At 73.3% G+C, this 55,613-nt stretch carries 55 protein-coding genes and 1 pseudogene (1 of these 56 running past the window's edge); 24 read left to right on the top strand and 32 right to left on the bottom strand.

Annotated features, from left to right (window positions below):
• From FHS22_RS28040 to FHS22_RS28030, 3 genes are all read left to right on the top strand, one after another.
• Positions 1-1,103, top strand: the 3' portion of a protein-coding gene (locus FHS22_RS28040) for a S8 family serine peptidase (RefSeq protein WP_184946476.1). Its footprint begins 250 nt before the window's first position; only the last 1,103 of its 1,353 coding nucleotides appear in the window; the start codon falls outside the window, past its left edge; it ends in the stop codon at positions 1,101-1,103.
• Between the two features lie 10 nt (positions 1,104-1,113).
• Entirely contained in the window at positions 1,114-1,347 is a 234-nt protein-coding gene (locus FHS22_RS28035) for a hypothetical protein (protein WP_184946475.1), read from the top strand.
• 136 nt (positions 1,348-1,483) lie between these two features.
• A complete protein-coding gene (locus tag FHS22_RS28030; protein WP_338047990.1) occupies positions 1,484-1,972 on the top strand; it encodes a nitroreductase family deazaflavin-dependent oxidoreductase in 489 nt (162 codons plus the stop codon).
• A 39-nt stretch (positions 1,973-2,011) separates the two neighbouring features.
• Here the strand turns inward: FHS22_RS28030 and FHS22_RS28025 are convergent, their stop codons facing one another.
• On the bottom strand, positions 2,012-2,998 hold the full coding sequence (locus FHS22_RS28025) for a sigma-70 family RNA polymerase sigma factor (RefSeq protein ID WP_184946473.1): 987 nt from the start codon (positions 2,996-2,998) through the stop codon (positions 2,012-2,014).
• A 139-nt stretch (positions 2,999-3,137) separates the two neighbouring features.
• Here FHS22_RS28025 and FHS22_RS28020 point away from each other — a divergent pair, with 139 nt between their 5' ends.
• A complete protein-coding gene (locus tag FHS22_RS28020) occupies positions 3,138-3,761 on the top strand; it encodes a maleylpyruvate isomerase family mycothiol-dependent enzyme (RefSeq protein ID WP_184946471.1) in 624 nt (207 codons plus the stop codon).
• 68 nt (positions 3,762-3,829) lie between these two features.
• On the opposite strand, the gene rpsD is transcribed toward FHS22_RS28020, so the two are convergent.
• Positions 3,830-4,444 (bottom strand): 30S ribosomal protein S4, encoded by a 615-nt coding sequence (gene rpsD, locus FHS22_RS28015; RefSeq protein ID WP_184946469.1) that lies wholly within the window; start codon positions 4,442-4,444, stop codon positions 3,830-3,832.
• A gap of 86 nt (positions 4,445-4,530) precedes the next feature.
• Here rpsD and FHS22_RS28010 point away from each other — a divergent pair, with 86 nt between their 5' ends.
• Positions 4,531-5,271 carry a DUF2470 domain-containing protein gene (locus tag FHS22_RS28010; protein ID WP_184946467.1) on the top strand — a complete coding sequence of 247 codons (741 nt, stop codon included), beginning with the start codon at positions 4,531-4,533 and terminating at the stop codon, positions 5,269-5,271.
• A gap of 223 nt (positions 5,272-5,494) precedes the next feature.
• Positions 5,495-6,733, top strand: a complete 1,239-nt coding sequence (locus tag FHS22_RS28005; protein ID WP_184946465.1) for a GAF domain-containing sensor histidine kinase — start codon at positions 5,495-5,497, stop codon at positions 6,731-6,733.
• 134 nt (positions 6,734-6,867) lie between these two features.
• Here the strand turns inward: FHS22_RS28005 and FHS22_RS28000 are convergent, their stop codons facing one another.
• The 6 genes from FHS22_RS28000 to FHS22_RS27975 form a co-directional block, all read right to left on the bottom strand.
• Entirely contained in the window at positions 6,868-7,341 is a 474-nt protein-coding gene (locus tag FHS22_RS28000) for a hemerythrin domain-containing protein (protein ID WP_184946463.1), read from the bottom strand.
• Between the two features lie 27 nt (positions 7,342-7,368).
• Positions 7,369-8,550 (bottom strand): zinc-dependent alcohol dehydrogenase, encoded by a 1,182-nt coding sequence (locus FHS22_RS27995; protein ID WP_184946462.1) that lies wholly within the window; start codon positions 8,548-8,550, stop codon positions 7,369-7,371.
• A 64-nt stretch (positions 8,551-8,614) separates the two neighbouring features.
• Positions 8,615-9,568 (bottom strand): LLM class F420-dependent oxidoreductase, encoded by a 954-nt coding sequence (locus tag FHS22_RS27990; RefSeq protein WP_184946460.1) that lies wholly within the window; start codon positions 9,566-9,568, stop codon positions 8,615-8,617.
• A 62-nt stretch (positions 9,569-9,630) separates the two neighbouring features.
• On the bottom strand, positions 9,631-10,437 hold the full coding sequence (locus FHS22_RS27985; RefSeq protein WP_184946458.1) for a hypothetical protein: 807 nt from the start codon (positions 10,435-10,437) through the stop codon (positions 9,631-9,633).
• A gap of 91 nt (positions 10,438-10,528) precedes the next feature.
• Positions 10,529-11,758: an Nramp family divalent metal transporter gene (locus FHS22_RS27980; protein ID WP_184946456.1), complete on the bottom strand. Its 1,230-nt coding sequence runs from the start codon at positions 11,756-11,758 to the stop codon at positions 10,529-10,531.
• A gap of 34 nt (positions 11,759-11,792) precedes the next feature.
• Positions 11,793-12,260 carry a hypothetical protein gene (locus tag FHS22_RS27975; protein WP_184946454.1) on the bottom strand — a complete coding sequence of 156 codons (468 nt, stop codon included), beginning with the start codon at positions 12,258-12,260 and terminating at the stop codon, positions 11,793-11,795.
• Between the two features lie 311 nt (positions 12,261-12,571).
• On the opposite strand from FHS22_RS27975, the gene FHS22_RS27970 reads away from it, so the two are divergent.
• From FHS22_RS27970 to FHS22_RS27960, 3 genes are all read left to right on the top strand, one after another.
• Positions 12,572-12,940, top strand: coding sequence for an STAS domain-containing protein (locus FHS22_RS27970; RefSeq protein WP_184946452.1), 369 nt, complete (start codon positions 12,572-12,574; stop codon positions 12,938-12,940).
• Between the two features lie 55 nt (positions 12,941-12,995).
• The gene (locus FHS22_RS27965) at positions 12,996-14,060 is read left to right on the top strand and encodes an NAD-dependent epimerase/dehydratase family protein (protein ID WP_184946450.1); all 1,065 of its coding nucleotides are present in this window, start codon (positions 12,996-12,998) and stop codon (positions 14,058-14,060) included.
• 148 nt (positions 14,061-14,208) lie between these two features.
• Positions 14,209-16,281: a catalase gene (locus FHS22_RS27960; RefSeq protein ID WP_184946448.1), complete on the top strand. Its 2,073-nt coding sequence runs from the start codon at positions 14,209-14,211 to the stop codon at positions 16,279-16,281.
• 129 nt (positions 16,282-16,410) lie between these two features.
• Here FHS22_RS27960 and FHS22_RS27955 read toward each other — a convergent pair whose 3' ends face one another.
• Positions 16,411-16,860, bottom strand: coding sequence for a DUF4383 domain-containing protein (locus tag FHS22_RS27955; RefSeq protein ID WP_184946446.1), 450 nt, complete (start codon positions 16,858-16,860; stop codon positions 16,411-16,413).
• A 124-nt stretch (positions 16,861-16,984) separates the two neighbouring features.
• Between FHS22_RS27955 and FHS22_RS27950 the strand changes: the two genes are divergently transcribed.
• Positions 16,985-17,896, top strand: coding sequence for a DUF72 domain-containing protein (locus tag FHS22_RS27950; RefSeq protein WP_184946445.1), 912 nt, complete (start codon positions 16,985-16,987; stop codon positions 17,894-17,896).
• Between the two features lie 81 nt (positions 17,897-17,977).
• Entirely contained in the window at positions 17,978-18,817 is an 840-nt protein-coding gene (locus FHS22_RS27945) for an MEDS domain-containing protein (protein WP_184946442.1), read from the top strand.
• A gap of 26 nt (positions 18,818-18,843) precedes the next feature.
• On the opposite strand, the gene FHS22_RS27940 is transcribed toward FHS22_RS27945, so the two are convergent.
• From FHS22_RS27940 to FHS22_RS27880, 13 genes are all read right to left on the bottom strand, one after another.
• Positions 18,844-19,227 carry a response regulator gene (locus FHS22_RS27940; RefSeq protein WP_221474204.1) on the bottom strand — a complete coding sequence of 128 codons (384 nt, stop codon included), beginning with the start codon at positions 19,225-19,227 and terminating at the stop codon, positions 18,844-18,846.
• On the bottom strand, positions 19,224-20,366 hold the full coding sequence (locus tag FHS22_RS27935) for a PAS domain-containing sensor histidine kinase (protein WP_184946440.1): 1,143 nt from the start codon (positions 20,364-20,366) through the stop codon (positions 19,224-19,226). Before FHS22_RS27935 ends, FHS22_RS27940 begins: the two co-directional genes overlap by 4 nt.
• Positions 20,367-20,442: 76 nt before the next feature.
• A complete protein-coding gene (locus FHS22_RS27930; protein ID WP_184946438.1) occupies positions 20,443-20,847 on the bottom strand; it encodes an ATP-binding protein in 405 nt (134 codons plus the stop codon).
• Between the two features lie 94 nt (positions 20,848-20,941).
• Positions 20,942-21,601, bottom strand: a complete 660-nt coding sequence (locus tag FHS22_RS27925; protein WP_221474203.1) for a response regulator transcription factor — start codon at positions 21,599-21,601, stop codon at positions 20,942-20,944.
• Between the two features lie 63 nt (positions 21,602-21,664).
• Complete coding sequence (locus FHS22_RS27920) at positions 21,665-22,633, bottom strand: UDP-glucuronic acid decarboxylase family protein (protein ID WP_184946434.1); 969 nt, start codon at positions 22,631-22,633, stop codon at positions 21,665-21,667.
• The gene (locus FHS22_RS27915) at positions 22,630-23,595 is read right to left on the bottom strand and encodes a glycosyltransferase family 9 protein (RefSeq protein WP_338047989.1); all 966 of its coding nucleotides are present in this window, start codon (positions 23,593-23,595) and stop codon (positions 22,630-22,632) included. Before FHS22_RS27915 ends, FHS22_RS27920 begins: the two co-directional genes overlap by 4 nt.
• A gap of 64 nt (positions 23,596-23,659) precedes the next feature.
• Complete coding sequence (locus FHS22_RS27910) at positions 23,660-24,340, bottom strand: SDR family oxidoreductase (RefSeq protein WP_184946432.1); 681 nt, start codon at positions 24,338-24,340, stop codon at positions 23,660-23,662.
• Positions 24,341-24,385: 45 nt separating this feature from the next.
• On the bottom strand, positions 24,386-25,834 hold the full coding sequence (gene rfaE2 / locus FHS22_RS27905) for a D-glycero-beta-D-manno-heptose 1-phosphate adenylyltransferase (protein ID WP_184946430.1): 1,449 nt from the start codon (positions 25,832-25,834) through the stop codon (positions 24,386-24,388).
• Positions 25,831-26,427, bottom strand: coding sequence for a D-sedoheptulose-7-phosphate isomerase (locus FHS22_RS27900; RefSeq protein ID WP_184946428.1), 597 nt, complete (start codon positions 26,425-26,427; stop codon positions 25,831-25,833). The genes rfaE2 and FHS22_RS27900 overlap by 4 nt, the downstream gene beginning before the upstream one ends.
• Positions 26,428-26,430: 3 nt before the next feature.
• Positions 26,431-27,639 carry a glycosyltransferase gene (locus tag FHS22_RS27895; protein WP_184946426.1) on the bottom strand — a complete coding sequence of 403 codons (1,209 nt, stop codon included), beginning with the start codon at positions 27,637-27,639 and terminating at the stop codon, positions 26,431-26,433.
• 19 nt (positions 27,640-27,658) lie between these two features.
• A complete protein-coding gene (locus FHS22_RS27890) occupies positions 27,659-28,801 on the bottom strand; it encodes a glycosyltransferase family 9 protein (RefSeq protein WP_338047988.1) in 1,143 nt (380 codons plus the stop codon).
• Positions 28,798-29,805 carry a glycosyltransferase family 2 protein gene (locus FHS22_RS27885; protein WP_184946424.1) on the bottom strand — a complete coding sequence of 336 codons (1,008 nt, stop codon included), beginning with the start codon at positions 29,803-29,805 and terminating at the stop codon, positions 28,798-28,800. Before FHS22_RS27885 ends, FHS22_RS27890 begins: the two co-directional genes overlap by 4 nt.
• Complete coding sequence (locus FHS22_RS27880; protein ID WP_184946422.1) at positions 29,802-31,442, bottom strand: carbamoyltransferase family protein; 1,641 nt, start codon at positions 31,440-31,442, stop codon at positions 29,802-29,804. Before FHS22_RS27880 ends, FHS22_RS27885 begins: the two co-directional genes overlap by 4 nt.
• Positions 31,443-31,622: 180 nt before the next feature.
• Here FHS22_RS27880 and FHS22_RS27875 point away from each other — a divergent pair, with 180 nt between their 5' ends.
• The 4 genes from FHS22_RS27875 to FHS22_RS27860 all read left to right on the top strand — a co-directional run bounded on the left by FHS22_RS27875 (position 31,623) and on the right by FHS22_RS27860 (position 34,467).
• On the top strand, positions 31,623-32,255 hold the full coding sequence (locus FHS22_RS27875) for a D-glycero-alpha-D-manno-heptose-1,7-bisphosphate 7-phosphatase (protein ID WP_338047987.1): 633 nt from the start codon (positions 31,623-31,625) through the stop codon (positions 32,253-32,255).
• A complete protein-coding gene (locus FHS22_RS27870) occupies positions 32,252-33,268 on the top strand; it encodes a glycosyltransferase (RefSeq protein WP_184946419.1) in 1,017 nt (338 codons plus the stop codon). The genes FHS22_RS27875 and FHS22_RS27870 overlap by 4 nt, the downstream gene beginning before the upstream one ends.
• Positions 33,269-33,298: 30 nt before the next feature.
• Positions 33,299-33,697, top strand: a complete 399-nt coding sequence (locus FHS22_RS27865) for a hypothetical protein (protein ID WP_221474202.1) — start codon at positions 33,299-33,301, stop codon at positions 33,695-33,697.
• Between the two features lie 95 nt (positions 33,698-33,792).
• The gene (locus tag FHS22_RS27860) at positions 33,793-34,467 is read left to right on the top strand and encodes a DUF6766 family protein (protein ID WP_184946417.1); all 675 of its coding nucleotides are present in this window, start codon (positions 33,793-33,795) and stop codon (positions 34,465-34,467) included.
• A 59-nt stretch (positions 34,468-34,526) separates the two neighbouring features.
• Here FHS22_RS27860 and FHS22_RS27855 read toward each other — a convergent pair whose 3' ends face one another.
• A complete protein-coding gene (locus FHS22_RS27855; protein ID WP_184946416.1) occupies positions 34,527-35,969 on the bottom strand; it encodes a DUF2254 family protein in 1,443 nt (480 codons plus the stop codon).
• 185 nt (positions 35,970-36,154) lie between these two features.
• Between FHS22_RS27855 and FHS22_RS27850 the strand changes: the two genes are divergently transcribed.
• A complete protein-coding gene (locus FHS22_RS27850; RefSeq protein WP_184946414.1) occupies positions 36,155-36,571 on the top strand; it encodes a CBS domain-containing protein in 417 nt (138 codons plus the stop codon).
• A gap of 143 nt (positions 36,572-36,714) precedes the next feature.
• Here the strand turns inward: FHS22_RS27850 and FHS22_RS27845 are convergent, their stop codons facing one another.
• The 5 genes from FHS22_RS27845 to FHS22_RS27825 all read right to left on the bottom strand — a co-directional run bounded on the left by FHS22_RS27845 (position 36,715) and on the right by FHS22_RS27825 (position 42,747).
• Entirely contained in the window at positions 36,715-37,623 is a 909-nt protein-coding gene (locus FHS22_RS27845) for a carbohydrate ABC transporter permease (RefSeq protein ID WP_184946412.1), read from the bottom strand.
• Positions 37,620-38,531, bottom strand: coding sequence for a carbohydrate ABC transporter permease (locus tag FHS22_RS27840; RefSeq protein WP_221474201.1), 912 nt, complete (start codon positions 38,529-38,531; stop codon positions 37,620-37,622). Before FHS22_RS27840 ends, FHS22_RS27845 begins: the two co-directional genes overlap by 4 nt.
• A 127-nt stretch (positions 38,532-38,658) precedes the next feature.
• A complete protein-coding gene (locus tag FHS22_RS27835) occupies positions 38,659-40,080 on the bottom strand; it encodes an extracellular solute-binding protein (protein WP_221474200.1) in 1,422 nt (473 codons plus the stop codon).
• Between the two features lie 310 nt (positions 40,081-40,390).
• The gene (locus FHS22_RS27830; protein WP_184946410.1) at positions 40,391-42,046 is read right to left on the bottom strand and encodes a catalase; all 1,656 of its coding nucleotides are present in this window, start codon (positions 42,044-42,046) and stop codon (positions 40,391-40,393) included.
• A 320-nt stretch (positions 42,047-42,366) separates the two neighbouring features.
• Positions 42,367-42,747 (bottom strand): hypothetical protein, encoded by a 381-nt coding sequence (locus FHS22_RS27825; RefSeq protein ID WP_260408363.1) that lies wholly within the window; start codon positions 42,745-42,747, stop codon positions 42,367-42,369.
• A 339-nt stretch (positions 42,748-43,086) separates the two neighbouring features.
• On the opposite strand from FHS22_RS27825, the gene FHS22_RS39380 reads away from it, so the two are divergent.
• Together FHS22_RS39380 and FHS22_RS27815 are read left to right on the top strand one after the other, a co-directional pair.
• On the top strand, positions 43,087-44,142 hold the full coding sequence (locus FHS22_RS39380) for a sensor histidine kinase (RefSeq protein WP_184946409.1): 1,056 nt from the start codon (positions 43,087-43,089) through the stop codon (positions 44,140-44,142).
• Complete coding sequence (locus tag FHS22_RS27815; protein ID WP_184946407.1) at positions 44,139-44,804, top strand: response regulator; 666 nt, start codon at positions 44,139-44,141, stop codon at positions 44,802-44,804. Before FHS22_RS39380 ends, FHS22_RS27815 begins: the two co-directional genes overlap by 4 nt.
• 163 nt (positions 44,805-44,967) lie before the next feature.
• Here FHS22_RS27815 and FHS22_RS27810 read toward each other — a convergent pair whose 3' ends face one another.
• The gene (locus FHS22_RS27810) at positions 44,968-45,363 is read right to left on the bottom strand and encodes a ChaB family protein (RefSeq protein ID WP_184946405.1); all 396 of its coding nucleotides are present in this window, start codon (positions 45,361-45,363) and stop codon (positions 44,968-44,970) included.
• Between the two features lie 117 nt (positions 45,364-45,480).
• Here FHS22_RS27810 and FHS22_RS27805 point away from each other — a divergent pair, with 117 nt between their 5' ends.
• A complete protein-coding gene (locus tag FHS22_RS27805) occupies positions 45,481-45,753 on the top strand; it encodes a DUF6343 family protein (protein ID WP_184946403.1) in 273 nt (90 codons plus the stop codon).
• Positions 45,754-45,819: 66 nt separating this feature from the next.
• On the opposite strand, the gene FHS22_RS27800 is transcribed toward FHS22_RS27805, so the two are convergent.
• Positions 45,820-46,989, bottom strand: a complete 1,170-nt coding sequence (locus tag FHS22_RS27800) for an ROK family transcriptional regulator (RefSeq protein WP_184946401.1) — start codon at positions 46,987-46,989, stop codon at positions 45,820-45,822.
• 144 nt (positions 46,990-47,133) lie between these two features.
• On the opposite strand from FHS22_RS27800, the gene zwf reads away from it, so the two are divergent.
• Genes zwf through glk form a run of 3 tightly spaced genes read left to right on the top strand, consistent with a single transcriptional unit; the run spans position 47,134 to position 51,520 of the window.
• Positions 47,134-48,609, top strand: coding sequence for a glucose-6-phosphate dehydrogenase (gene zwf, locus FHS22_RS27795; RefSeq protein ID WP_184946399.1), 1,476 nt, complete (start codon positions 47,134-47,136; stop codon positions 48,607-48,609).
• A gap of 59 nt (positions 48,610-48,668) precedes the next feature.
• Positions 48,669-50,558 carry a phosphogluconate dehydratase gene (gene edd / locus FHS22_RS27790; protein ID WP_184946397.1) on the top strand — a complete coding sequence of 630 codons (1,890 nt, stop codon included), beginning with the start codon at positions 48,669-48,671 and terminating at the stop codon, positions 50,556-50,558.
• Positions 50,555-51,520, top strand: a complete 966-nt coding sequence (gene glk / locus FHS22_RS27785) for a glucokinase (protein WP_184946395.1) — start codon at positions 50,555-50,557, stop codon at positions 51,518-51,520. The genes edd and glk overlap by 4 nt, the downstream gene beginning before the upstream one ends.
• 50 nt (positions 51,521-51,570) lie before the next feature.
• On the opposite strand, the pseudogene FHS22_RS27780 reads toward glk, so the two are convergent.
• Positions 51,571-52,750 (bottom strand): annotated as a pseudogene (locus tag FHS22_RS27780) (RNA-guided endonuclease InsQ/TnpB family protein); the annotation flags it as partial.
• 119 nt (positions 52,751-52,869) lie between these two features.
• On the opposite strand from FHS22_RS27780, the gene eda reads away from it, so the two are divergent.
• Together eda and FHS22_RS27770 are read left to right on the top strand one after the other, a co-directional pair.
• Complete coding sequence (eda, locus tag FHS22_RS27775) at positions 52,870-53,490, top strand: bifunctional 4-hydroxy-2-oxoglutarate aldolase/2-dehydro-3-deoxy-phosphogluconate aldolase (protein WP_184946393.1); 621 nt, start codon at positions 52,870-52,872, stop codon at positions 53,488-53,490.
• A gap of 172 nt (positions 53,491-53,662) precedes the next feature.
• On the top strand, positions 53,663-54,847 hold the full coding sequence (locus FHS22_RS27770; protein WP_184946391.1) for a TIGR03118 family protein: 1,185 nt from the start codon (positions 53,663-53,665) through the stop codon (positions 54,845-54,847).
• A 157-nt stretch (positions 54,848-55,004) separates the two neighbouring features.
• On the opposite strand, the gene FHS22_RS27765 is transcribed toward FHS22_RS27770, so the two are convergent.
• Positions 55,005-55,337 (bottom strand): TraR/DksA family transcriptional regulator, encoded by a 333-nt coding sequence (locus FHS22_RS27765; protein ID WP_184946389.1) that lies wholly within the window; start codon positions 55,335-55,337, stop codon positions 55,005-55,007.
• Positions 55,338-55,613: the final 276 nt, after the last annotated feature.

Raw genomic sequence — 55,613 nt, 5'->3', positions numbered from 1 at the left:
ACGACGAGCTGTCCACCCGCGTCAGCCTGCTGCCCGGGACCAGGACCGACGTCGTCGGCGTCTTCGCCGACCCGGTGATCGAGCCGAACATCACCTGCGGCGGCGACCCGCCGGTGGGCGACTGGCGCGACGTGGAGCGGCTGCTGGCCGTCGGGGACCTCGCGGGTGACGGCCTGGACGGCTCCGGGGTGGCGCTGGCGGTGCTCGACACCGGGATCAACCACGAGCACGTCGCCCTCCACCTGGACCGGGAGGTGACGCTGGACGGCGAGCGCAGCTGGGTCCCGGGCGGGGTGGACGGCACGCCGGGCCGGTTCGCGGTGGACCACGGCACGATGTGCGCCTTCGACGCGCTCATCGCCGCGCCGAAGGCGACCCTGCTCGACCTGCCGGTGCTGCTCTCCCAGCGCCAGGGCGGCTCGGCGCTGGACGGCCTGCTGTCCGACGCGGTCGCGGCCTTCGCCCACCTGCGCGAGGTGCTGAACGCCCAGCCCGAGGACCGCCGGGCTCTGGTCGTCAGCAACAGCTGGGGCTCGTTCTCCCCGCGCTGGGACTTCCCGGTGGGCCACCCCGGCAACTACTCCGACAACCCCGCCCACCCGTTCAACGTGATCGTGGCCAGCCTGGAGCAGGCGGGCGCCGACATCCTGTTCGCCGCGGGCAACTGCGGGCGCGACTGCCGCGACGGCCGGTGCGCCTTCCCCGACCGCCCGATCGTGGGCGCCAACTCGCACGCCTCCGTGCTGTCCATCGGCGGCGTCGACGTCAACAACGAGCGGGTCGGCTACTCCTCCCAGGGGCCCGGCCGGCTGGCCAAGCGCAAGCCGGACGTCTGCTCCTACACGCACTTCTCCGGTTCCAAGGCCTTCGGCGACGACCAGCCCGACTCCGGCACCTCCGCGGCCTGCCCGGTCGCCGCCGGTCTCGTCGCCGCCGTCCGCACCCAGTGGCCCGCCTCCCGGCTGTCCCCCGCCCAGCTGCGCACCCTGCTGCGCCGTACCGCCGACGACCGCAGCACCGCCGGTTTCGACTACGACTACGGCTACGGCATCACCGACTCCAAGGGCATCCTCGCCGCGCTGCGCCGGAGAAAAGACGCGTAGCGTAGGGTCCATGTTCCTCGTCACGGTACGGCTCCCGCCCGAGGCGACGCTGGCTCAGGCCGTCGAGCGCCTCGGGCTCTCCGAGGAGGAGGTCGACACCGGCTACGGCCTGGTGCTGATCGATCCCACCCAGGGCCTGTACGGCCTGCGCGTGACCGAGGCCGCCGCCCGCCGGATCGACCCGGCCACGGGCGAGGGCCCCTACTCCGACCCGCCCATCGAGCCCTTCGGCCCGCCCCGGTAGATCCGGCGCGGGCCGTCCTCGTCCTGAAGCCGCCGGATGTGCCGCCGGAGGCCGGCGGGGAACCATCGCCCACCTAGCGCTTGCTACGATCACCGTGAGGCGGCCGCGGCGTGCCGCCCGGGAGCGGGAGACCACCGTGGGCACACGTCTCGTCGAGAGGCTCAAGCCGTTCTTCCAGTGGCTGGCGGCCACCGACGTGTTCATGAAGGCCGGGCCGAAGATCGTCCCCCGGATGGACCGGGCCGTGCACCGCCTCACCGGCGGCCGGGGGGTCATGAGCGACCGGATGATCCCCACCCTCCTGCTCACCACGACCGGCAGCAGGAGCGGCGAGCCCCGCGTCTCCCCGCTCGCCTGCCTGCCCGAGGAGGACGGCTCCTTCCTCGTGGTCGGCTCCAACTTCGGCCGGGAGCACCACCCCGCCTGGAGCGGCAACCTGCTCAAGACCCCGCGGGCCTCCGTCTCCTTCCGCGGCAGGGAGGCCGAGGTCACCGGCCGCCTGCTGGAGGGCGAGGAGCGCGCCGAGGCGTGGCCCCGGCTGCTGCTGATCTGGCCGGTCTACGACCGCTACACCGAGAAGTCGGGCCGCGAGCTGCGCGTCTTCCGCCTCTCCCCCGACCGCTGAGTCCGCGGGCGCCCCGGCGGGGCCGGCCGGCCCGGGCGGTCACGTGCGCGGCGGCCGGGCGGGGCCGTCCGGAGCGCCGAAGAGCGGGATCAGCCGGTCGGCGTCCAGGAACACGGTCATGCCCCCGATCAGGCCGTCGGACACGTCGAGGACGACCAGGCCGAAGGGGGCGTGGACGCCGTCCGGGCCGGGTCTCGTCTGCCAGAACGCCGGCGAGCCGTTCGCCTCCGCCGGCACGAGGCGCGCGCCCGCGCAGGACGCCTCCGGGTCCAGCAGCGCCCGCCTGATCTGGTCACGGCCGCGCAGCCACCAGGCGAAGGGAGGCATCGACATCGTGGCGTCCTCGTGCAGCAGGGCCACGAGGGCGGCGACGTCGTGCCGCTCGAACGCGGCGCAGTAGCGGGCGAGCAGGTCGCGCTGGGAGGGGTCGGACGGCCGGAACGGCTCGCCCGGCGCGACGCCGACCGCTCTGATCGTGGACCTCGCCCGCTGCAACGCGCTCGTCACCGAGGCGACCGTGGTCTCCAGGAGCTCCGCGACCTCCCCGGCCTGCCAGGCCAGCACGTCGCGCAGGATCAGCACGGCCCGCTGCCGGGGCGGCAGGTGCTGCAGCGCGGCGACGAACGCCAGGCGGATCGTCTCGCGCCGCACGGCCGTCTCCTCCGGGCCGCCGTCCGCCGGCAGCACGAGGCCGTCGGGAACCGGGTGGATCCAGGCCCGCTCCGGCAGCGGCCCGCCGATGTCCGCCCCGGCGTCCGCCGCCCGGCCGAGGTCCATGGCCAGGGCGCGGCGCCGCGCGCTGCGCAGCATGTCGAGGCAGACGTTGGTGGCGATGCTGTAGAGCCACGTGCGCAGGGACGCCCGCCGCTCGTCGTAGCGGGCGAACGACCGCCAGGCGCGCAGCAGCGTCTCCTGCACCGCGTCCTCGGCGTCGAAGCCGGAGCCGAGCATCCGGTAGCAGTAACCGGTCAGTTCGGCCCGGAACGGCTCCAGCCGGAGGCCCGCGCCGGTCGGCGTCCTCACCATGCCCCGACGATATGCGCCGCCACCGACACCTCGCGGGCCGGACCGATGACTTCCGGGCTTCCCGCCCGTACCCCGTAGGGGGACCCACCCCGTGAACGTGTGCACGCGACAGTGCGAACATCCCGGACAGGAGATCATGATGGCCGAGGACGACCTTCGGAAGGCGGTTGCGGCGGAGCGCGGCGAGCTGGCGGACCTGCTCGCCGCCCTGCGGCCCGAGCAGTGGGACGCTCCCACGCTGTGCGACGGCTGGAGGGTGCGCGAGGTCGTCGCCCACATGACGATGCCCTTCCGCACCTCGCTCGGCAGGACGCTGGTGGAACTGGCGAAGGCCCGCGGGAACATCGACCGCATGGCCGACCGGTGCGCGCGCCGCGACGCCGCCCGGATGCCGCCGGAGAGGCTGCTCGCCTCGCTGCGGGACAACGTCGCCCACCCGTGGACGCCTCCCGGCGGGGACGTCCGGGGAGCGCTCGCGCACGACGTCATCCACGGGCTCGACATCACGGTGGGGCTGGGACTCGGCCGCGGCGTCCCGCCCGGACGCGTCGCCGCGGTGCTGGCGGGCCTGCGGCCGAAGAACATCGCGTTCTTCGGGACCGACCTCTCCGGGGTCTCGCTGCAGGCGACCGACCTCGACTGGAGCCACGGCACGGGAACCCCGGTCCGGGGCCCGGCGCAGGACCTGCTGCTCGTCGTCTGCGGGCGGCGCCTGCCGCCCGGCCGGCTCACGGGCGAGGCCGCGGCGCGGTTCTCCCGGTAGCCCCGGGGGCGGCGGGCCTCCCGGCCGGGCTCCGGCCGGGAGGTCCCCCTCCCGCGGACCGCGGCCGGTCAGCGGGAGTAGAACTCCACGACCATCTGCTCGTCCACCGGGACCACGATCTGCTCGCGCAGCGGGCGGCTGACCACCGTGAAGCGCAGGTCGGCGTGGTTGACGTCCAGGTAGGAGGCGATCCGCTCGTCGGCGTAGATCCCCTCAGCCGCGGCGACGAACGGCTGCATCGCGCGGGACCGCTCCCGCACCGCGATGACCTGGCCGGGCTTGACCAGGTAGCTGGGGATGTCCACCTTGCGGCCGTCGACGGTGATGTGGCCGTGCGCGACGTACTGGCGGGCGGCGTAGATGGACGGCGCGAGGCCGGAGCGCAGGACCAGGGAGGCCAGGCGGCTCTCCAGCAGGACCACCAGCTCGGCGCCGGACCGGCCGGGGCTGCGCAGGGCCATGTCCCAGTAGCGGCGCATCTGCCGTTCGGAGACGTCGTAGTACCAGCGGAGCTTCTGCTTCTCCATCAGCCGCAGACCGTAGTCGCCGGTCTGGCGACGGTTGGTCTTGCGGCCGTGCTCGCCCGGCGGGTAGGGCCGCTCCTCGAAGTAGCGGACGGCCTTGCGGGTGAGCGGGACGCCGGCGCGGCGGGAGAGCCGCACCTTGGGTCCGGTGTAGCGCACGATCGCTCCTTGTGGTTAGGTGTGCCTTACTGAGGTAAGGCTTACCTTAGACGTAACCGCCACCCGATCTCAAGGAGAGCCGGTTCATGCAGCACCCCGTCACCGCTCCGCCGATCCCCGAGCGGGTCCGCACCCTCGCCGCGACCGCCGCGCCCACCCATGTCTCCCTCGCGGGCACGGCCAGGCCCGCGATGCCCGCCCGGGGCGGCGTGGACGGCTCCGGCCGCCCGGTGCTGCTGGTCGTGCCCGGGGATCCGCTGCACGGCGCACGGGAGGAGCCGGTGGTGACCGTGGACCTGACCGCGAGCCGCTCGCTCGGCGGGGCCGAGCTCTCCCGCGGCCTGCTCAAGGTGCAGGGATGGGTGCAGGCCGTACCCGCCGGAGAGCTGCGCGAGACCGCGGTCGCGATCGCCGAGCGCTGCCCGGACGAGGCGCTGTTCGAGGCCGTGGAGCGTCCGGAGGCCGCCGACGGCCCGCGGCTGCTCCGCGTCGACGTCGGCCAGGTGGTCTACCTCACCGGGCCGGAGTCCGGCGTGCTGGACGCCGAGGAGTATCTCGACGCCGCACCCGACCCGCTGCTGGCCGACGCCGAGCGCATGATCCGCCACATCAACGGCGCCCACCGGGACCGGCTGGAGAACGCGCTGGCCTCGCTGATGGCCGCTCCGGTCACCGACGCCTGGCTCTGGGAGCTGGACCGGTTCGGCGTCACCGTGCGCTCGGGCGCCCTCGACCGGCCGACCCTCGTCCGCCTGCCCTGGCCCGCGCCCGTCGCCGACGCGGGCTCCCTGGAGGCGGCCCTGCACTGCCTGCTCTGCCACCACTGAAGACGCCCACCGGAGACTCCCGCGGGCGCGGCCGGGTGAACCGCCCTCCACGGCCGCGGGTTCCCGTCGGCCTCCCCGGCCGTGCCCCGGGACGGATCCGCGGGACCCCGCCGCCTTGCCCCCTCCTTTACCGTGCCCTCCGCGCGTGGCCCGCATCCGGCGGGCAGAGAACGAGATAGAAGTGGCCGGGAGACACCGGGGAGAGCGGGAGAGGTCGACGACGATGATTCCTGTCCCGCCCGACGAGTCCGAGCGGCTGCAGGAACTGGCGGAGCTGCACGCGCTGGACGCCCCGCTGGAGCCGGACTTCCAGGCCATCGCCGATCTGGCCGCCTACACCTGCCGGACCCCGATCGCGCTGGTCACCCTGGTGTCCGGGGACGGGCAGCACTTCCGGGGGCGTACCGGCTTCGACGTACCCGAGCTGGACCGGCGGATCGGGTTCTGCCCGTACGTCGTCTCCGGCCGCAAGCCGCTGGAGATCCCGGACATGCTGGCGGACCCGCGTTTCCGGGACGACCCCCTGGTCGCCGGGGAGCCCCACGTGCGCTACTACGCGGGGGCGCCGCTGTTCGGCGGCCGGGGCCACGCGCTGGGCACGGTGTGCGTGCTGGACTACCGCCCCCGGCGGCTGGACCCGGAGCAGCGGCGCATCCTGCGCACCCTGGCGGGTCAGGCCGCCGCCCTGCTCCAGCTGCACCACCACGCCCGCCAGGCCGGCGAGGTCGCCCGGCGGCTGCACGACGTGGAGGAGCTCAAGCAGCAGTTCCTGCGCAGCGTCAACCACGAGCTGCGGACCCCGCTGACCTCGATCCGCAGCTACCTGCAGCTCGTCCAGGACGGCGGGCTGGACGAGGGCACCGAGCGGAGGTTCCTGGGGGTGATCGAGCGCAACAGCGACCGCCTGCTGGACCTGATGGACGAACTGCTCCTGATGGCCAGCCTCAACGCCAACACCGCCGTCTTCACGCCGGACCGGGTGAACCTGTCCGCCGTCGTCCGCGAGGCGGTGGACGTCTCCGCGGCGAAGGCCGGGCACAAGAACCAGGCCCTGCGCCTGCACGTGCCTCCCGACGCGCCGGTCTGGGCCGATGCCGGACGGCTCCGGCACGCCCTGGTCCACCTGCTGGACAACGCGGTCAAGTTCACCCCCGCGGAGGGGGCCATCGACGTCACCGTCACCGCCGGCCCCGGCCCCGGTCCCGGTCCCGGCCCCGCTCCAGGTCCCATGGTGGAGATCCACGACACCGGGGTCGGCATCGGCGCCGAGGACCTGGAGCACGTCTTCGAGGACTTCTACCGCGCCCCGGAGGCGGAGAACCAGGCCGTCAGCGGCACCGGCGTGGGCCTGGCCATCGTCAGCAAGATCATCCAGCTGCACGGGGGGAGCATCCACATGGACAGCACGCCGCACGAGGGGACCTGCGTCCGCATCACCCTGCCCGCTCCGCCGGGGCCGTAGCGGAGCCCGGGCCGCGGTCCCGGGGCGCCCGCGGCGGCCCCGGGCGCCCTCTCCCCGCCGGGCGCCCGGACTCCGCCCTCCGGCGCCGGGTACGGCCGGCGGCCTACCGCCTCGCACCGGACACGGCCAGCGGCCTACTGCCTCGCGCTGGGCACGGCCAGCGGCTGCGACGGCGCCTTCTCCTTGGCCTCGGCCATCCGGTCACTGAGCTCCTGGAGCCTGTTGCGGCCCATCGCCTTGCGCACCTCGGGGAACCACTCGTTCTCCTCCTCCTCGACGTGGTGGCGGACGTTCTCCATGAGGACGGAGACCTTGGCGTCGAACCGCTCGTCCCGGGGGTCCATGTCCTTGAGCTCCGAGAGCATCCAGACCACCACGTGGTGCTCCTCGATGCTCTCCAGGACGTGGTCGGAGACCTCCGGCGCCTCCGCGCGGACGGTGGGGTAGAAGATCTTCTCCTCGATGTAGGTGTGGGCGGTGAGCTCCTCGATCATCTGGTCGACGAGCTTGCGCTTCTCGTCGTAGGCGTCCTCGCCCGCCTTCTCGAACTGCTTGAACAGCTTCTCGACGGTCTTGTGGTCGTCCTTCAGGAGCACGATGGCGTCCACGGCGTTCCTCTCCCGGGTCGGATGGGGTCAGGGGTTGAGCAGGACCTTGACGGCCCCGTCGCGTTTCTTCTGGAAGATCTCGTAGCCGTGCGGGGCCTGGTCCAGGGGGAGCCGGTGGGTGGCCAGGTCCATGACCCCCAGCGGGTCGGCGTCGTCGGTCACCAGCGGCATCAGGTCGTCGATCCAGCGCTTGACGTGGGCCTGGCCCATGCGCAGGGTGATGCCCTTGTCGAACATCCGCAGCATCGGCATCGGGTCGGCCATGCCGCCGTAGACGCCGCTGACCGAGATCGTGCCGCCGCGCCGTACGGTGTCGATGGACTGGTACAGGGCGGCCAGCCGGTCCACGCCGGCGTTGGACATCAGCGGGGCGGCGATCGCGTCCGGCAGCAGGCCGGCGAGCGTCTGGGTGAACTTCGCCACCGGGGAGCCGTGGGCCTCCATGCCGACGGCGTCGATGACGGAGTCGGTGCCGCGCCCGCCGGTCAGCTCGCGGACCGCCTCGGCGACGTTGGAGGTCATCGAGGCGTCCAGCACCTCGATGCCGTGCCGGCGCGCCATCGCCAGCCGCTCCTGCACCCCGTCGACGCCGATCACGCGGTGGCCGAGGTGCTTGGCGATGCGGGCGCTCATCTGGCCGATCGGGCCGAGCCCGAAGACCGTGACGCTGCCGCCGTCGGGGATGTCGGCGTAGGCCACCGCCTGCCAGGAGGTGGGCAGCACGTCCGACAGGTAGACGAACCGCTCGTCCGGCGGGCCCTCGGGCACCTTGATCGGGCCGAACTGGGCCTGCGGGACGCGCAGGTACTCCGCCTGGCCGCCGGGGACCTCGCCGTACAGCTTGGTGTAGCCGAACAGCGCGGCGCCCGTGCCGTGGTCGCGGACCTGGGTGGTCTCGCACTGGGCGTACAGCTGCATGCCGCACATGTGGCAGTGGCCGCAGGAGATGGTGAACGGGATGACGACCCGGTCGCCGGGCTTGATCTGCCGGACGTCGGCGCCGACCGCCTCGACGATCCCCATCGGCTCGTGGCCGAGGACGTCCCCCTCTCCGATGAACGGGCCCAGGATCTCGTACAGGTGGAGGTCGGAGCCGCAGATCGCGGTGGTGGTGACCTTGATGATCGCGTCGGTCGGTTCCTTGATCGACGGGTCGGAGACCTCCTCGACCCGTACGTCGCGTTTGCCGTGCCAGGTGACGGCCTTCATGGTCTGTCTCCTCTTCGATCCGGCCGGAAAGGGGTCGTCTACCCGCTCGCCGGCGGGCAAACGGTCAGCGCAGCCGGGGCAGGACCTCCTTGGCGTAGAAGTCGAAGAAGGCGTCCTGCTCCTCGCCGATCTGGCTGATGTAGACCTCGTCGAAACCGGCGTCGAGGTACTGCTTGATCGCCTCGACGTGGACCTCGGAGTCGGGGCCGCACGGGGAGCCCTTGCTCGCCTCCTCCTCGGTGACCATCTGGGCGAGCTGCTCGAAGTGCCGGGGCAGCGGGAGCAGCTGGGCCGCCTCGCCCTGGACGCCCTGGGTCGGCCAGAGCCGGTGCACGGTCTTGCGCGCCGTCCCCTCGTCCTCGGCGTAGCAGACCTTCAGACCGCCCTGCACGGTCTTGCCCGCCCCGCCGGAGGTGCGGAACTTCGCGACCATCTCGGCCGAGGGCCCGGTGGTCATGTACCCGTCGGCGATGCGCCCGGCCAGTTCCACCGACTTCTCCCCGAAGCCGGACATGTAGATCGGCGGCGGCTCGTCGGGCAGCGTGTAGATGCGGGCGGTGTCCACGTCGTAGTGCTCGCCCCGGTGCGTCACCAGCTTGCCGCTCCACAGCTCCCGCATGATCTCGACGGCCTCCTCGAGCATCTCCAGCCGCTCCTCCGCCGGGGGCCAGCGGGAGTCGACGATGTGCTCGTTGAGCGCCTCGCCGGTCCCGACGCCGAGCCGGAACCGGCCGCCGGTCAGCACGGCGCTGGTGGCGGCGGCCTGGGCGATGACCGCCGGGTGGATGCGGACCAGCGGGCAGGTGACGGCGGTGGTGATCGGCAGCGAGGTCGCCTCGGCGATGGCCCCGATCACCGACCAGACGAACGGGCTCTGGCCCTGCTCGTCCAGCCAGGGGTGGTAGTGGTCGGAGATCCACAGGGCCTCGAACCCGGCCTGCTCGGCGAGCTTCGCCTGCCGGACCAGCTCCTTGGGTCCGTGCTCCTCACTCGACAGGAAATATCCGAACTTAGCCACACTTACCTCCTTGTCCTGAGCTGCACGGACTTCCCCATACCCCCGGTGAAAAGGACAAACAATCACTCCAGCGCGGACAGCTCCCGGAGCGGCGTCAGCTCCTCCCGTACGGCGCGCAGCCGTACCGGGTCCCCGCCCAGGTCGGCCACGTGCTCCCAGGGGACGAGCACGCTCCCCCGGTGCAGCGCGCGGACGGCCGTGCGGACCAGCCACGGCCCCGTCCCGGAGATCGCCCGCTCGTAGCCGAACAGCTGCCCGGTGTGCCGGGGGACGACGATGAGACCGCTCACCGCGAAGGCGTGCTGGACACGGCCGAGCAGGGGGCCGTCCTGCGTCAGCCGTACGTCCGCGACCTGCCCGACCACCTCGCCCGAGGCGTCCTGCACGGCGCGGCGGATCAGCCCGCTCAGCCGCATGGCGGGCTCCCGCTCCGGAGCCGGTGCCGGAGGGCGGCCGGTTCCGGGGCCGGGGGCGGGTTCCGCCTCCCGCCCGGGTGCGTGGTTCGCGCCCGGGATCCTGGAGACGACGTGCTCGCGGGTCCAGCGCTCCAGCGCCAGCTCCGGCCTGCTCCTGTCCACCGTCACCGCGCTGCCCACGCCGGTGACGTGCGCCATGTCGATCCGGTGCGGTCCGGGGCGCTCCTCCGGCCGGAGCAGCTCCGTCACCGCGACCATCATCCGGCCCGGCACCCCGCCGACCCGCGGGCCGAGCGCGAGCGGACCGGCGAGGATCGCCGTGACGTACGGCCTGCCGTCCTCGCCGGAGGCCAGTTCCAGGTCGTCGGCCTTGCACAGCAGCCGCCCGTCGCCCTCCCGCACGACCTGCCGGTCGAGCAGGTGCAGGAGCGCGTGGATCACCCGTGCCCGCACCGTCCCGCCTCCGTCCGCCCCACCGTCACCACCGCCACCGTCACCGCCGCCTCCATCTCCGCCGCCTCCATCTCCGTAGCCTCCGCCACCGTCACTGTCCCGCCTTCGTCGCGAGCATCAGCGGGACGGCCGCCGCCGACACCACGACGAGCAGCACCATGTACACGCTTCCCAGGAGGTTGGAGAACCTGCCGTTGACATGCCCGCCCATGTAGTCGGCGTCGTTGGCGACCATCAGGACCGGCAGGTAGGTGAGCGGAAGCGCGGCGGCCGAGAAGACCAGCGAGTACTCGGTCACCTTGATCGGGTCCAGGGTGGTGAGGATCAGCGCGGTCGCCACGACCATCGAGACCAGCAGGGCCGCGTGGAAGCGCGCGGCCTGCACCGGCCGCACGTACTTGCCCCACTGCCAGCCGAAGTACTGGCTGAGGGAGTAGGCCGACGAGAGCGCGGTCTCCAGGGTGGCGCCGAACGTGGCGGCGAAGACTCCGAAGATCACCAGGGCGAGCCCGATCTGGCCCGCGCCGAGCGCGACCGGCAGCACCATCTGGCCGAGGCTGTCGACGTGCGCGGCGTCGGGCAGGAAGACCGTGGCGGCGCAGGCCGCGATGGCCAGCGAGAGGAACCCGCCCAGCGGGAAGCCGACGAACACGTTCGCCCGCGAGACCGCCAGGTCCTTGCGCGTCCAGTGCTCCTCCACCCCGCCCGAGGAGAAGAAGAACACCTCGTAGGGGGTCATCGCCCCGCCGAGCAGGGCGATGGCGTAGTAGAAGTAGGTCGGCGCGCCCTCGTCGGCGGGCACGGAGGGCCGGGCCGCCTGCTCCAGCAGGCCGCCCCAGTCGGGCTCCAGCCGCCACAGCGCGACCGCGAACACCACCAGTGCCAGCCCCATCAGCCCGAAAAGGCGCTCCATGTGCTCGAACTTCACCCGCCACATCACCAGCCAGGCGGTCAGCGCCACCGCCGGCACCCAGAGCAGGTAGTCCACCCCGGTGGCCAGCTCCAGGGCCAGGGCCGCGCCGCCGATCTCGGCGGCCAGGGTGAGCACGTTGACCATCAGCGACGCGCCGAGGTTCACCAGGCCGGTCCGCGGTCCCAGCCGCTCGCGGACGAGGTCGAAGACCGGCCGCCCGGAGACGGCGGCGATGCGCCCTGCCATCTCGGCGAAGACGCAGATGCCGACGACGCCGACCACGACCACCCAGGCCAGCGACATCCCGAACCGGGAGCCGACGAGCGCGTTGGCCACCAGGTCGCCGATGTCCACGAACCCGCCGAACGCGGTGAGGATGCCCAGTGTGACGGCGAGCGCCTTCTTCACCGGCGCCCTCCCCGCCGCTCCGCGCCGCCGGCCCTCACCGGTGCTCCTCGGCGAACCCGCGGAGCTCCTCGTGCAGGGCCGCCAGCTCCCGTACGGCTCCCGCCCGGTCCTCGACCCCCTGCCTGCGGACCTGGAGGAGCAGCCCGGCCAGCTCGTCCTCGGCCCTGCCGGTCAGGACGAGGAGCTCCTCGCCGACCGCGTCGGACCCCTCGTCCGGCGGCTGGACCCCGGCGAACTGCCCGTTGACGCTCCGTACCGAGGTGACGGCCTCGGTGAGCAGCACCTTCAGGTACGGCGTGCTCAGCCGGTCGCCGCCCTCGACGGCGCGCCGGGCGACCGCCACGGCGGAGGCGACGGACTCGGCGCTCGCGGCGGCCTTGAGCCCGTAGTCGCGGCCGTCCCAGGCCGGGCTGACGCAGCCCGCCAGCGAGGCCGCGGCGAGCAGACCGGCGGCCAGGGCGGCGGGCAGGGTTGCGGGCAGGGCCGGCGGGCGCCGTCTCACGTGCGGCCCCGTCTCAGCAGGAAGTAGGCCAGCACGCCCAGGAGCGCGGCGAACTGGGCCCACGCCAGGAGGAGGACCAGACCTTCGTCCGTCATGGACTCCGGCTACCCCATGATCGGCTCGTTAGACGTCGGCGGGCCGCCGGAGCAGTATGGCAACAAACCATCACGGATCACCCACCGGCCGTTACCACACCCGCCGCCGCACCTTGTGCCCTCACCGTCGCAGGGGCGAGACTGGGGGAACCAGGCGCATGAGCGGGGCCGGAGGTTCCGGGACCGCTGCGATCATGTCGCTGTTCTGGAGTACCCATGACGTTGGAGATCAGCAGGGAGCACCGCAACGACTTCACCATCATCACGATCGTCGGGGAGGTCGACAAGACAGAGGAAGCGATGCTCAGCGCGCAGATCGACGAGGCGCTCACGGCCGCCCGGCCGCGGCTGCTCTTCGACCTGTCGTCCATGGACTTCATCGACTCCTCCGGCCTGCGGCTCCTGGTCCAGGCCTCCAGCAGGGCCCACCGCTGCGGCGGCAGTTGCGCCCTGTGCTGCCTGAACCCCGTGCCGCGCCGGATCATGCGGCTGACCGGGCTGGACGCCGCCTTCGACCTCTACCCGACGCTCGGCGCCGCGCTGGCGAAGGGGCGGCCCGAGAGCGCCGCCTCCGTGGAGCTCTGACCCGCCCGCGGCGGCCCCGCTGCTTATCCCGTCCCGTTCGGGGCATCCGGGGGGTATGCGTGTAACAGTCGTCGGAGCGACCGGGAACGTCGGCACGAGCGTGGTGTCCGCCCTGGCCGCAGACAGCAACGTCACCTCCATCCTCGGCCTGGCCCGCAGGACGCCCGCCTGGAGCCCGGCGAAGACCGAATGGCGATCCGTGGACGTCTCCGCCGGCGACCTGGCGCCGCACTTCGCGGGCTCCGACGCCGTCGTGCACCTGGCCTGGCTGTTCCAACCGACCCGCGACCCGCTGACGACCTGGCACGTCAACGCGCTGGGCAGCCTCCGGGTCTTCGCCGCGGCGGCCCGGGCGAAGGTGCCCGCCCTGGTGTACGCCTCCTCGGTGGGCGCCTACTCCCCCGGCCCGAAGGACCGCCCCGTCACCGAGGACTGGCCCACCCACGGGTGGCCCGGCGCCGCCTACGGGCGGGAGAAGGCCTACGTGGAGCGGGCGCTCGACCTCTTCGAGCGGGAGCATCCGGAGATCCGGGTGGTGCGGCTCCGCCCCGGCTTCATCTTCAAGCGGGAGGCCGCGACCGAGCAGCGGCGGCTGTTCGCGGGGCCGTTCCTGCCCCAGCGGCTCGTGCGGCCCGGGCTGGTCCCCTTCGTCCCGGACATCCCCGGCCTCACCTTCCAGGCGGTCCACGGCGACGACATCGGCGAGGCCTACCGCCTGGCGGTGGTCGGCGACGCCTCGGGCGCCTTCAACATCGCCGCAGACCCGGTGATCGACCCCGCCGCGCTGGCCGGCCTCCTCGGCGCCCGCCTGGTGTCCGTCCCCGCTCCGCTGCTGCGCGGCGCCGTCTCCGCCGCCTGGCGGATGCGCCTGGTGCCCGCCGCTCCGGAACTGGTCGACATGGTGCTCGCGATGCCGGTCATGGACGCCTCCCGGGCCCGCACCGAGCTCGGCTGGCGGCCCCGGCACTCGGCGAGCGACGCCTTCCGCGAACTGCTGGAGGGCCTGCGCTCCGTGGCGGGCATGGCCACGCCGCCGCTCTCCCCGCACGCCGGGGGACCCGGGCGGATCGGCGAGCTGGCCACCGGGATCGGGAAGCGGGATCTGACCCGTACCCGGTGACCCGGGCGGACCGCCCGCCCGGCGTCCGGGGCCGCGGCGGGCGGCGCGGAGCGGCGCCAGGCCACGCTCTTTCCGTTTGCGCGACATATGACGGGTATGCCGCTCCCTGGGTGGGACCCTCCTGCCCGATGACGAACCAGGAGGATCGATGATCGGTGACGGCCGCACGGACAAGGACCGGCAGCTGGACGACGTCCGGGTCGACTACCGGGACACCGCCCTGACCACCGACCAGGGCATCAGGGTGGACGACACCGACAACTCCCTCCGTCCGGGCGAACGCGGTCCGACCCTGATGGAGGACTTCCACTTCCGGGAGAAGATCACCCACTTCGACCACGAACGCATCCCCGAGCGGGTGGTCCACGCCCGGGGAGCGGCGGCGCACGGCTACTTCGAGCCCTACGACGACTCGCTGGCCGCCTTCACCCGCGCGGAGTTCCTCACCTCGCCGAGGACGCGGACACCGGTGTTCGTCCGCTTCTCCACCGTGGCGGGCTCGCGCGGCTCGGCCGACACCGTCCGGGACGTGCGCGGGTTCGCGGTGAAGTTCTACACGCAGCAGGGCAACTTCGACCTGGTCGGCAACAACATGCCGGTCTTCTTCATCCAGGACGGGATCAAGTTCCCCGACTTCGTGCACGCCGTCAAGCCCGAGCCGCACAACGAGATCCCGCAGGCCTCCTCCGCCCACGACACCCTCTGGGACTTCGTGCAGCTGCAGCCGGAGACCACCCACATGATGATGTGGCTGATGTCGGACCGCGCGCTCCCCCGCAGCTACCGGATGATGCAGGGCTTCGGCGTGCACACCTTCCGGCTGGTCGACGCCGAGGGCCGGGGCACGTTCGTGAAGTTCCACTGGAAGCCGAAGCTCGGCATCCACTCGCTGGTCTGGGACGAGACCCAGAAGATCGCCGGAAAGGACCCCGACTTCAACCGCAGGGACCTGTGGGAGGCGATCGAGACCGGCAACTTCCCCGAATGGGAGCTCGGCGTGCAGCTCGTGGCCGAGGAGGACGAGCACGCCTTCGACTTCGACCTGCTGGACGCCACCAAGATCATCCCTGAGGAGCTGGTGCCGGTCCGGCCGGTCGGGCGCCTGGTGCTCGACCGCAACCCCGACAACTTCTTCGCCGAGACCGAGCAGGTCGCCTTCCACATCGGCAACGTCGTGCCCGGCATCGACTTCACCAACGACCCGCTGCTGCAGGGCCGGCTCTTCTCCTACCTCGACACCCAGCTCATCCGGCTCGGCGGCCCCAACTTCACGCAGATCCCGATCAACCGGCCCCTGGCCGACGTGCGCAACCACCACCGCGACGGCTACCACCAGATGACCATCCCGCGGGGCCAGGCGAGCTACCACCCCAACACCACCGGCGGGGGCTGCCCCGCGGTCGGCGGGCCGGGCGCCTACACGCACTTCCAGGAACGGGTGGACGGCCACAAGATCCGCAAGCGCAGCGGGAGCTTCGCCGACCACTACAGCCAGGCGACCCTGTTCTGGAACAGCATGTCCGCCTGGGAGAAGGAGCACATCGTCGCCGCCTTCCGCTTCGAGCTCGGCAAGGTCGTGCAGACCCACATCCGCGAGGGCGTGGTCCGCAACCTGAACAACGTCGACCACGACCTGGCCGCACTGGTCGCCGCGGGCATCGGAGTCGCCGCCCCGCCCGCGCCCGCCGTGCCCAACCACGGCCGCACCTCCCCCGCGCTCAGCCAGGCCCACGCCCCCGTGCAGAGCGCCGCCACCCGCAAGGTCGCGGTCCTGGTGGCCGACGGCGCCGACGCCGGCCAGGTGGAGGCCGTCCGGGCGGCGATCACCACCATGGGGGCGATCTGCGACGTCCTGGCTCCGCGGGGCGGCGCCGTACGGGGGGAGGGCGGCGAGGCCGTCCCGGTGACCCACGCCCTGGACACCATGGCCTCGGTGCTCTACGACGCCGTGCTGGTGCCCGGCGGGCAGGAGTCGGCCCGGACGCTGAGCGTGAACGGCCAGGCCGTGCACTACGTCGCCGAGGCGTTCACGCACGGCAAGGCGGTGGGCGCCCTCGGCGCCGGGTCCCTGCTGCTTGAGGCCGCCCGGATCGGGCCCGGCCCGCACCCGGGCGTGGTCGTCGGGACGACCGGGGACATCGACGACTTCGTCGAGGCCTTCGGCACGGCCGTCGCCGCCCACCGGCACCCGGAACGCGCGGTCGACAGCGTTCCCGCATAGACCGCGCAGACCGCAGAGCCCCTCCGCAAGGGGTCCCTTGCGGAGGGCCCCTTGCGGAGGCGGAAACGAGAAGGTCCCATGCGGTGACGCATGGGACCTTCTCCGGTTCTCCGCCTCCGGACGCTCTGGTCAGATCCGCGAGGTGACGGCGCGGCGGCCGAGCAGGAAGCCCAGCGCGGCCATGCCCAGGCCGAGGAACAGGTGCAGCCAGTTGTCCGCGGCGTTGAGCGGGACGAAGTTGGCCGGGCTGTCATGGGCGATCAGCAGGCCGTACAGCCAGAGCAGCAGGTACACCACCCCGCCGCCGATCAGGTAGTTGCGGGCCCCGGCCCAGGTGCGGGCGAGCGCGACGCCCGCCACCCCGAACAGCAGGTGAACGATGTTGTGCAGGATCGACACCTCGAAGACCCCGAGCAGCATCGCGTCCGACTGGTGTCCGGCGAACTCGATCTCGTCGACGTTGGACGTGATGCCGGGGATGAAGCCCAGAACTCCGACGAGGAGGAAGACGACCCCCACCACCAGCGCGGCGAGCTGTACCGGCGATCGGGGGGTCGTGCGTGCGGACGAGGGGTTCATGACGCCTCCCATATGTGAACGTCTCCGGACCGGCTCCGCTACCCTCCCGGACCGCGGATAGTCATCAACGGGGATCTCTCACGTCACCGGTGACACGGCCGCCCGTACGGGCAGGGGAAGGCGCATGGCGGAGAGAATCCTGGTCGGAACGGCCTCGTGGACCGACAGGTCGCTGCTCGACTCGGGCTGGTACCCCGACGGCGTCTCGACCCCCGCGGAGCGGCTGGCCTACTACGCCGGCCGGTTCCCGCTGGTCGAGGTGGACGCCACCTACTACCATCCCCCGGCGCTCAGGACGGTGGAGGCGTGGCGGGACCGCACGCCGCCGGGGTTCACCTTCAACATCAAGGCGTTCTCCCTGCTCACCGGCCACCCCACCCCCGCGAGGTCCCTCTACAAGGACCTGCGGGTACGGCTCGGCGACCCGGACGGCACCCTCTACGCGCGCGACCTCGGGCCTGAGGCCGTCGAGGAGGTGTGGCGGCGCTTCCTGTCCGCGATCACGCCTCTGCACGAGGCCGGCAGGCTGGGTGCCGTCCTGCTGCAGTTCCCGCCGTGGTTCCCGGCCGGGGAGCGCAACCGGCGCCACGTCCTGGAGTCCGTACGGCGCTGCGCTCCCCTGCGCGCCTGCGTGGAGTTCCGCAACCGCACCTGGATGGAGGGCGACGGCGCGGAGGAGACACTCGGTTTCCTCGCCGCCCACGGCATCCCGTACGTCAGCGTCGACATGCCGCAGGGCCATCCGTCGTCGATCCCGCCGATCCTGGCCGCCACCGCGGACCTGGCCGTGGTCCGCTTCCACGGCCATTCGGAGAAGTGGGCCAGCAAGAAGATCGAGGAACGCTTCGCCTACCGCTACTCCGAGCCGGAGCTGGAGCACTGGGCGGCCAGGATCCGGGAGTTCTCCGGCCGGGCGCAGACCGTCCACGTCCTGATGAACAACTGCTGCCGCGACAACGCCCAGCGCGACGCCGCCCGCCTGGCGGAGCTCCTGGGGGTCCCCCGGCCCGGGTACGCCGCGGCCGGGAAACCGTAAAACGCGGAGAAGGTCCACCGGAAACCGGGAACGTCGTACGATCGGACTACCGGTGACACCGCGTGGAAGACGGTGAATGGATTGTCCATCCAGGCAGGTGACCACATCGGAGCCGTCTTCGCCGACGGCGACGAGTTCGTCGCGACCACCCTCAGCCTCGCGGAGCAGGGCCTGCGGGAACACGCACGGGTGCTCGTGCTCCCCGACCCCGGCCTGGTGGAGACGGTGCGGCTCCGGCTGGCCGAGCACGGCGGGGCGATGCGCTCGGCCCTGTCGGAACACCGGCTGCAGGTGCTGGACGTCCGCCGGGCCCAGCTGCGCACCGGCTGTTTCGACCCCGAGCGCCTCCGCGCGATGTACGCCTCGGCCGCCGGGCGGTCGGTGGCCGACGGGTTCTCCGGACTGTGGATCAGCGTCGACATGGGCTGGGCGCGACCGGGAGTCGTCGACTCCGCGGCCTTGGCCGCCTTCGAGGCCGGGACGAACACCCTGTTCACCGGCCGCCGGCTGACGGCGGTCTGCCAGTACGGCACCCGGACCTTCTCCCCTGCCGAGATCACCCGTGTCCGCCGGGCGCATCCGGCCGACCTGAACGGCGCCCGCTTCCGGCACCGGCTCGCCGGCGACGGCCGAGGGCTGGCGCTCTCCGGCGACGCCGACTGGTCCAACCAGACCGCGTGGGAGGCGCTGACCGCCTCGCTTCCCGACGGGGACGCCTTCATCGACATCACCGGCATGACGTTCATGGGCGTGCGCGCGATGGCGCAGCTCGGCCAGGTGGCCGCCGCACGGCCGCACGGGATGGCGATCGTCGCCACCCCCGGCCAGAGCGCGTACCTCCGGCTGATCGGGGTCGACCGGGTCGCCGTCCTGGTGAGCGCCCGCGAGGAGGCGCACGAGACCGGGCTGAGCCGCTCCTGACGCCCCCGGCGACGCGGACGGGCCGCTCAGCCGGGGGCGGCCAGCCGCCGCACCGCCGCCACGATCTCGGTGTTCGGCACTCCTTTGAGGATGTACTCGACCACTCCGGCACGGTTCATCTCGGCCACGACACCGGGGTCGCCGTAGGCGGAGAACGCCATGACCCGGGTGCCGGGCAGACGCCGCAGGATCTCCCTGGCGGCGTGGGCCCCGCCGCCCGACATCCGCACGTCCAGGATGACGACGGCCGGCGCGTGCCGTTCGGCGAGCCGGATCGACTCGCCGGCGTCGCAGGCGACCGCGACCACGTCGAGGTCCGGTTCCGCCTCCAGCACCTCGCGGAGCACGTCCCGGATCATCGGATCGTCGTCGCCGATGAGCACGGTCAGCGGCCAGGGCGTCGCGCTCACAGCGGGATGCCCTCCTCGCCGTACGCCAGTGCGGGCACCCAGAACTCCACCGTCGTGCCGGCGCCCGGCCTCCCGTGTATCCTCCACCAGCCGCCCGCCGTCTCGGCGCGCTCCCGCATGTCGATCAGGCCGAAGTGCTCGGACGGGGACAGCGCGTCGAGCGGCCGGTCGATGCCGACGCCGTCGTCGGCGACCCGTACCAGCACGCCGTGGTCGGCCGATGTCAGCGACACGGTCACCGCCTTCGCGCGGGCGTGCTTGCCGACGTTGACCAGTGCCTCCTGGCAGATCCGGAAGATCATGATCGCGGCCTCGGGCGACGGCTCGCGGACCAGGTCGTGCTGGAGCTCGTAGGTCAGGCCCGCCTCCCCGGACACCTGGTCGAGGTATCCGGACAACCCCTCCACCAGCCCGCCGCGGTCGATGCCCGGCGGGTGCAGGCGGAAGGTCAGCCCGCGCAGGCGGGTGATGGAGGCGTCCACGGCGTCGTTGAGCCGGCGCATCGCCGCCGCGTGCTCTCCGGGCAGCCGGTCGGCCATGAGCTGCAGGCGCATTCCGACCGCGACCATGGACTGGATCGTGTCGTCGTGCACGTTCCAGGCGATACGGCGGCGCTCCAGCTCCTGCGCGTGGACCAGGTGGGACAGCAGCCTGCCCCGCTCGTCCAGGGCGCGTTCGGCGGTGCGCCGCTCGGTCATGTCCCGGGTGACCTTGCCGAACCCGCGCAGGCGCCCGCTCTCGTCGAACAGCGCGGTGATGACCACGTTCGCCCAGAACCGGGTGCCGTCCTTGCGCACCCGCCAGCCCTCGTCCTCCAGCCGCCCTTCGACGACGGCGGTCTCCAGTTCGCGCCCCGGCTTGCCCGAGGCCACGTCCTCCGGCGGGTAGAACACCGAGAAGTGCCTGCCGATGGCCTCCTCGGCCGCGTAGCCCTTGATCCGCTGCGCACCGGCGTTCCAGCTGGCGATCCGGCCGGCGGGATCGAGCATGAAGATCGCGTAGTCGACGACGCTCTGGACCAGCAGCCGGAAGCGCTCCTCGCTCTCGCGCAGCGCCTGCTCCGCGGTGTTCCATCCGGTCCTGACCCCGCCGAACCCGCGCGGGCGACCGCTCTCGTCGAAGAACTCGGCGTCGGGCATATCTCAGCTTCGCATGACCGGGTGGCGTCCGCACGGCGCATGCGCACAGCGGTTCGGCCCCGGCACAGGGCACGCCTCAGAGCACGGCGGGGTCCGGGCGGGCCGCCAGCTCGCACCACACCGCTTTCCCCGCCCGCCTGCGGCGGACTCCCCAGCAGGCGCTGAGCCGCTGGACGACGTTCAGGCCGAAGCCGTCGAACGGTCCGGGATCGCGCGGCCGCGGCAGCCGCGCGCCCGCGTCGGCGACCTCGACCCGCACCCGCGACGGGGTGCCGATCACCCGGAGCACCGGGGCTCCGGCCCCGTGGAGCAGCGCGTTCGTCACCAGCTCGGAGACGACCAGGATCACGTCCTCGTGCCGCCCGGCGTAGGCGCACGCGGCCAGGGCGCGACCGGCGGCCTTCCGCGCCTCCAGGAGGCTTCCCATCTCCTCCGTCAGGCGGTGCTCGATTTCGTACGCTCCGTGGTCGGCGCCGTCCATCCCTCAACTGTCATGCATGGACGGCGCCGACCACGAGACGCATCCGCACCGATCCGCCCGGTGCGGATGCATGAGCCGGCATGGTGCGGACGCATCAGTCGACCAGGCCTTCACGGCGCGCGATCGCCACGGCCTCCAGCTTCGAACGGGCTCCCAGCTTCTCCAGCACCCGCTGGATGTGGTTGCGGGCGGTGTTGCGGGCCACCCCCAGCCGCTCGGCGACCTGATCGGTGCTCAACCCCTCGGCCAGCATGGACAGCGCCTCCTTCTCCCGCCCGGTCAGCCCCCCTCCCGGGCGCCGCGCCCGCCCGGTCAGCCGCTCCAGAACGCCCGCCATCAGCTCGGGCGCGAACGCCACCCGGCCCGCGGCGACCTCGCGGACCGCCGCCTCCAGCTCCCGCAGCCCCGACGACTTCAGCACCAGGCCCGCACCGCCCGCCTCCGCCACCCGCGCGGCCACCGACGCGGTGGCCTCGCCGGTCAGCACCAGGATCCGCGCCCCCGGCGCCGCCTCCGCCAACCGGCCGATGACCGAGATCCCGTCACCGTCCGGCAGCCGGCGGTCGAGCACCACGACGTCCGGCCGGAAGCGGTCCGCGTCCGCCACCGCCGCCGCGATCGACCTCGACCTCGCCACCACCTCCATGCCGTCCGCCCGGTCCAGGGCCATGCCGATCGCCTCCGCCACCATGTCGTGGTCCTCCACGAGGACCACCCTGATCGGCGGCGGCACCGGCGGCTCTGATGACGGCATGTACGGCATCCTTCGGCTGCGGCGGCGCTGGCCCGTTCATTCTCCCGCTGCGCGGAACACGTCCTAACGGCCGGCCAGCGCCTCCGGCTCCTCGCTGAGCTTGTCGGTGAACCAGGAGATGGTGCGGCGCAGCCCGTCGGAGGCCTCCACCTCCGGCCGCCAGCCGAGCCGGGAGGCGGCCAGCGCGGTGTCCGGGCGCCGGACCGCCGGGTCGTCGGCGGGGCGCTCGACGAACTCGATCGGCGAGGACGAACCGGTCAGCTCCCGGACGGTCTCGGCGAGGGCGAGCATGGTCAGCTCCGCCGGGTTGCCGATGTTGACCGGGCCCGCGAAGTCGCTGTCGGCCAGGGCGAGGACGCCCGCGACCGTGTCGGTCACGTAGCAGATGGAGCGGGTCTGGGTGCCGTCGCCGGTCACGGTGATCGGCTCTCCGGACAGCGCCTGGCGGATGAAGGTGGGGATGGCCCGGCCGTCGTGCGGGCGCATCCGCGGCCCGTAGGTGTTGAAGATCCGCACGATCGCCGTGTCGGTCCCGTGGGAGTTGCGGTAGGCCGTGGTCAGCGACTCGGCGAAGCGCTTGGCCTCGTCGTAGACACTGCGCGGGCCGACCGGGTTGACGTTCCCCCAGTAGCTCTCCCGCTGCGGGTGCTCCAGCGGGTCGCCGTAGACCTCGCTGGTGGAGGCGAGCACGAACCGGGCCCCCTTCTCCCGGGCGAGGCCGAGGGCGTGCAGCGTGCCGAGGCTGCCGACCTTGAGCGTCTCGATCGGATGGCGCAGGTAGTCGGCAGGGGATGCCGCGGAGGCGAAGTGGAGCACCAGATCGACCTCGCCGGGCACGTGGACGAACCCGGTCAGGTCGCACTCGACGAGCCGGAACAGCGGCCCGCCCATCAGGTGGGCGACGTTGTCCGGCGAGCCGGTGAGGAAGTTGTCCATGCAGATCACCTCCGTCCCCCGCGCCACCAGCCGTTCGCACAGGTAGGAGCCAAGGAATCCGGCCCCGCCGGTCACCACCGCACGCCGTGCGCTCATCGCGTGCTCACCTCCAGCAGGTTCAGGGCCGCGTCGAGGACCTCCGGTACGTCGATCCTGAGCAGCCCGGGATCGGGTTCGCTTCCATGGGGGTCCCCTGACCGCCCCGCCCACAGGGCGGTGTGCGGCCCGGCGTGCGGCGGGCCCCAGAGGGCGGGCGCGACCGGCCCGAACAGCACCACGGACGGCGTGCCGTACGCGCTGGCCAGGTGGGCCACGCCGGTGTCCCCGCAGACGACCAGCCGGGCGCGGGCCACCAGCGCGGCCAGCTCCCGCAGGCCGGTGCGCCCGGCCAGCACGTGCTCGCCGGGCAGGCGGGCCAGGGCGGCCACGTGCCGGGCCAGCTCCCGCTCCGCCGTGCCGCCCGTGATCACCACGTCGTGCCCGGCCCGCCGCAGGCCCGCCGCCACCAGGGCGAACCGCGCCGCGGGCCAGCGCCTGGCCGGGTAGGCCGCTCCCGGATGGACCACGACCGGCCCCGTCCCGGCCCGGCCCGGCCCGGCGGGCTCGCCGGGGCCGGACAGGCGCAGGTCGGCGGGGTCGGCCGGGATGCCGTACCAGCCGAGCAGGTCGCACCAGCGCCGCACCTCGTGCGCCCCGTCCCGCCACGCGGGACCGGGCACGCCGGGGAAGGCGGGATGGGCATGGGTCAGCAGCCGTCCCGGTCCGGTACGGCTCAGCGCCTCGACGCTCTGCGGGCCGCGGCCGTGCAGGTTGACCGCGACGTCCGGGGAGGCGAGGGGCACCGGGCCCGGGCCCGAGACGTCCAGCAGCTCGTCGACGGCGCCGATCATCGGCAGCAGCTCCGCCAGCCCCGCCGGGGCGGCCAGCACGACCCGGTGCCCGGAGAACGCCCGGCGCAGCGCCCGCAGCGCGGGCACCGCGGTGAGCAGGTCCCCGAGCGCCAGCCCGCGCAGCGCCAGCAGCACCGGGCGCCCGTCGCCGCGCCCTCCGGCGCTCACGGTGACCCCGCCCGGACCACCGCACCGACCGCGGTGCCGGTCACAGTGCCGACCACGGTGCCGGTCACGGCCACGACGTCTCCGTGGAGTGGCAGACGAGCAGTTCCCTGATCTCGCAGCCGGCGGGCTGGCCGAGGGCGAACACGACGGTCGCGGCCACGTCCTCCGGCCGGTTGAGCAGGGCGTCGGGGCCCGGTCTGTACTGCTCGTCGCGGTCGTCGAAGAAGTGGGTCCGCATACCGCCCGGGACCAGCAGGGTCACCCCCACCTGACCGGCCAGCTCGGCCGCGAGCGCCCTGGTGAAGCCGACGACGCCGAACTTGGAGGCGCAGTAGGCGGTGGCGTCGCTCACCGCCCGCAGCCCGAGGGTGGATGCGCAGGTCACGATCCTCCCCCGGGAGGCGGTCAGGTACGGCAGGGCCGCGCGGACCACCGAGGCGGTGCCGAACAGGTTGACCTGGACCACCCGCTCCCACCGGTCGGCGGGCACGTCGGCCAGGCGCCCGCAGGCGTCGATGCCCGCGGCCGTGACGACGCCGTCCAGCCCTCCGGCCCGCTCCGCCAGCCCGGTGACGGCCCGCTCGGCCTGGGCGCGGTCGGACACGTCGGCGATCACGTGGTCCACCTCGTAATCGGGTGCGGCGACGTCGACGACCAGCGGCCGCCCGCCCGCCTTCGCCACGGCCTCGGCGGTGGCCCGGCCGAGGCCGGACGCGCCACCGGTGATCAGAATGTTCCCGACCATGGTCGTTCCTCCGGTCTCACAGCGCCGCCCGGGCGGCGGCGGTCTTCACAGCGCCGCCCGGGCGGCGGCGATCAGGCTGGTGGTGGACTGGCCGGGGACCAGCGGCAGGATCACGGTCTCGCCGCCGGCGCGGCGCACCGCCTCGGCCTCCGGCAGGTCGGACTCGGCGTAGTCGCCGCCCTTGACCCACACGTCGGGCCGCATGCGCTCGATCAGCGAGGTGGGGGTGCTCTCGCCGAAGACCACGACGGCGTCGACGCACTCCAGCGCGCGCAGCACCTCGACCCGGTCCTCCTCCGCCACCACGGGGCGGCCCGGGCCCTTGAGGCGGCGGACGGACTCGTCGGAGTTGACGCAGACGATCAGCGCGTCGCCCAGGGCCCGCGCCCGGCGGAGCAGGCTGACGTGGCCGGCGTGCAGCAGGTCGAAGCAGCCGCCGGTGGCCACCAGTCTGCCGCCGCGGGCCCGGACGAGCTCGGCGGTCTCCCGGGGCGTGCGCGGGCGGTCGCCCAGCTCCGGGCCGAAGAGCCGCCCGCCCCGGTCCCGGGCGGCGGACCGGCCGTCCGCGCCGGATCCGGCGAACCGGCCGGCGGGGGCGGGCGAGCCCACGCGGGCCGCTCCCCCGCTCTCCACGAAGCGGGTGGCATGGCCGACCGCCGCCTCCACGGCCTCCTCCGCCGAGGAGCCGTCGCGCAGCGCCAGCGCGGCCGTCCCGGCGAACCGGTCGCCGGCCCCGCAGGCGTCGCCCCCCGCCACGGGGAAGGGCGGGGGCACCAGGGTGAACCGGCCGCCCCGCCGCGCCACTCCGGCGCCGCGGGCGCCCAGCGTGACGGCGACCGCCTCGGCGTCCAGGTCGCGGGCCAGGCCCCGGGCCGCCTGCTCGGGCGAGCCGTACGGCCCCGCGCACAGCAGCCGGGCCTCGGCCTCGCTCGGCGTGACGAGCGCGCAGCCGGGGAGCGGGGTGAGCCCGCGCGGGTGCGGGTCCCAGACCAGCGGCCCGGTGGCCTCGGCCAGCGCCTCCCGCAGGACCTCCGCGGTCCCGAGCCCGTAGTCGGAGACCAGGACCGCCCCCGCGTCCCTGATCGCCTCGGCGGCCCTGCGCAGTTCCGGCGCGCGCCCGCGGCCCCCGGGCCCGCCGCGCTCGGCCCTGCCCTCTCCGGTGTCGACCCGGAGCAGCGTCTGGCCGCGCGCCCGGATCCGGGTCTTGGTCACGGTGCCGCCGCTCAGCGGGAGCCGTACGGTCTCCACCGAACCGGCGAGCATCTCCTGCAGGATCCGGCCGGACTCGTCGTCGCCGGCCGCGGTGACCAGGACGACCTCGGTCCCCTCGCCGGCCGCGAGCAGGGCGGCGAGTCCCGCGCCGCCGGGACGCCGGCGCTCGCGGGTCCCCGCCACGACGGGCACGGGCGCGTCCGGGCAGAGCCGCTCCGCCTCGCCCTCGACGTCCACGTCGAGCAGGCTGTCGCCGACGACGACGAGCGGTCCTGGGCTCATCCGCACGCCTCCTCCAGCAGGTCCTCGCACGTCTCCTCCGCCTCCCCGCACGCCTCCTCCATCGCGGCGCAGAGCATGTGGATCACGGCGAGGTGCACCTCCTGCACGGTCGCGGTGTCCGCGGCGGCGACCGCGAAGGCGTCGTCGCAGAGCTCGGCGAGGGGGTTGGGCACCGGGCCGGTCAGCGCCCAGGTCGTGAGGCCGCTCTCGCGGGCGGCGAGGGCGGCGGCCAGGACGTTCGGGCTGGTCCCGCTGGTGGACAGGCAGAGCAGGACGTCACCGGGGCGGCCGTGCGCCCGCACCTGGCGGGCGTACACCTCCTCCGCGCCGAAGTCGTTGCCGATCGCGGAGACGGCGGAGGTGTCGGCGTGCAGCGGGATCGCCGCGTACGGCCGGCGGTCGTCGCGGAAGCGGCCGACCAGCTCGGCGGTCAGGTGCTGGGCTTCGGCGGCCGAACCGCCGTTCCCGCAGGCCAGGAGCCTTCCGCCGCCGGTGAGCACCGCGGCGAGCTTGCGGCCCCATACGGAGATCGTCGGAGTTTCGGCGTCCACCGCGGCGAGCGCGGTGCTCAGGCGTGACAGGTGTGGGTGCATGGTTCAGCCTCCTGCCGTTGCGGCGATCCGGTTCTGGTCGGGATTCCGTTGACCGGCGATCACATCGAGGTAGACGGCTTCGGTCCGTTCGGCGATCCGGGGCCAGCCGTACCGGGACCGGGCGCGGCGCTCACCGGCCCGCCCGATGGCCGCCCGCTGCTCCGGATGGTCCAGCAGGTCGCGCAGCGCCCGGGCGAGGGCGCGGGGGCGGCGGGGCGGGACCAGGGTCCCGCAGCCCGCCACGGTGTCGAGGTGGCCGCCGACGGCGGAGGCGACCACGGGCACCCCGCAGGCCATGGCCTCCAGCGGCACGATTCCGAAGGGCTCGTACCAGGGCACGCTGACCACCGCGGCGGCCGAGCGCAGCAGGGCGGGGACATCGGCGCGGCCGACGCTGCCGACCAGGTGCACCCGGTCGGCGATGCCGTGCGCCGCGGCCAGGCGGGCCAGCCGCCGGGCCTCCTCGTCGTCCGGCGCGCCCCCGGCGATCACCAGTTCGGCGTCGGGCAGGTGGCGCAGGGCCTCGACGACGGTGCCGACCCCCTTGCGGGGGACCATGCGGCCGATGCTGAGGATGCGGGGCCGCCGCCCGCGCGGGGCGACGGGGCCGCCGGGTCGGAACCGGGTCAGGTCGACGCCGCACGGCACGACCGCGACGCGCTCGCCGGGCACGCCCATCGCCAGCAGCTCGTTCACCTCGTCGCCGCACGTGGCCACGACGCCCCGCGCCCGCTGCCCGATCTCCGCCTCCAGGGCGATCCGCTCGGGCGGGCTGGTGTCCGCCGTCCCCTGCCAGCGGCGCTTGACCGTGCCGAGGGCGTGGAAGGTCTGCAGGACCGGGGTCCCGAGGCCCCGGGCGGCCTCCAGTGCGGCCAGGCCGCTCATCCAGAAGTGGGCGTGCGCCACGTCGGGCCGCCACCGGGCCCAGCACCGCCGCAGGTGGCCGGCGAAGGCGGGCATGTACGGCAGCAGCATGTCCTTGGGCACGGGCACGGGCGGCCCGGCCGGGACGTGCTCGACGGTCACCCCGGGATGGAGCGGGACCGTCCCCGGCACGTCCTGGCGGTCCCGCCGGGTGTACACGACGACCTCGTGCCCCCGGTCGGCCAGGGCGGCCGCCAGGGCGGCGACGTGGACGTTCTGCCCGCCGGCGTCGACTCCGCCGATGGCGGCCAGCGGATTGGCGTGCTCGGATATGAGAGCGATCCTCATACGACTGCCTCCTTCGGCCTCATACGACTGCCTCCTGCCGTACGGCCAGGCGGCGGACGGCCTCGGCGACCTGCTCCTCCGGCACGGACGACAGGCAGGGATGGCCGGGGACCGGGCAGGTCCTGGCCCTGGTGCCCCGGCAGGGGGCGTCCTGGTCCCCCAGGACCGCGGAGGAGACGCCGTACGGCGCCCAGCGGGCGGCCGGGACGACGGGTGCGAACAGGCTGACGACCGGGGTGCCGACCGCCGCCGCCAGGTGCGCGGGACCGGTGTTGGCCGCCACGGCGACGCTCGCCCCGGCGAGCACCGCCGCGAGTTCGGCGAAGGTGGTCAGCCCTCCCAGGTCGACGACGGTCCCGGGCTCCCCGCCCGCCGCCCCCGCCTGGATCCGCGGCCCGCCGGCGGGCGGACCGGTGCGGGCGGACCCGGCGATCCGCGCGGTGAGCCCGCTCTCGCCGGGGCTGCCGGTCACCACGACCCGCCACCCCGCGGCGGAGAGGCGCCGGACCAGGCCGGACCAGCTCTCGGCCGGCCAGGCCCGCGCGGGCGCCGAGACACCGGGGTGCACGGCCACGTAGCCGGGCGGCCCGGCCAGGTGCCGGACCTCCGGGAGCGGGCGGCGCACGGCGAGCCCGCCGTCGTCGCCGGGCGGCAGCTCGAACCCCGCCGCCCGGGCCAGGCCGAGCATGCGCTCGGCCTCGGGCACGTCCGCGTCCTCGTCGACGACCCGCCTCAGGTCGAGCAGGGAGCCGGGGTAGTCGGTGCTGATCGCGGAGATCCTGGGCACTCCGGCGAGCCGGAGCAGCAGCGCCAGCGGGAGCGGGGACTGGTGGAAGGAGGTCAGGATCAGGGCGTGCTCGGGGGCCGCCCGGCGGACGGTCCTGATCAGCCGCGCGGTGTGCGGGCCGGTCACCGGCTGCGGCTCTGGGTCGATCCACGGGGTGCGCCACTCGATCACCCGGGAGACGCCGGGCAGCAGCTCTCCCGCGGCCCGGCCGTGCGGGCCTGCCAGCAGGACGACCTCGCGCGCCCCGGCGGCGACCGCCCGGATCGCCGGACCGGCCAGCAGGACGTCGCCGGCGTTGTCGACGCGCGCCACGAGCACCGTTCCCGCGGGTCCCGCCGTACCGCCCGCCGCGGGGCCCTTCGCAGGAGCCGTCACCGGCGGACCCGGATCTCGCCCCGGAGGCGGTGCGCGCAGGCCGCCGGAGGGATGGCCACGCTCGTGACCGCCATCCGCCGGATCTCCTCCGCCGTGCGCGGCCCCGGGGCGATGCGCGCCCAGGCGAACTCCGCGGTGAGCAGCGCCCACACCGCTCCCGCCGCCGCGGCCGCGCCCCTGCGGCCCGCCAGTCCCGCGCCGACCGCGAGCAGGCCCGCGCCGGTGACGAGGGCGTGCCTGCGCAGCCGTCCCGGCGCGCCGCCGAGCGCGGCCCGCCAGGCGGGACCGTGCACGCGCCGCATCAGCGCGTCGTCGGCGTTGCCGCGCTGGAAGCGCACGCTGGCCCAGAACCCGTCGTCGCGGACCGGGTGCCTGGTGGTGCGCTCGCCGCGCACCAGCCGGTAGCCCGCCGCCCGCACCCGCAGCGCCAGGTCGGCGTCCTCCCGGTAGGCGCGGGGGAAGCGCTCGTCGAACCCGCCGGTCCGCTCCAGCGCGGCCCGCCGGTAGGCCATGTCCGCGGTGATCCACTCGGCGGTCGCCAGGCCCGCGGTGTTGCGCTCGGCGTCGGTGGGCCTGCGGTCCGCCGGCAGGGGGACCTCGATGCGCCCCTGGCTCCCGCCCACGTCGGCGGGGAGGTCCTCCAGGTCGGCGCGGACCGCCTTGTCCCAGCCGGGCTCGGGGACCACGTCGTCGTCGAGGAACACCACCCACGGCGTGCCGGCCGCGCGCCAGCCGGTGTTCCTGGCGGCGGCGGGCCCCCGTCCGCCGGAGCGCAGCACCCGGACCCGGCCGCCCCCGGCGCGCAGCGCGCCCAGGACGTCGTGGTCGGAGGGCACGGACGCGGCCCCGGCCGGCGGCGGTCCGCCCGCCGGAGGCTCGGGCAGGGGATCGATGATCTCGTCGGGGCGGTCGTCGACCACGATGACCTCGGTCCGCGGGTCCAGCGCGGCGAGGGTCGCGGCGAGGGTGGGCCTGCCGATCGTCGGGATGACCACGGTGATCATGATGCGAACACCTGCCCCCGCCGGACCAGGTACGGGCCGAGCACGAGCAGGTCCACCGGCGCGGAGCCGAAGCACTCCAGCGCGTCGCGGGGGTCGTCGACCATGGGCCGCCCGGCCGTGTTGAGGCTGGTGTTGACCACCACCGGGATCCCGGTCCTGGCCTCGAACTCCTCCAGCGTCCTGGCCATCAGCGGGTCGTCGGCCCGCTCCACCGTCTGGATGCGGGCGGTGCCGTCGACGTGCACGACGGCCGGGATGCGCTCGCGCCACTCGGGCCGCACGTCGTGGACGAAGAGCATGTAGGGGCTGGGCACCGGCCCGCGCTCGAAGATCTCCCCTGCGCGCTCGGCGAGCACCATCGGGGCGATCGGGCGGAACTGCTCGCGGCCCTTGACGTCGTTGAGCCGCTCGGTGTTGGCGGCCCGTCCGGGGTGGGCCAGCAGGGAGCGGCGGCCGAGCGCGCGCGGGCCGTACTCGCTGCGCCCCTGGAACCACGCGACGATCCGGTCGGCGGCCAGCTCGGCGGCGACCGCGGCGGCCAGGTCGGCGGGGCGCTCGTAGGGCACCCGCGCCGTCTGCAGCCAGCTCGCCAGCTCCTCGTCGGTCCAGCCCCGGCCGAGGTCGGCGCCGGGCATCGGCGCGGCCGGCTCCCCGGCCGCCTGGGCCAGGTGCAGCGCCCCGCCGAGCGCGGTGCCGGCGTCTCCGGCGGCGGGCTGCACCCAGAGCTCCTCGAAGGGGCCCTCGGCCAGCAGCCGGGTGTTGGCCACGCAGTTGAGGGCCACGCCCCCGGCCATGGTCAGGCACCGCTCGCCGGTGCGCTCGTGCAGCCAGCGGGCCAGGTCGAGCAGGACCTCCTCCAGCCGTTTCTGCACGCTGGCGGCGAGGTCGGCGTGGTCGGCCGACCACTCCTCGCCCCTGTCGAGGGCCTTGGCGTAGCCGCCCCAGTCGATCGGGCCGACGCGGAAGCCGCCGTCGCCGGTGGCGTGGATCAGCTCGCGCAGCTCCCCCAGGAAGCGGGGCTCGCCGTAGGAGGCCAGCGCCATGACCTTGTACTCGTCGCTGGAGCGCAGGAAGCCCAGGTGCTCGGTGACCTCCTCGTACATCAGCCCGAGGGAGTGCGGCAGCTCCTGGGTGGCCAGGACGGTCAGCTCGCCGCCGGTGTAGCGACCGGCCAGGTGGGAGACCGCCTCGCCGCGGCCGTCGCAGACCAGCACCGCCGAGTCCCGGTACGGCGCGGCCAGCCCGGCCGAGGCGGCGTGCGCGACGTGGTGGGGCACGTAGCGGACCTGGGCGGGGTCGAGGCCGGGCAGGGCGGTGGCCAGGAAGGCCGGGGCCCGGTGGGCGTAGGTGGTGCGCAGGTCCTCCCAGCGCTCGTCCAGGCCCTGCTGCCCGGGGCGCACGAGCGCCGGGTCGTAGGAGTAGGCGACCGCGTCGAGGTCCTCGGGCCGCAGGCCCGCCTGCCGCAGGCACCACGCGGCGGCCTGCTCGGGGAGCTCCCAGGACGAGAAGGGGACGGGACGTTTTCCGTGCTTGCGGCGGCTGAACCTTTCCTCTTCGGCGGCCGCCACCACTTCACCGTCGACCACAAGGGCCGCTGCCGGGTCATGAAAGATCGCGTTTAACCCCAGAAAATTCATGGACTCGCCTCCCGCTGATGCCTAACCACTACCGAGAGAAGCGCTTCTCAAACACTTCCCTCTGGTAGAAGTGCAGCTAGGAGGCCTGCAAGCTGCAATTTGTCACTGTAAGTAGTTTTTTTGGGGTTAACCTCCGGACGTCCGGGTAGCGGATTAGGTTGACGAACAATCCCTCCGGAGGTGCCGGTGCCGCACAGGAGACGACCCGCCGCCGTGCTATTCGACCGCGACGGAACCCTTATTTACGACGTCCCTTACAACAATGATCCGGAAATGGTCGAAGCCATTCCGGGCGGTCGCGCCGCGGTGGACCGGATCCGCCGCGCGGGCGTGCCGGTCGGGGTGGTGAGCAACCAGTCCGGCGTCGCCAGGGGCCTGATCGGGGCCGGCGAGCTGGCGGCGGTGAACGCCCGCGTCGAGGAGCTGCTCGGCCCGTTCGACGTGTGGGCGGTCTGCCCGCACGACGACGCCGACGGGTGCGCGTGCCGCAAGCCCGCCCCCGGGCTGGTCCTGCAGGCGGCGGCGGCGCTCGGCGTGGACGCCCGCGACTGCGTGGTGATCGGCGACATCGGCAGGGACGTCGAGGCCGCCCGCGCCGCCGGGGCGCGGGGCATCCTGGTGCCGACGGAGGTGACACTGCCCGGGGAGGTCGCCGCCGCCGGGGAGGTCGCCGCCGACCTCGCCGCCGCGGTCTCCCTGGCCCTCGGCGGGACGGCGGAGCCCCGCGAGGCGTCGGAGCCCCGCGGCACGGCGGGCGCGACCGGCGCAGCGGAGACGGCGGAGACCGTAGAGACGGCGGAGGTGGCGCGGTGAGGATCCTGCTCTGGCACGTGCACGGCTCGTGGACCACGTCGTTCGTGCACGGCGCCCACGACTACCTGGTCCCCGCCACCCCTGACCGGGGTCCCGACGGACGCGGCCGGGCGCGGACCTACCCCTGGCCGGAGGCCGCCCGCGAGGTGCCCGCCGACCGGCTCCGCGACGAGGACGTGGACCTGGTCGTCCTGCAGCGCCCGCACGAGCTCGACCTGGCCGCCGAGTGGCTGGGCCGCCGCCCAGGCCGGGACGTGCCGGCCGTCTACGTCGAGCACAACACCCCCAAGGGGGACGTCCCGGCCACCCTGCACCCGCTGGCCGAGCGCGCCGACGTCCCCGTGGTCCACGTGACCCACTTCAACCGCCTGTTCTGGGACTGCGGCCGGGCCCCCACCCGCGTGATCGAGCACGGCGTCGTCGACCCCGGCCACCTCTACACCGGCGAGCTGCCCCGGGCGGGCGTCGTGGTCAACGAGCCGGTCCGGCGCGAGCGGGTCGCCGGCGCCGACCTGCTGCCGCAGTTCGCCGAGGAGGCGCCGCTGGACGTCTTCGGCATGAAGGTCACCGGCCTGCCGGACCACCTCGGCATCCCGCTGGGCGTCTTCGAGGACCTGCCGCAGGCGGCGATGCACGCCGAACTGGCCAGGCGCCGCGTCTACCTGCACCCCTACCGGTGGACCTCGCTCGGCCTGTCCCTGATCGAGGCCATGATGCTCGGCATGCCGGTGGTGGCGCTGGCCGCCACCGAGGCGGTGGAGGCGGTGCCGCCGGAGGCGGGCGTGGTCTCGACCCGCGTCTCCGTGCTCACCGCCGCCCTGGACGCCTTCGTCGGCGAGCCCGAGCTGGCCCGCCAGGTCGGCAGGACCGCCCGCGCCGCCGCCCTGGCCCGCTACGGCCTGGGCCGGTTCCTGGCCGACTGGGACCGCCTGATCGCCGAGGCCACCGGGTCCGGCGGGGTCTCCGCGGTCACCCGGGAGCATCCGGCCGTCCTGGACGACCTGCCGGCGTGACTTTCGCGGCCGGTGGGGCAGGAGGGGCTGATGACCACGCGAACCACGCTCGCCGCCGCAGCGGCCCTGACCGCTCTGGCCACGGGGTCGGCCGGGTGCTCGTCCACCGGTGAGACGGCCGCGCGGCAGGCCGCGGAGCGGTTCTACGCCGCGGTGGCGGGCGGGCAGGGCGAGCGGGCCTGCGCGCTGCTGACCCCCGAGGCCGCCGAGAGCCTCCGGACCGGAGACGGTACGTGCGGGCAGGCCGTCCTGGCGCTCGGCCTGCCCGGCGGCGAGGTGACGGGTGCCCAGGTCTGGGGGGACGAGGCCCAGGTGCGGCTGGCGCGCGACACCGTCTTCCTGCACCGCTTCGCGCAGGGCTGGCTGGTGCGCGGGGCGGGTTGCCGGCCCCGCGGCGACCTGCCGTACGACTGCGAGGTGGAGGGCTGAAGATGCGCCTGATGTTCGTCACGACCCTCGTCATCATCTCGGCCGGCCTGGTCTACCTGCTCGCCGTCGGCCTGATCGACCGTTAGGGGACGCCCGTGCGACGCTTCCTCAAGGACAACGCGCTCAGCCTGTTCTTCCTGCTCCTGTTCGTGCTCGCGCTGACCGGCCAGTCGGTGGCGGGCAACTCCGCCTACAACGATCGGCAGCGCGCCGAGGGCGGGGCCGCGGTCTCCTGGCCGGAGTACGTCACGTCCTCGGAGTTCGCCGTCGACGTCGCGGAGAACTGGCAGTCGGAGTACCTGCAGTTCCTGCTCTTCATCATGGCCACGGTCTGGTGGGTGCAGCGCGGCTCCCCGGAGTCGAAGAAACCCGGCGACGAGGGGCCGGAGAGCGACGAGAAGCAGCAGGTCGGGCGGTACGCCGGCCCGGACAGCCCGGCGTGGGCCAGGACGGCCGGCCTCCGGCAGAAGCTGTACGGCAACTCCCTCGGCGCGGTGATGGGGCTCGTCTTCCTGCTCTCGTGGCTGGCCCAGTCGGTCGCCGGCCGGGCCGCCCACAACTCCCAGCAGCTCGCCCGGCTCCAGGATCCGCTGGGCTGGGGGGAGTACGTCGTCTCGGCCGACTTCTGGAACCGCACCCTGCAGAACTGGCAGTCGGAGTTCCTCGCGGTGCTGTCGATGGTGGTGCTCTCCGTCTACCTGCGCCAGCGGGGCTCCCCCGAGTCCAAGCCGGTCGGCGCGCCGCACGGCGCCACCGACGTCGAGGGATAGGCCGTACGGCGCCGCACGGAGGAGGCGCCGGATCCCCTCGGACCCGCCGCGCCCCGCGGTCAGCGGTACCGGAACGGCCGCGGGCCGGTGATGTCGTAGTCGTCGAGGTGGTCGATGAGGTCGCCGTCGTCGAGGCCGTTCTCCCTGACCAGCCGGGGGCCCATGTCGCGGACCTGGTCGGCCATGTCCTCGCGGCCGATCGTGTCGAACGCGGCCCGCAGCTTGGCCAGCCCGCGGCCCATCTCCACGCTGGCCACGTGCGACAGGGTCGCCGGGAGCGCCCGCTGCAGGCTCCTGACCGCGACGTCCCGGTCCCGCTCCCCCAGCTGGGGCAGGATCTCGGCGAGGGTGGACAGCGCCACGGCGCAGGTCTGGTGCTGCCGGGAGGAGGTGCTGACCACCACCAGGTCGACCAGGGCCGCCACGATCCGCCGCTGCATGGCGTCGTCGTAGACCACCGGCAGCGGCCCGCCGTACGCCTGCGCGTCCGGGATCCCGGCGGCGGCGCAGCGGGCCGACAGGTCGCGCAGCGCGCCGACGGAGGCGAGTGCGACGTCCGGGTTCTGCCGGGTGGAGGTGGCCGCCCAGGCGACGTTGCCCAGCTGCTCGACGGCGTGGTCGGGGTCGACGTCTGCGTTGCGGACCCGGTCGATCGTGACGCAGTCGAGCACGTTGTCGGCGACCGTACGGCGCTGCGCCTCGCTGCCGCCGCGGATCCGGGCGACGGTGTCGCCGTAGGCGAGCAGGTCGCCGATCCGCACCTGGAAGGCGACCTCGACGGCGTCCCCGGTGGGGGCGAGCAGCTTGGCCAGCCGGGCCGTGCTGATGTCGACCACGTAGCCGGTCGCCCGGGTGGTCACCGGGACGGGCTCGCCGTCGAGGAGCGGCCGGGCCCGGGAGCGGGCGAGCAGGGGGAGCTGGCGGAGCCTGGCCTTGAAGGCGAGGTCCTGGATCGAGCGCACCACGGAGGTCGGGCGCATCTGGTCGATCATGACGTAGCCCATGAACACCAGCAGGACCAGCGCCGCGGCGGCCAGGGCGAGCGCCAGCAGCGCTCCGACCCCGGCCCACTCGGGCCGCATGACGGCCATGACGAGGTAGGTGTAGGTGGCGCAGCCGGCGACGTAGCCCAGGTACGCCTGGTTGGCCCTGCGCCGCAGGAACTGGTCGAACACGACGGGCGCGACGGTCGTGGCGGTGTGCGAGATCGCCACCAGCAGCGCCGAGAGCGTGAGCGTGGTCACCGTCACCAGTCCGGTCGCGACCACCCGCAGCATGCTGACGAGGTTGTCGTGCGGGAACAGGCGCAGGAAGAGGCCCCGGACCTCACCGGGCCAGTCCGGTGAGGACATGTCCACGAGAACGGCTCCGGCGGCGAGCGCGACGGAGCCGAGGACCATGAGCAGGGGCGTGAAGAGGAACTCCGTCACCGAGAGCCGCCAGCGGACCCGGAGGTCCTGACGCTCCGGAACATAACGTCGTAATCGCGATATCTCAGACACCGCAGGACGTTACCCCTGGCGCCGTCCGGCAAACGATCTCCCGTCGGGCGCGGAATTCCGCGGGCCGTACGCGCAGTTCAGCCGTGGAACCCCGGCCCCGCGGCCCGGGTCCTCCCGCTCCGGCGGGTTTCGTCGGGCCCGCGGCGGGCAGCCGCAGAAGTCCGCAACCACCGAGAGGAGCGAGAATGCCGACCGCACGCGACATCATGACGCCGAACGCGGAGTGCGTGAACGCCGACGAGACGGTTCTCGACGCCGCCAGGAAGATGGCGCGCCTAGGGGTGGGTTCCCTGCCCATCTGCGGAACCGACGACCGGCTCAAGGGTGTGCTGACCGACCGCGACATCGTGGTGAAGGTGCTCGCCGAGGGCAAGGACCCCGGATCCTGCCTGGCCGGCGAGCTGGCCCAGGGCAAGGCCGTGACCATCGGCGCCGACGACGACGCCGCGGAGATCCTCCGGACGATGGCCTCGCACCGGGTGCGCAGGCTCCCGGTGATCGACGGCCACAAGTTGGTCGGGATCGTGGCCCTGGCCGACGTGGCCCGGGCGCTGCCGGACCGGCCGGTCGGGGACCTGCTCGACGCGATCAGCAGCGACTGACCCGCCGCGCGCCCCGCGCGGGGCGTGCGACCAACGGTGGGGGCCGTCCTCCTCTCCCGAGGAGGACGGCCCCCACCGTTTCGCCGTGTCCCCCGCGCCCCGCACCCTCCCCGCCGCCGCGGCGGCCGACCGGCGCGGGCCGGTCAGCGGCGGCCGGTGGTGGCGATGCCTTGGACGAAGTAGCGCTGCCCGAGGAAGAAGACGACGACCAGCGGGAGCGTGGTGACCACGCTCGCCGCCAGGACGATCTCCCACTTGGGGTCGCCGCCCTGGTAGAACTGGTCGACGACCGCCTTCAGCCCTCGGGGCAGCGTGTAGAGCGCCGGGTCCTGGAGATAGATCAGCGGCTTCATCAGGTCGAACCAGCTCGCCTTGAGCTCGAAGACGAAGGCGATGATCAGTGCGGGCCGGGAGAGCGGGAGCGCGATCCGCCGGAACAGGTCGAGATACGACGCGCCGTCGACGCGGGCCGCCTCGAAGACGTAGCGGGGCACGCCGAGCAGGAACTGCCGGAGCAGGAAGATGTAGAACGCCGAGCCGAACAGGTTGCCCGCCCAGAGCGGCACCTGGGTGCCGGTCAGCCCCGCCGCGTTCCAGATGAGGAAGGTCGGCACCAGGGTGACCGCGGCGGGCAGCATCATCGTGGCCAGCACGCTGCCGAAGATCAGGTTCCGGCCGGGGAAGCGGAAGTAGGCGAAGCCGAAGGCGACGAAGGCGCTGGACAGGGTGACCGCCAGCGCGGCCGCGACGCCGACGACCACCGTGTTGACCAGCCAGGCGAGCATGGGCGCCGCGTCCCAGACCGCCGCGTAGTTCTCCGGCCGGAACGGCACCGGCCAGGGCAGGAACGGGTCGGAGAAGGTCCGGTCGCGGGGTTTGAGCGAGGCGACGACGAGCCAGACGAACGGGTACAGGAAGATCACCGACGCGGCGGCCAGGACGGTCAGGAAGAAGACCTTCCGGGTGCCCCGGCCCGCGGGGTCGGGCGCGGGCGCCGCCGCCCGGGCGGGCCCGGCCCGGCCCGGCGCCCGGACCGGCTCCGCCGCCGTCATCCGGCGTGCTCCTCTGCCTCGTAGTAGACCAGCCGGTTGCCGACCTTCACCTGCACCAGCGTGATGGCCGCGATCACCAGGAACAGCACCCACGCCAGCGCCGAGGCGTATCCCATGTGCAGGAACTGGAAGGCCTGCTGGAAGAGGTACACGACGTAGAACAGGGCCGCGTCGCCGTACGACTGCTGGGCGACCTGGTTGCCGAAGAACATCGTGTACACCTGGTCGAACATCTGCAGCGAGGCGATCGTGTTGATGATCACCACGAAGAAGAGCGCCGAACTGATCATCGGCAGGGTCACCGCGCGGAAGCGCTGCCACGTCCCCGCTCCGTCGATCATGGCGGCCTCGCTCAGCTCGCGCGGCACGTTGCGCAGCGCCGCGAAGAGGATGATCGTCGTCGAGCCCAGGTTCCACAGCGACATCAGCACGATGCCCATCAGGATCCAGTCGGGGTCGGTGGTCCACTGCGGACCCTCGATCCCGAACAGCGCCAGGAACTGGTTGACCATCCCCGCCTGCCCGTTGAGCAGGAACAGGAAGAGCACGCCGACGGCGACGTACGGGGTCATGGACGGCAGGTAGAAGATCGTCCGGAACGCCCCGGCGGCGCGGCCGGTGACCCGGTTCAGCACCAGCGCCAGGGCGAGCGCGAAGGCGATGGCCAGCGGCACGTGCAGGAGCGTGTAGACGACGGTGTTGCCGATCGCCCGGGAGACCCTGGGGTCCTCCAGCATCCGCGCGTAGTTGGCCGTCCCGGCGAACTCCGGCGCGCCGATGAGGTCGTAGCGGGTGAACGACAGGACCAGGCTGGCGAGCATCGGCCCTGCTTGGAAGACCACCAGGCCGATCAGCCAGGGCAGCAGGAAGACGTACGCCCACCGGGTCTCCGGGCGCAGCCGCCTCACCGGAGCCCTCCGGTTCCCGCCGGCGCTCCTCCCCCGGCGCCGCCGTACGGCCGGCCGCGCACGCGCCCTCCTCCGGCGGCCGCGTTCACGACGCCGCCGTGCCCGTCGGCCCGCCCGCTCCGCTCGCTCACGAGGTCGCCTCGTCGATGGCCTTCTGCGCCTCCGTGTGCGCCCGTTCCAGGGCGTCGGCGGGCTGCTGCTCCCCCTGCAGCACCCGGGTCGCCGCGTCCTCCCACGCCTTCTTGAACTCGGCCGCCGCCGCCGCCGACTGCGGCACCACGAACCCGGCCTCCTGAACCGAGCGGATCACCTTGACCGCGTCGTCGAACGGCTTCTTCCCGCTCGGCTTCACGATCTCGGAGAAGATCACCTCGTCGGCCTTGGCGTTGCCGGTGTAGGTGCCGGTGTAGGCCTTGCCCTCCTGGGCGCGTTTGGCGGCGCGGGCCCGCGCCGCCGCGATCCAGGTGTCGGCCGCGGTCATGGTCTTGATCCAGGCGCACGCGGCGTCGGGGTTCTTCGCCCCCTTGGGGACGACCCAGGCGTTGCCGCCCACGTTGTTGACCGGGTTGCCCTGCCGGTCCTTGAACGGCAGCACGGTGATCTTCACGTCCGGAGTGGTCCCGGCCATCGCGGTGACCACGAACTGCTCGGTCAGCATCGCGCCGATCTGGTCCTTGACGAACGGGTTGCCCTCGCCGAAGTAGTCGAAGGTGTCGGTGAAGGCCTTGAGCTTCGTCCAGCCGCCCTGGGCCTCGACCAGCCGGTGCGCGTAGGCGAGCGCCTCGGCGGCCTTCGGGTCGTCCAGCCGCGAGGTGCGGCCGTCCGCGCTGAGGATGTCGGCGCCGTTGGCCTTGGCCCACAGCGGGAGGAACTCCGGCAGCTTCGGGTAGAAGCCGAACCGCTCGATCTTCCCGCCCTCGGTCCGCGTCATCTTCTCCGCCAGTTCGGCCAGCCGCTCCCAGTCGGAGGTGTCGATCTCCGCCGGGTCGACCCCGGCGTCCTTCGCGGCCTTGTCGCCGACCACCAGGACGATCGAGTTGTAGAACTCCGGCATGCCGTACCACTTGCCGTCGTACTTCACCTGCTGCTGCGCGGCCGGGTAGAAGTCCCCGACCGGGACGTCCTGCTCGGCGACGCAGCCGTCCAGCGGCTGGATCGCGCCGCGCGCCGCGTAGCTGCCGATGCGGTCGCGGCCGAGGTAGACGACGTCGGGCGGGCTGCCGGCGGCGACGGCGGACAGGAACGCCTGCTCGTCGAACTGGCCCTCGTTGATCTGCAGGGCGATGCCGGGGTTGGCCTTCTTGAAGGCGTCGACGCGGACGGTGGCGATCTCGTCGGGCAGCCCGAAGCCCATCGTGGTCAGCGACGCCCCGCCGCCGCTCCTCTCCCCGCCGCCTCCCGAACCGACCCCGCCGCACGCGGCCAGGGCGGCGATCATGGTGGTGATCACCGCGGTGGACAGGGTCACCGCCGCCGGGCCACGGCCTCCGCGTGCCGTTGCGGCGCGCACCGCCGCCCTGCGATCCGGTCCCACCGAGCTGCGGAGCATCGGGCCTCCTCAGGAGTCGTCCGTCCCAGCCCGGTGCGCGCCCGATCCCGGCGGCGACCCGTCACGGGGCAGGGCCACGGGGCAGGGCGCAGCCGCCGGGGAGCCGTTCCCCGCCGGGCAGTGGCGCTGGGAGGACCGACTGCCCCGCAAGGCCCGGTTGAATCAACGTTTTCCGGGGAACCGCTTCCCGTCAAGGCCGGTGGTCGTTCTCCTGGTTCTTCCGCGCCTCCGCCGCCAGGACTCCGGGGTCGAGGGCCCGGCCCCGCGTCGGGCGATGCGGGGCCGGGCCACGGGACCTTCCGGAGGTCCTCTAGACCGTCGCGGCGCGCTCGTCGGGCACGCAGTGGGTCATGCTCAGGCCGGTGACGTCGCGCGGCCCGTTCTTGCCGAGCCGGGACAACCGCTCGCGGTCCTCGTCGGTGAGGTCCTGGCCCGCCAGCGGCTCCAGGTAGGCGACGTCCTCGGGCCCGATGCCGAGCCCCTCGCCGACCCGCAGCCCGAGCTCGTCCTCCACCAGCAGGAAGTGCCAGACCATGCGCTCCTGGACGGGGCGGTCGCACTGCGACAGGAGCGTGACGAAGTTGAGCACGAGGTCGTCGCGCTCCCACTGCTCCATCAGCCGGAAGCGCTGGCCCGCCTGCAGGTAGTCGTTGGTCCGGGGGATGCGCTTGCGGGTGAGCCGCCCGGTGATCGCCGGCCCCTGCTCGTCGTGCGTGGGGTACTGCGCCTCGCGCAGCCCGCCGGTGATCGAGGGCTCGTAGTTGACGTGCGGGTTCTCTCCCCGGCCGTCCACGTGGTAGGTCATCAGGCCGTCGCGCTGGTTGGTGCGCACGTCGGCGTTCTTGGCCTGGTTGACCGGGAGCTGCAGGTAGTTGGGGCCGACCCGGTAGCGCTGGGTGTCGCTGTAGGAGAAGGTCCGGCCGACCAGCATCTTGTCGTCGGAGAAGTCCAGCCCGTCGACCAGGACGCCGGTGCCGAAGGAGATCTGCTCGTTCTCGGCGAAGTTGTTCTCGACGTTGCGGTTGAGCACCATCTTGCCGACGGGCCGGGCCGGGAACCGGTCCTCGGGCCAGACCTTGGTGTCGTCCAGCGGGTCGAACTCCAGCTCGGGGTGTTCCTCGTCGGTCATGATCTGGACCAGCAGCTCCCACTCGGGGAACTCGCCGCGGTCGATGGCCTCGCGCAGGTCCTTGGTGGCGTGCCCGAGTTCGCCGGCCTGTACGGCCGCCGCGTCGGCGGCGGTCATGCTGCGCACGCCCTGCTTGGGCATCCAGTGGTACTTGACCAGGTGCGTCTCACCCCGGTCGTTGACCCACTTGTAGGTGTTGACGCCGAACCCCTGCATGTGCCGGTAGTCGGCGGGGATGCCGCGCGGGCTGAACAGGTTGACCAGCATGTGCATGGCCTCGGGCGTCTGCGACATGAAGTCGAAGATCCGGTTGGGCTCCTGGCGGAACGTCACCGGGTCGGGCTTGAGCGCGTGGATCACGTCGGGGAACTTGATGGCGTCCCGGATGAAGAAGACGGCCAGGTTGTTGCCCACCAGGTCCCAGTTGCCGTCCTCGGTGTAGAACTTCACCGCGAAGCCGCGCGGGTCCCGGGCGGCCTCGGAGGAGTCCCGGCCGCCGATCACGGTGGAGAAGCGGATCGCCAGGTCGGTGCGCTTGCCCGCCTCCTGGAACAGTTTGGCCCGGGTGTAGCGGCTGATCGGCTCGTCGCCCAGGAGACCGGTGGCCTCGAAGTAGCCGTAGGCGGTCGTGCCCCGGGCGTGCACCACCCGCTCGGGGATGCGTTCCCGGTCGAAGTGGCTGATCTTCTCCAGGAACTGGTAGTTCTCCAGCGTCGCGGGCCCTCGGGCGCCCACCGTGCGCTGGTTCTGGTTGTCGTAGACCGGGTGTCCCTGCCGGTTGGTCAGCACCGGGCGTTCGTCCCCCGGCTGCGGACCCCTGCTCGACACGTCCGTCATGACGACGTCTCCCTCCGTGCGGCGTCAGCTTCCGGCCTTCCTTTCCGGGGGGACACCGCTTATAGCTCACGGAGTGAGATTTTCACCAAAATGGACAGCTTTCAGGACTTTCCCGCCGGGGACGGCGCCGCCCGGCGGCCGGTGGGGCGCGCCGGATGTTGCGCGCGGACTTGCTGTCAGTGAATGCGCGGACGTGTCGTCAGCAAGATCGAGTGTCACCGATGGCATGGTGGCGTCGTAGACCCTCCGCTCCCGAACATGTCCCCAGCCGCGGGCCTCGGCTCGGTAGCGTGCGGAACACAGCGCTTGTGCCAGCGAGATCAGCGGTTCCGGCGGCGTCGGTGGTAGGCGTAGGCGACGGCGGCGAGCAGTGGTCCCCACAGCAGAAGCGGGAGGTAGCAGAGGTAGAAGATCGCCGTCTCCCAGCCGCCTGCCTGTGCGGGGAAGTTCGCGGGAATCGGCTCGCCTCGCAGGGTGACTCCGGCGAACTGAGTGACGAAGCAGGCGGTCCACAAGACCGTCAGGATCCCGGCACCGAGGGCGGCGGGGATGACAGCGGCGGGCGCCGGCACTCTGCGGCCGCGCAGCCCGGGAACCCAGCGTGGAAATCGCTCGCCCCAGGTGGCGACCAGCCCGACCGCGGTGAACGCCACCAGCTCCGACAGAATCGACAGGAAGACGATGTATGCTCGCTCGCCCACCGCCATCCCGTCGCTGAACGCGGCCGGGAGTCGCCAGAGGCTGGACGGCAGTACAGTGAGCGGGACGGCATAGGCGGCGATTCGCGCCCAGCGGGGAACCCCGGTCGCCGGGGCATGAGCGGCCCTCCACGCGTGACGCAGCCGCCCGATGGTCGCCGGCGAACCAAGCGGAGCAGCCCCGGTGGATCCTTGTGGTCCGGCGGTCACCGTGGGCGATGGCGCCGTACAGGCCGTCCGATCAGTTGTCGTCATGCCGCTCACGCTAGAAACGACCAGGCCGCGCCGCCTCCCCCTGGGGAGGGAGTGCGCCCGGCGCGGCGTCGGCTAACGTCGGTCGGCGTGAGGCGCCATGTCGCCCGGGCCGTGCGGGCCGGGATCTACCAACTGCTGGGTGCCGCGCTGCTGACTCCGGTCGCGGTGGCGCTCGGTCTGCCGATCCTGGCCGAGGTGACGCCGGGGCGCGTGCTGGTGTTGTGGGCGGCGTGCCTGCCCGCCTCCGTGCTGCTCGCCATGACGCCCGTGATGCGGCGTCTGGAGATGGCCGCGCTGTCGGAACTGCTTGACGTCGACGTGCCCAAGCGGGCCGACCGCATCTACCTGGTGGCCCTGGCCAGCCTGCACCTGTACGGCGGCGCCACGCTCAGCGCGGGCCTGCTGGCGCTGTCTCCCGGACTGATCCCGCTCGGCGGACCGCCGCGTGAGGGGCCCGGTGAGTCGGCCGAGGTGCTCCTGCTCGCCGCCACCGTACTGGCCGCGATGGTCTCCGCCGGATTCGGCCAACGTTGGGCGGCGCGCCGGCTGCTGCACAGCGAGCCGTCACGCGTGATCGACGAACTCGGCCGCCGCCAGACCCTTGCCCTGGAACTGCACGACTCCGTCGGCCACGCCCTCAGCGTCGTCCTCGTGCAGGCCATGGCCGCCCAGGCGGCGCTGCAGCGAACCGAGCCCACACTCGCCGCACAGTCGCTTGGCCATCTGACGGCCACCGCCCGCCACGCTCAGCAGGACCTCGACGTGCTGTTGAGCGTGCTCGACGACGGCATCACGGCCGAGGCGCCCACGCTGGAGGCGCTCGACGCGCTCACCCGCGGCCTCGACGTGCACGCGAGCGTCACCGACCTCGGCAAGGTCCCGGTCGCGACCTCGCGTGCGGCCTTCGCCATCGCGCGGGAGGCGCTCACCAACGCCCTGCGTCACGGGCACGGCCCGGTCACGCTCGACGTCGCCGTCGGTGCCGACCTGGTTCTGACCGTGGCCAACACGACCATCGGCACCTCCGACGAGGAAGGGCGTGGCCTGACCGGCATGCGCATGCGGGCCCGCCTGGCCGGAGGGACGTGCACCTGGGAGGAGGCGGACGGGACGTGGCGCGTTCAGGCGAGGCTGCCGCTGTGATCCGGGTCGTCCTGGCCGACGACGAGAAACTGATCCGTTCGGGCTGGACGACCATGCTCTCCCTCCACGGCGACATCGAAGTGGTGGGCCAGGCGGCCGACGGCCGCGAAGCCGTCGAGGCCGGCACCGGCGCCGACGTCGTGCTGATGGACATCCGCATGCCCCTCATGGACGGCCTGGCCGCGACCCGGGAACTCGCCCGCCACTCCCCGGCGACGCGCGTCATCGTGGTCACCACGTTCGAGAACGACCAGCTGGTCTGGGGCGCCCTGCGCGCCGGCGCCTCCGGCTACGTGCTCAAACGCGCGCCCGCCGACGAGCTGGTGGAGGCCGTCCGGCTGGTGCACACACGCGACACGGTGCTCTTCCCCGACGCGCTGCGTCGCATCGCCTCCCCTCATCTCGGCACGGTTGAGCCGCGCATGCCGGTCGGGTTGACCCCACGCGAGCTGGACGTCCTGCGGCACATCGCGCTCGGGCAGAACAACGCGGAGATCTCAACAGCCCTGCATGTGACGACGGAGACGGTCAAGACGCACGTCGGCAACATCCTGGACAAGCTCGGCGCCCGTGACCGCACCCAGGCGGCGGTTCTCGCCTACGAACTCGGTCTCGTCTTCGCCGGCACCGGTGTTGGGGAACCCGGGAGTCGTCGGCGCTGACGATGATCGTGCGGATGCCGGTCTTCCCAGGGTCGGGAATCCGCCCGATGCGTGGGCCGGCTCGATGGTCAGCTGTTCGGCGTCTGGCGACAGCGGCGCCAACGGCACCCCGTTCGGGGTCACGGCGTCCCGGGACACGGAAGGAGGGCCCGGCCTGCGCCGGTCAGCGGGCCTCGGCCGTGGCCCGCCGGTTGGCCTTCTTGATGGCCTCGATGAGCTGCTCCTTGCTCATGGTGGAGCGCCCCGGGATGTCCAGGCGGCGGGCCAGGCCGTACAGGTGCGCCTTGGAGGCACGGGCGTCCACGCCCTCGGCGGTCCCGCCCGCCTTCGGTGTGCTCTTGGCGGCCTGGGTGTCCGAGGGGCCCTTGCCGCCCTTCTTCGCCTCCCAGTGGTCGCCCACCTTCTCGAAGGAGTGCTTCAGCGCGGCGAAGGCCGTACGGTGCGCCCGCTCGCCCTCCCCGTAGCTCTCCACCGCGGAGTCGTGCGCCTTGATCCAGGTCTCCTGCGCCTTCTTGGGGGAACGGCGCAGGGTCGACGGCAGCTCTTCACGTGCCGGCATGCATTCTCACCTCGTTTCCGCTCGTCAGCGCCCTCTGCCCGTCCCGTGCCGGATCATGCGTCGTGCATGGGCGGGGGCGGGACGGGTACGGGAGGTCTGATACCGAGGAGGGAAATGATGACTTCCGAACCACAGCAGCCGGAGCAGACCTCCAGGACCGGCAAGCCCATGGTCCCGGCGACCCCCCGCGACGTGGTGCACATCCGCATCGGCTCCTTCGGCCTGATCGCGGCCCTGGCGATCGCCGTCCTTGCCTTCGTCGTCGGGATCCCCTGGCTGGCCGTCGTGATGGCCGTGCTCGCCGTCGTCGTGGCCGTGGACATGGTCCTGGCGATCCGCCGGCAGAACCAGAACCGCAGGATGCACGGCGGCATGACGGAGGCGGGCTGAGGGCCCGTGAGGGCGCACGGCGTGCACGCCGAACCGGGGAGGTGACGGCGGCCCGGACGCGCGCCCTCAGGCGGGGGAGTCGATCGCCTCGGGGGCGAGGATGTGGTCGAGGACCATGTGGGCGCAGCCGGTGATGCCCGCTCCGGGGCCCAGGCGGCTGCGCTCGATCCGGAGGTTCCGGGTGGACAGGGCGGTCGAGCGGCGGTAGACGACCTCGCGGACGCCGGAGACCAGGGGCTGGAAGGCCTCGGCGACGTCGCCGCCGAGGACGACCACGGCGGGGTTGAGGAGGTTGACCGCGGTGGCGACGACCTCGCCGAGCATCCGGGCGGCGTCGCGGATGACCGTCATCGTCCCGGCGTCGCCCGCGCGGACCAGGGCGACCGCGTCGGCGAGGCTCTTGACCTCGTGGCCCCGTTCGCGCAGCGTCCGCAGGATGGACGTCGCGCTGGCGACCGAGTCGAGGCAGTCGGTGTTGCCGCAGCGGCAGAGCACGCCCCCGCCGTGCCGGACCGGGATGTGGCCGATCTCCCCGGCCGCGCCCAGGGCGCCGCGCAGGATCTCGCCTCCCGCGATGACGCCCGCGCCGATCCGGGTGGAGACCTTGATGAACAGCAGGTCGTCGGCCTCGCCCGCGTAGACCGCGCGGTGCTCGCCGATGGCGATCACGTTCACGTCGTTGTCGAGGAAGACCGGGACCGGGAAGCGCCCCTCGATGATCGGCGGGATGGCCACCCCGGTCCAGCTGGCCATGATGCGGGCGCTCTCGGTGCGGCGGGCCGCGAACTCCACGGTCGCGGGCACGCCGAGGCCGACGCCGCGGACCAGGGACGCCGGACGCTCGCCGAGCAGTTCGCTCCAGGTCCGCATGACCAGGGGGAGCACGACGTCGGGGCCGTCCTCGACGTCGATGCCGAGATCGGTGCGGGCCAGCACGGCGCCGGCGAGGTCGCAGACGGCGATCTGCGTACGGCTGGCGCCCAGCGCGCCGACCAGCACGACTCCGCCGGAGGCGTTGAAGGCCAGCCGCGTCGGAGGCCGGCCGCCGGTGGAGGGACCCTCGCTGCCCTCCACGACCAGGCCGCGGTCGAGCAGTTCGGTGACACGCAGGGAGACGGCGGGCCGGGACAGGCCGGCGACCCGTCCGATGTCCGCGCGCGTGACGGCCTCGCCCGTGCGGATGAGGCGCAGCACCTCACCGCTCGTGGCGAGCGCGGCAGCGGGACGTCGAGGCATCGGCCAAGTGAACCACACCGGCTTACGAAATGAAAAGTTCCAACTTTCTCATCTCAAATTACAAAACTCTGCTTGTGTAGAGCGCAAGACATGGCTAGTGTCCGATCTATCCTCAAACCGGTAGATCACTAACGGAGCTCCCCCATGTCCGAGACCCCGCAGCCCGCCGACCTGATCGTCTTCGGCGGCACAGGCGACCTCTCCATGCGGAAGCTCCTGCCCGCGCTCTACCACTGCGACCGCGACGGCCTGCTCGCCCCCGAGACCCGGATCATCGCGATGTCCCGCGGCGGACTCGACGACGCCGACTTCCGCGGCAAGGTGGACGCCGAGGTCCGCGGCTCGGTCCCGGTGGACGACCTCGCCACCTGGCAGCGCTTCCTCGGGCGCCTGCACCACATCTCCATCGACATCTCCGGCGAGGACAGCACGGGCTGGGCGAAGGTCACCGCCCTGCTCGCCGGCCACGAGCAGCGCGACCGGGTGTTCTACCTGGCCAGCCCGCCCATGACGTTCGGCCCGTTCTGCCGCGAGGCGCACCGCGCCGGACTGGTCACCCCCGCCTCCCGGGTGGTGCTGGAGAAGCCGCTCGGCCGCGACCTGGCCAGCGCCCGGCACATCAACGACGAGGTCGGCGCGATCTTCCACGAGCGGCAGATCTTCCGCATCGACCACTACCTGGGCAAGGAGACGGTCCAGAACCTCCTGGTGCTCCGCTTCGCCAACGCGTTCCTGGAGCCGATCTGGAACTCCCTGTGGATCGACCACGTCCAGATCACCGCCGCCGAGACCGTCGGCACGCCCGGCCGCCGCGGCTACTACGACCACGCGGGCGCGCTGCGCGACATGGTGCAGAACCACCTGCTCCAGCTGCTCTGCCTGGTCGCCATGGAGCCCCCGGCCCGCAACGACCGCGAGTCCATCCGCGACGAGAAGGTCAAGGTGCTGGAGTCGCTGCGGCCGATCACCGGCGGCGAGGTGGACCGCTTCACCGTGCGCGGCCAGTACACCGCGGGCGTCTCCGGCGGCGTACCGGTCCCCGGCTACCTGGACGAGCCCGACAACACCCCGCCCACCGAGGCCTCCCACCGGGTCGAGACCTTCGCCGCCATCCGCGCCGAGGTGAAGAACTGGCGCTGGGCGGGCGTGCCGTTCTACCTGCGCACCGGCAAGCGCATGCCGTACCGGTCCTCGGAGATCGTGGTGCAGTTCAAGGAGGTGCCCCACTCGATCTTCCCGGGCAGCACCCCCAACCGGCTGGTGCTGCGGCTGCAGCCGAGCGAGGGCATCCGGCTGGAGCTGATGGCCAAGGAGCCGGGCGCGGGCGAGGTGGCGCTCAAGCCGGTCCCGCTGAGCCTGAGCTTCGCCGAGACCTTCACCGCCCGCGTGCCCGACGCCTACGAGCGGCTGCTCATGGACGTCCTGGCCGGGAACCCGACCCTGTTCATGCGGCGCGACGAGGTGGAGGCCGCCTGGCGGTGGATCGACCCGATCCTCACCGAGTGGGAGTCGCAGAACATGCTGCCCGAGCCGTACCCGGCGGGCACCGCGGGACCCGCAGGAGCCCACGAGCTCGTCGGCCGCAGCGGCCGCACCTGGCACGAGGAGGGCCTCGCATGAGCGGGCCCGCCGGAAACGACGCACGAGACCATCGCACCGACGACCACGGAGGAGGCCGGATGAACCCCGTCATCCAGGAGATCACCGACCGCCTGATCGAGCGCAGCAGGGGCAGCCGCGGCGCCTACCTGGCCCGGCTGGACGCCGAGGCCGAGGCGGCCCGCGAGCGCGGCCCGGCCCGCGCCGCCCTGGGCTGCGCCAACCTGGCGCACGGCTTCGCCGCCGCCGGGATCGACAAGCCCGACCTGCGCGCGAACGTCAAGCCGGGTGTGGCGATCGTGTCCAGCTACAACGACATGCTCTCGGCGCACCAGCCGTACGAGAGCTACCCGCCGATCCTGAAGGCGGCGGTCCGCGCGGCGGGCGGCGTCGCCCAGTTCGCCGGCGGCGTGCCCGCGATGTGCGACGGCATCACGCAGGGCCGGGCGGGCATGGAGCTCTCCCTCTACAGCCGCGAGGTCATCGCGATGGCCACCGCGATCGCGCTCTCCCACGACATGTTCGACGCCTCGCTCATGCTGGGCGTCTGCGACAAGATCGTGCCGGGCCTGCTGATCGGCGCGCTGCACTTCGGCCACCTGCCCGCGGTCTTCGTCCCCGCCGGGCCGATGGGCTCGGGCCTGCCCAACAAGGTCAAGGCCCGCACCCGGCAGCTGTTCGCCGAGGGCAAGGTCGGCAAGGAGGAGCTGCTGGACGCCGAGTCGCAGTCCTACCACTCCCCCGGCACCTGCACCTTCTACGGCACCGCCAACTCCAACCAGGTCATGATCGAGGTCATGGGCCTGCACCTGCCGGGCGCGACGTTCGTCAACCCGCGCACCGAGCTGCGCGAGGCCCTGACCAGGGCGGCGGGCCGCCGGGCGGTGGAGATCACCGCGCACGGCGCCGAGTACGCCCCGGTCGGCCGGGTGGTCGACGAGAAGTCGATCGTCAACGCCTGCGTGGCGCTGCTGGCCACCGGCGGCTCGACCAACCACACCATGCACCTGGTCGCCATCGCCGCCGCGGCCGGCATCGAGCTGCTCTGGGACGACCTGGCCGCGCTGTCGAAGGCCGTGCCGCTGCTGACCCGGATGTACCCCAACGGGCAGGCCGACGTGAACCACTTCCACGCCGCGGGCGGCATGCAGGTGCTGATCGGCGACCTGCTCGACGCCGGGCTGCTCCACGGCGACGTGCTGACGATCGCCGGCCGGGGCCTGGACCACTACCGCTCGGCCGCCGAGCTGAAGGACGGCGAGCTGGTCTGGTCCGAGCGGACCGAGGGCAGCGCCGACCTCGACGTGCTCCGCCCGGTGAGCGACCCGTTCTCCTCCGACGGCGGCACCCAGATGCTCGACGGCAACCTGGGCCGCGCGGTCATCAAGGTCTCGGCCGTCAAGGACGAGCACCTGGTGGTCGAGGCCCCGGCCAAGGTCTTCGACGACCAGCTGGAGCTGCTGCGCGCCTTCGAGGCGGGCGAGCTGGACGGGCAGGACTTCGTGGCGGTCATCCGCTACCAGGGCCCGAGCGCCAACGGCATGCCCGAGCTGCACAAGCTCATCCCGCCGCTGGCGGTCCTGCTGGACCGGGGGCAGCAGGTGGCGATCGTCACCGACGGCCGCCTGTCGGGCGCCTCCGGCAAGGTCCCGGCCGCCATCCACCTGTCGCCGGAGGCCGCGCACGGCGGCCCGATCGCGCTGGTCCAGGACGGCGACCCGATCCGCGTCGACTCCACCGCCGGCACCCTGGAGCTGCTCGTCCCCGCCGGGGAGCTGGCCGCCCGCACCCCGCAGGGGGCGCCGCTCACCGACGCGCAGTGGGTGGGCACCGGCCGCGAGCTGTTCGAGGCGTTCCGCCGTACGGCGGGGCCCGCCGAGCGCGGCGCCGGCATCTTCGCCCTGAACGGCCGCGCCGAGAGCCTGGCGGGCCGGAGCGGCGGGGACGGGGCGGACGGGGACGGGGCATGACGACTCCCTGGCTCGTCGCCGACATCGGCGGCACCAACGCCCGCTTCGGCCTGGTCACCGAGGCCGGCGGGCAGCCCGAGGCGATCGCCGTGCTCGCCGGGAAGGAGCACGCGGGTCTCCCCGAAGCCGTAGCCGCCTATCTCGCAGACCATGCGGGCGGAGTCCGGCCGGGAGCGGCCTGCATCGCGATCGCCGGCCCGATCGACGGCGACCGCTACCGGCTGACCAACGCCGGGTGGTCGGGCTCGGTGCGCGATCTGGGGATCGCCCACGTCGAGCTGCTCAACGACTTCGAGGCCCTGGCGGCGTCCCTGCCGCACCTGGCCGCCGGCGACCTGGTCTCCCTGGGCGGTCCCGAGCCCGCGCACGGGGTCAAGGCCGTGCTCGGCCCCGGGACCGGTCTCGGCGTCGCGGGCCTGGTGCCCGTGGCCGAGGGCTGGATGCCGGTCCCGTGCGAGGGCGGGCACGTGACCGTGCCGGTCCTCGACGAGCGGGACCACGAGGTCGTGCGGGCGCTGCGCGCCGAGGGAATGGACCACGTGGTGGCCGAGCACCTGCTCTCCGGGCCGGGGCTGACCCGGCTGCACCACGCGCTCGCCCTGGTCCACGGCGTGTCCGCGCCGGACCTGCCCGCCGCCGAGATCGTGGCCCGGCTGGACGACTCGCTGTGCGCCGAGGCCGTCGACGTCTTCTGCGGCCTGCTCGGCACCTTCGCCGGGAACGTCGCGCTGACCATGGGCGCCCGCGGCGGCGTCTACCTGGGCGGCGGCGTGCTGCCCCGTATCGTGGAGCGGGTGCGCGCCAGCGACTTCCGCCGCCGCTTCGAGGCCACCCCGACCCTCGGCGACTACCTGTCCGCCATCGCCACCGTGCTGATCGTGGCCCCCCAGCCCGCGCTCACCGGCGCGGCGGCCTGGCTGAACCAGCGCCTGACGACCACGTCCAACCTGGAGTACGCTTGACTTCCTCCCCACGGCTGAAGCCGGGGGATTCCAATCCTCACGGGTCGGGTTTCCTGCTTCACCGCCGGTCGCCCGCCGGGCGTGCGCCCTTGAGGTCTTACACCGGCTCCACAGGCGTTTCACCTCTCCGCCAGCCCGGCGGCGAGGATGTTGCGTGCGGCGTTGACGTCGCGGTCGTGGACCGCGCCGCAGGCGCACTCCCAGATCCGCACACCCAGCGGCATCGCCGCGCGCAGCGCCCCGCAAGTCGAGCACAACTTGCTGGAGGGGAACCAGCGGTCGACGACCAGCAGTTCCCGCCCGTACCAGGCGGTCTTGTACTCCAGCATGGAGCGCAGTTCCCGCCAGGAGGCGTCGGAGACGGCGCGCGCCAGCGCGTGGTTTTTCACCAGGTTGCGGACGGTGAGGTCCTCGATCACGACCGTTTGGTTCTCACGGACGAGACGAGTGGTGAGCTTGTGCAGGAAGTCCCGGCGCCGGTCGGTGATCCGCGCGTACATGCGGGCCACCTTCAGTCGGGCCTTGGCCCGGTTGTTCGAGCCCTTCGCTGTTCGCGACAGGTTGCGCTGGGCCTTGGCCAGGCGGCGCCGGTCGGCCCGTTCATGCCGGGGGTTGGTGATCTTCTCGCCGGTCGACAGGGTGAGCAGGGAGGTGATCCCGGCATCCACACCGACGCAGGCGTCCACCGGATCGAACGGCCGGATCGTCTCCTCCACCAGCAGGGACACGAACCAGCGCCCGGCCGCGTCCTTCGAGACGGTCACCGTGGACGGCTGCGCGCCCTCGGGCAGCGGCCGCGACCAGACGATGTCCAGGGGCGCGTCCATCTTCGCCAGCGTCAGCGTGCCGTCGCGCCAGCGGAACGCGCTGCGCGTGTACTCCGCCGACGCGCGGGACTTCTTGCGGGACTTGAACGTGGGGTATTTGGCTCGTTTGGCGAAGAAGTTGGCGAACGCCGCCTGCAGGTGGCGCAGCGCCTGCTGCAGCGGCACGGAGGAGACCTCCGACAGGAACTCCAGCCCTGGATCGCGTTTCCATGCCGTGAGCAGCGCCGAGGACTCCACGTAGGAGACTTTGTTTGCGGCCCTCGGCCGTGTAGGCGCGGGAGCGCATCGCCAGGGCCTTGTTGTAGACGTAGCGGACGCAGCCGAACGTCCGGGCCAGCTCGTTCGCCTGCTCGGGGGTCGGGTGGAAGCGGTACTTGTAGGCCCGCTTCACGATCTGCGCCATGTCTCACACGGTACTGCGCGATCAAGTAAGGGAGATGTGTTTTTCCCGTCCCTGCGGCGCCGTGCCGTGTTTCCTCCCCACGCCTGAAGGCGGGGGTTTCCACACTTCAAGGAGTTTCGATGAGCCTTCTCGACATCGCCCCGGTGGTCCCCGTCGTCGTCATCGACGACCTGGAGACCGCGGTGCCCATGGCCCGCGCCCTGGTGGCGGGCGGCCTGCCGGTCATCGAGGTCACCCTGCGCACGGCCCCCGCGCTGAAGGCCGTCAAGCGGATCGCCGCCGAGGTCCCCGAGGCCGTGATCGGCACCGGCACCGTCCGGACCGTGGGCGACGTGCTCGCCTCCGTGGACGCGGGCGCGAAGTTCCTGGTCAGCCCGGGCAGCACCCCGGCCCTGGTGAATGCCATGCAGGCGAGCGGCCTGCCGTTCCTGCCGGGCGTGGCGACCGCGTCGGAGGTCATGGCGCTGGCCGAGCGCGGGCTGACCGAGATGAAGTTCTTCCCCGCCGAGGCGGCGGGCGGGCTGCCGTACCTGAAGTCCCTGGCCGGGCCCCTGCCCGGCGTGCGCTTCTGCCCGACGGGCGGGATCAAGCTCGCCACGGCCCCCGACTACCTGGCGCTGCCGAACGTCGGCTGCGTGGGCGGGACCTGGCTCACCCCGGCCGACGCGCTGGCCACCGGCGACTACGCCCGCATCGAGAAGCTGGCCGCCGAGGCCGCGGCGCTCCGGCAGGCCTCCTGATCCGCCGAGCCTCCTCCTCCTGATCCGCCGTACTCCTGGGCCTCCGTGCTCCTGGACCTCCGGCCGGGAGCCCCGCACGACCAGGGGCTCCCGGCCGGAGGGGTGCTGAACCGGGCACACGCCCCACGCGTATCTCGCGGCGACAGCACTCCCGAGTTCTCAGGAGGCACCGATGCGTTCACGCATCGTCACGGTATGCACGGCACTGCTGGCTCTGGGAGCCGGTACGGCGCACGCCGCGACCCAGCAGACCCCGGACCGGCCGCAGTCCTCCGGCCGCTTCCAGACCCCCGACCGCTACACCGTCGTCAACCTGGTCTCGGACGTGCGGGGCCGGGCCGCGGTGACCGACCCCGCGCTGGTCAACCCGTGGGGCCTGGCCATGGGCCGGACCCTGTGGGTCTCGGCCGCCGGCAGCGACCTGGCCACCGTCTACTCCGGCGGCCAGGGCACCGTGCGGCGGGAGAGGACCCGCGTCCGCATCCCCGGCGGCCGGCCCACCGGGCAGGTGGTCAACCCGGGCCGGGAGTTCGTGGTGAAGGGCGCGGGCGGCTCCGGCCCCGCGACGTTCATCTTCACCGGCCCCAGCGGGGCGATCACCGGCTGGAACGCCCAGGCCGACGCCGACGACGCGGTCATCGGCGCGTTCGTGCGCGGCGCCGACTTCAAGGGGCTGGCCCTGGCCCGGACCGACCGGGGTCCGCTGCTGCTGGCCGCCGACTTCGCCCGCAACCGCGTGCACGTCTTCGACGGCGACTTCGACCGCCTGCGCACCCACCGTCGCGCGTTCCGCGACCCGGGCCTGCCGCGCGACTATTCGGCCTTCAACGTCGAGGTCGTGGGCGGGGCCGTCCTCGTGGCGTACGCCAAGCGCGACCCGCGCACCGGCAGGTCCGTGGCCGGGGCGGGCAGGGGCTTCGTCAGCCGGTTCGACGGCGACGGCCGGTTCCTGGGCCGCTTCGCCGCCCGCGGCGCGCTGAACGCCCCCTGGGCGATGACGCTCGCCCCGCGCGGCTTCGGCCGCATGTCGGGGGCGCTGCTGGTGGGCAACTTCGGCGATGGGCGGATCCTCGCCTACGACCCGCGCACCGGCCGCCCGCTCGGCGCGCTGCGCGCCGCCGACGGCAGGCCGATCACCCTGGGCGGCCTGTGGGACCTGGAGCCCGGAACCGCGGCCACGGGCGGCGAGAACGCCCTGTGGTTCAGCGCGGGCAGCGACGGCGGCGCACACGGCCTGCTCGGCCTGATCCGCCCGGCCGGAGCGCGGGACCGCGCCCCGGCGACGCCCAGCGCCGCACCGTCCACGGCGGCGCCGCCCACGGCCGCCCCGGCGACGACCCCGCCGAGCTCCTACTGACGCGGTACGGCTCCGCCGGTCTCCCCCCGCCCGAACCGGCGGAGCCGTCCCGCCGGGGCGCCGCCCGGTCCCCGCCGGCGGCCCCTTCCGCCCTGTGCCATCCCGGAGCCGGGAGGCCGGGCCGGTGACCCACACACCGGCCCGGCCTCCCGCGCGCTCAGCGGGTCTCGTGGCGGCGCTGGCACTCCATGCAGAAGGCGGCCAGAGGGCGCGCCTTGAGCCGCTCGAACGGGATCCCCGAGCCGCAGCCGTCGCAACGGCCGTAGGCCAGTCCGGCGATGTTGCGCAGGGCGCCGCGCACGACGGCGATGTTGCGCTCGGCGGAGACGATGTCGGCGAGGACGTCCGCCTTGGCGGAGACCTCGACCGCGTCGTCGTTCACCGCGGCCTCCAGCTCGGCCAGCTGCTTGGTCCAGCGGAACAGCTGCCCCTGCAGTTCCTCGCGGATGGAGTCGAGCTGGACGCTGCTGAGGTGGATGTCAGCGGTCATGGTGCCTTGGGTCCTTTCGGGAAGCGGGCGGCGCGAGCCGCCGGACGCCGGGCCGGTTCGCATCGGCCCCGGGACCGGGTGCGGCACGCCGCCGCAGAAGCCGGGACTCGCGGGCGCGGGGCGCACGCGACGGGGACCCCGGTCGAGCACTCCGCTCGACGGGGCCGGGAAGGGAAGGGAACCTAGGGCGCGTATCGGGTTGTGGTCAATCGTGGGGATTCGCCCCTGCGGCGAGGCCCGATCCGGTAGACCGTCGGAGGTGACGCGCGCGCAACT

The sequence above is a fragment of the Thiemannella venezuelensis genome (assembly GCF_014203605.1).
GTDB lineage: Bacteria > Actinomycetota > Actinomycetes > Streptosporangiales > Streptosporangiaceae > Planomonospora_A > Planomonospora_A venezuelensis.
Note: the sequence above shows the minus strand (reverse complement) of the source record. Positions and strands in the feature narration are given on the sequence as shown.

Excerpts from the sequence above, each read along its gene's own strand:
- FHS22_RS27770 (WP_184946391.1), top strand. The coding sequence starts at position 53,663 with ATGCGTTCACGCATCGTCACGGTATGCACGGCACTGCTGGCTCTGGGA.
- FHS22_RS27950 (WP_184946445.1), top strand. The coding sequence starts at position 16,985 with ATGGCGGAGAGAATCCTGGTCGGAACGGCCTCGTGGACCGACAGGTCG.
- FHS22_RS27830 (WP_184946410.1), bottom strand. The coding sequence starts at position 42,046 with ATGACGGACGTGTCGAGCAGGGGTCCGCAGCCGGGGGACGAACGCCCG.
- FHS22_RS27895 (WP_184946426.1), bottom strand. The coding sequence starts at position 27,639 with ATGAGGATCGCTCTCATATCCGAGCACGCCAATCCGCTGGCCGCCATC.
- eda (WP_184946393.1), top strand. The coding sequence starts at position 52,870 with ATGAGCCTTCTCGACATCGCCCCGGTGGTCCCCGTCGTCGTCATCGAC.
- FHS22_RS28025 (WP_184946473.1), bottom strand. The coding sequence starts at position 2,998 with ATGGTGAGGACGCCGACCGGCGCGGGCCTCCGGCTGGAGCCGTTCCGG.
- FHS22_RS28020 (WP_184946471.1), top strand. The coding sequence starts at position 3,138 with ATGGCCGAGGACGACCTTCGGAAGGCGGTTGCGGCGGAGCGCGGCGAG.
- FHS22_RS28005 (WP_184946465.1), top strand. The coding sequence starts at position 5,495 with ATGATTCCTGTCCCGCCCGACGAGTCCGAGCGGCTGCAGGAACTGGCG.
- FHS22_RS27930 (WP_184946438.1), bottom strand. The coding sequence starts at position 20,847 with ATGGACGGCGCCGACCACGGAGCGTACGAAATCGAGCACCGCCTGACG.
- FHS22_RS27850 (WP_184946414.1), top strand. The coding sequence starts at position 36,155 with ATGCCGACCGCACGCGACATCATGACGCCGAACGCGGAGTGCGTGAAC.
- FHS22_RS28010 (WP_184946467.1), top strand. The coding sequence starts at position 4,531 with ATGCAGCACCCCGTCACCGCTCCGCCGATCCCCGAGCGGGTCCGCACC.
- FHS22_RS27955 (WP_184946446.1), bottom strand. The coding sequence starts at position 16,860 with ATGAACCCCTCGTCCGCACGCACGACCCCCCGATCGCCGGTACAGCTC.
- rfaE2 (WP_184946430.1), bottom strand. The coding sequence starts at position 25,834 with ATGAGCCCAGGACCGCTCGTCGTCGTCGGCGACAGCCTGCTCGACGTG.
- FHS22_RS27920 (WP_184946434.1), bottom strand. The coding sequence starts at position 22,633 with ATGAGCGCACGGCGTGCGGTGGTGACCGGCGGGGCCGGATTCCTTGGC.
- FHS22_RS27935 (WP_184946440.1), bottom strand. The coding sequence starts at position 20,366 with ATGCCCGACGCCGAGTTCTTCGACGAGAGCGGTCGCCCGCGCGGGTTC.
- zwf (WP_184946399.1), top strand. The coding sequence starts at position 47,134 with ATGTCCGAGACCCCGCAGCCCGCCGACCTGATCGTCTTCGGCGGCACA.
- FHS22_RS27880 (WP_184946422.1), bottom strand. The coding sequence starts at position 31,442 with ATGAATTTTCTGGGGTTAAACGCGATCTTTCATGACCCGGCAGCGGCC.
- glk (WP_184946395.1), top strand. The coding sequence starts at position 50,555 with ATGACGACTCCCTGGCTCGTCGCCGACATCGGCGGCACCAACGCCCGC.
- edd (WP_184946397.1), top strand. The coding sequence starts at position 48,669 with ATGAACCCCGTCATCCAGGAGATCACCGACCGCCTGATCGAGCGCAGC.
- FHS22_RS27900 (WP_184946428.1), bottom strand. The coding sequence starts at position 26,427 with ATGCACCCACACCTGTCACGCCTGAGCACCGCGCTCGCCGCGGTGGAC.
- FHS22_RS27910 (WP_184946432.1), bottom strand. The coding sequence starts at position 24,340 with ATGGTCGGGAACATTCTGATCACCGGTGGCGCGTCCGGCCTCGGCCGG.
- FHS22_RS27835 (WP_221474200.1), bottom strand. The coding sequence starts at position 40,080 with ATGCTCCGCAGCTCGGTGGGACCGGATCGCAGGGCGGCGGTGCGCGCC.
- FHS22_RS27845 (WP_184946412.1), bottom strand. The coding sequence starts at position 37,623 with ATGACGGCGGCGGAGCCGGTCCGGGCGCCGGGCCGGGCCGGGCCCGCC.
- FHS22_RS27805 (WP_184946403.1), top strand. The coding sequence starts at position 45,481 with ATGACTTCCGAACCACAGCAGCCGGAGCAGACCTCCAGGACCGGCAAG.
- FHS22_RS27800 (WP_184946401.1), bottom strand. The coding sequence starts at position 46,989 with ATGCCTCGACGTCCCGCTGCCGCGCTCGCCACGAGCGGTGAGGTGCTG.
- FHS22_RS27965 (WP_184946450.1), top strand. The coding sequence starts at position 12,996 with ATGCGTGTAACAGTCGTCGGAGCGACCGGGAACGTCGGCACGAGCGTG.
- FHS22_RS27885 (WP_184946424.1), bottom strand. The coding sequence starts at position 29,805 with ATGATCACCGTGGTCATCCCGACGATCGGCAGGCCCACCCTCGCCGCG.
- FHS22_RS27925 (WP_221474203.1), bottom strand. The coding sequence starts at position 21,601 with ATGCCGTCATCAGAGCCGCCGGTGCCGCCGCCGATCAGGGTGGTCCTC.
- FHS22_RS27810 (WP_184946405.1), bottom strand. The coding sequence starts at position 45,363 with ATGCCGGCACGTGAAGAGCTGCCGTCGACCCTGCGCCGTTCCCCCAAG.
- FHS22_RS28035 (WP_184946475.1), top strand. The coding sequence starts at position 1,114 with ATGTTCCTCGTCACGGTACGGCTCCCGCCCGAGGCGACGCTGGCTCAG.
- FHS22_RS27970 (WP_184946452.1), top strand. The coding sequence starts at position 12,572 with ATGACGTTGGAGATCAGCAGGGAGCACCGCAACGACTTCACCATCATC.
- FHS22_RS27765 (WP_184946389.1), bottom strand. The coding sequence starts at position 55,337 with ATGACCGCTGACATCCACCTCAGCAGCGTCCAGCTCGACTCCATCCGC.
- FHS22_RS27995 (WP_184946462.1), bottom strand. The coding sequence starts at position 8,550 with ATGAAGGCCGTCACCTGGCACGGCAAACGCGACGTACGGGTCGAGGAG.
- FHS22_RS27960 (WP_184946448.1), top strand. The coding sequence starts at position 14,209 with ATGATCGGTGACGGCCGCACGGACAAGGACCGGCAGCTGGACGACGTC.
- FHS22_RS27865 (WP_221474202.1), top strand. The coding sequence starts at position 33,299 with ATGACCACGCGAACCACGCTCGCCGCCGCAGCGGCCCTGACCGCTCTG.